The organism is Microbacterium gallinarum (assembly GCF_014837165.1).
Lineage (GTDB): Bacteria > Actinomycetota > Actinomycetes > Actinomycetales > Microbacteriaceae > Microbacterium > Microbacterium gallinarum.
Genome location: NZ_JACSPM010000001.1, coordinates 1383705 through 1440530, shown reverse-complemented (window position 1 = coordinate 1440530; position 56826 = coordinate 1383705). Strand labels below are relative to the sequence as shown.

Below are 56826 nucleotides of genomic sequence, written 5' to 3'. Positions count from 1 at the left end.
TCGTGCAGTACACCTCGGCACCCGTGGAGTCGCCCGAGATCGGGCCACCCGTCGGCTGCTGCTTGGTCTTGTCGTCGCGCGTGAGGTCGGGGCTGATGGTGCTCCACGTGATGCCGCCGTCGGGAGAGCGGAACAGCCGCTCGCCTCCCACGTACAGCACACCCGGCTCGTGCGGTGAGAACTCGATCGGATAGGTCCAGCCGAACCGGTGGGTCATCTCGCTCGCGCCGACGCCCATGAAGTACTCGGGCCACACGGCCACGTCGCGAGCCTGCTCGGTGACCTGGTCGAAGCGCAGCAGCGGACCCGGATGCCCGAACCCGGCACCCCCGAGCATCACGAACCGCGGGTCCGAGCGGTCGAGCGCGACATCCCCCGCCTCGGCCTCGCCGAGCTCGACGCAATCGGGCCAGCGCAGCGCGCCCTTCCACGAGCGGGAAGGTGCGCGGATGCCGGAGTTGTCCTGCTGCGTCGCGTACAGGTCGAACGGGAACCGGTGGTCGATGTCGAACCGGTAGAACTGGGCGGTGGCCTGGTTGTACACCGACGACCACGTCATTCCGCCGTTGACGCTGACGCAGGCGCCGCCGTCGTTGCCGTTGATCATCCGCCGAGGGTCGTCGGGATCGATCCACAGGTCGTGGTTGTCCCCGTGCGGGGTCTGCACCTGCTGGAAGGTGCGGCCGCCGTCCCGCGAACGCCACGCCCAGGTGTTCATGCTCCACACCGTGTCCGCCTCGGTGGGGTGGGCGATGATGTGGCTGTAATACCAGGGCCGGCCCTGCACGCTGCGCTCACGCGAGACGTGCTCCCAGGTCTGGCCGGAGTCCTCGGAGCGGTAGACGCCACCCTCCTCGCCGATCGCCTCGACGAGAGCCCACAGGCGGCCGGGCTTCGCCGGGCTGGCCGCCACGCCGATCCGGCCGAGCAGACCGGACGCGAACCCGGGGTTGTCGGAGATCTTCTCCCACGTGTCGCCGGCATCGGCCGAGCGCCACAGGCCCGAGTCCTCACCGCCCGAGATGATGTTCCACGGATGCCGCACCATCTGCCAGATCGATGCGTAGACGATGCGCGGGTTCGAGGGGTCGATGACGAGGTCGGCGCCGCCGGCCTTGTCGGACACGTGGAGGACGTGATCCCAGGTCTCGCCGCCGTCGCGCGTGCGGAAGACGCCGCGCTCCGGATTCGGCCCGAAGACGTCGCCCGTCGCCGCCACGTACGCGACGTCGGGATCCTTCGGATGCACCCGCAGCTTCGCGATGTGCTTGGTGGCGGCGAGGCCCCGATGCTGCCAGGTGCGCCCGCCGTCGACCGTGCGGTACACCCCGTCGCCGGGTACGACGTTGTTGCGAGCGAAAGACTCGCCCGTTCCCACCCACACCACGTTCGAGTCGGACTCCGACACGGCGATGGCGCCGATGGACGCGGTCTCGAGGAACCCGTCCGACATCGGCCGCCAGTACTGGCCTGCATCGTCGGTCATCCAGACGCCGCCGGAGCACGCGCCCATCCAGAACCGCGAGCTGTCGTGCCGGTCTCCCGACACCGCGACCACCCGTCCGCCCCGAGACGGGCCGACACTGCGCCACCGGATGACGTCGGCGCCGAGCTCCTCGGCGAGTTCCTGACTCGTTGCCGTCATTTCGCCCTCTCTCCCGCGCGCGAAGTCGGCCGGATCCGGCAGATCACCCGCTCGCTCTCGATCTGCTCCTGAATGTACGGCCGGCCGAAGTACCTCTGCGAGAGCTCGTCGATGTGCGCCCGGGCCGCATCGCCATGCACGAACTCGACCACCTCGCCTCGGATCTCGGCGTAGGAGTAAGGGTTCTCACGGTCGATGATCACCACCACCACGCGTGGATCGCGCACCATGTGGCGGTACTTGACGCGGTGCACCTCGGTGTTGATGAGGATGTGCTCGTCGTCGCAGTCGACCCACATCACCTGTGCGGTGGGCGATCCGTCCTTTCGGAGGGTGGTCAGCGTGGCGAAGTTGACGCCCTTCGCGAGGGCGCGCGTGTGCTCATCAAGCATCGTTCGTTGTTCCTGCGGGTCGTCGTCGGGGACGGTGCTCACTTGACCCGGACCCGCGAGTCGAGCAGAGCGTAGGCGATGTCGACGATGATCGACGAGATCACGACGAAGAGCGATGCGAGGAGCATCGTGCCGATGATGACCGGCTGGTCGCCGCGGTTGACGGACTCGATCGCGAGGCTGCCGATCCCGTTGATGCCGAAGATGCGCTCGGTGACGACGAGCCCGCCCATGAGGACGGCGATGTCGAGGCTCACCTGGGTGACGACCGGCGTCAGCGCGCTGCGCATGCCGTGCTTGTAGACGACCGAGCCGTCGGAGAGACCCTTGGCGCGGGCGGTGCGGATGTAGTCCTCGCCGAGCACGCCGGCCAGCTGGCTGCGGGTGAGGCGGGCGTAGGTCGCCGCCGAGACGAACCCGACGGTGACCCACGGAAGGATCAAATGCCGGAACCACTCCCACGGGTCATCGGTGAACTTCACGTACCCGGCAGCCGGGAAGATCGGGAACCCCGCGACGGTGAGCTGGAAGAAGAAGATGTAGAGCAGGAGCAGGCCCACCACGAAAGTGGGGACGCTCAGGCCGCTGAGGACGAACACGGTGCTCACGCGGTCACGGAACGATCCGGGCCGGCGCGCCGCCCCGATACCCACGAGTACGCCGATGATGAGGGCCATTGCGAGGCCGCCGATCGCGAGCGACGCGGTTGCGGGGAGACGCTGCAGGATCGAGTCGAGCACCGGCTGCTGGTTGTAGAACGAGTACCCCAGGTCGCCCCGCAGCAGGCCGCCCATGTAGAGGAAGTAACGCTCGATCACGGGGAGGTCGAGGCCCAGCCGCTCGCGCACGAGCTCGACCTGCGCGTTCGTCGCCTGAACGCCGGCGATCGTGCGGGCCGGGTCGTTGGGCGCCACGTAGAAGAGGAGGAACATGATCGCGCTGATCGCGAGCAGCGTGAGGATGGCCGAGACGGCTCGGCGGCTGAGGAAGCGGATCACGCCTTCGCCTCCTTCTTGGCAGCGCGGCGGGCGGCTCGACGGCGGGCGAGTCGGCGTCGGCCGGCGAACAGCGTCTGGCGCGGGTCGAGCGCATCCCGGATCGAGTCTCCGAGCAGGTTGAACGCGAGGGTGACGGCCAGCAGTGCCGCCGACGGGAAGATCACGAGCCACGGCGCGATCGTGTAGAGCGAGCCCTGCGAGGCGACCGACAGCATGTTGCCCCAGGTGGCGGTGGGCGGAAGCACACCGAGGCCCAGGAACGACAGGGTGGCCTCGAACACGATGGCCTGCGGGATCAGCAGCGTGCCGTAGACCAGGATCGGCACGAGGAGGTTCGGGATGACGTCGACGCGCATGATCCGCCAGTTCGAGGCGCCGAGAGACCGGGCCGCCTCGACGAACTCGCGTTCGCGGAGGGAGAGCACCTGGCCGCGCACCACGCGAGCGATCGGCGCCCACGAGAAAAGGACGATGACGATGATGGTGGTCGCCAGCGACGGGCCGACCAGCGCGACCAGCGAGATCGCGAAGAGCAGCTGCGGCAGGCTCAGCGTCGTGTCCATCAGCCAGGTGAGCACGGTGTCGACCGGGCCGCGCATGAATCCCGCGACGAGGCCGACGAGCGTGCCGATACCCAACGCGCCGAGAGTGGCGAAGAACGCCACGGTCAGACTGATCTGCGCCCCGTAGACGAGGCGCACGAGCACGTCGCGACCGAGGTTGTCGGTGCCGAGGAGGAACTGCGAGTTGGGTGCGACCGGCGTGCCGAACTCGGTCAGGCCGTCCTCACGGAACTGCTCGTTCGGTCCGTGCCCGGTCCAGGCCGCGACGAGCGGAGCCATCAGGGCGGCGAGGATCACCAGCACGATGATGACGACAGAGATGATCGCCACTTTGTCGCGGCGCAGGCGGCTCCAGACGAGCTGCAAGGGGCTTCGTGCGGCGACGGCGGTCTGGCGCGTGAGGCCCGAGACGGCGTCGGCCTCGATTTCCTCGGCCTCTTCGTCGAGTTCGGCCTCGACGCGCGGGTCGAGGGAGTTCGGACTGGTCATCCGCGTGCCTCCCTGAGGATGTCGTCGGACTGATCGAGTTCGAGCCCCGTGTCCTGTTGCAGCACCGTGTCGACGTGGGGCGCGGCCGCGAGGAGCGAGCGCGTGTACTCCTCCCGCGGGTCGCGGTAGATCTGCTCTACCGGGCCCTGTTCGACGACGACGCCGCGGTGCATGACCGCGACCGTGTCGGCGATGTGCTCGACCACGGCCAGGTCATGGGCGATGAAGACGTAGGTGAGGCCGAGCTCCTCCTGGAGCGAGCTCAGCAGGTTGAGGATCTGCGCTTGGATCGACACGTCGAGCGCCGAGACGGGCTCGTCGCAGACGACGAGCTTGGGGTTGAGCGCGAGGGCGCGGGCGATGCCGATGCGCTGACGCTGGCCGCCCGAGAACTCGGCGGGGAAACGGTTGTAGTGCTCGGGGTTGAGGCCTACGAGCTCCATGAGCTCCTGCACGTGCGTGCGCAGCTCCTTGCCGGTCTTCAAACCGTGGATGACGAGCGGGTCGGCGATGATCGAGCCGACCCGGCGCTGCTGGTTGAGCGAGCCGTACGGGTCCTGGAAGACCATCTGCACGTCGCGGCGGAGCGCGCGGCGGTCGGCGCGGCCGAGCGTCGAGATGTCGCGGCCCTCGAACTCCACGCGACCGCTCGTGAGCGGGATGAGGCCCGTGAGTGCGCGGGCGAGCGTGGACTTTCCGCTGCCGGACTCGCCGACGATGCCGAGGGTGCCGCCCCGGGGGATGTCGAGGCTGACACCGTCGACGGCCACCACGGTGTCGCTCTTGAGCCCGAGCACGCCCTTGCGGGCGCCGGGGAAGGTGATGCGCACGTCTTCGACGCGCGCCAGAAGGTCGCGCTCGACGGCGGCGACCGGAGCCGCGTCGGGAAGGACGGGGAGCACGACCGGACCCGCGTGCGAGACGGGAAGCACGCACGCGGAACGGTGCCCGACGGCGATGTGCCTCTCTTCGGGGAAGCCCTGGAGGCACTCGTCGTGCACGAGCGCGCAGCGCGAGGCGAAGGGGCATCCGGGCTGTTCGATCAGGAGGCTAGGCGGGTTGCCGGGGATCGACTGAAGCACCGTGCGCTCCGAGCCGACACGGGGAACCGAGGCGAGCAGCCCGCGGGTGTACGGGTGGTGCGGCCGCGCGAGGACCTCGTTGCGCGCACCGCGTTCGACGATCCGGCCGCCGTACATCGTGATGACCCGGTCGGCGACCTGCGCGACCACGCCGAGGTCGTGCGTGATCATGAGTATCGCCGTGCCGTGCTCCTGCTGGAGACGGCTCATCAGGTCGAGGAGCTGCGCCTGCACGGTCACGTCGAGGGCCGTCGTCGGCTCGTCGGCGATGAGCAGAGCGGGGCGGAGCGCGAGCGCCAGACCGATCATCACGCGCTGGCGCATGCCGCCCGAGAACTGGTGAGGGTAGTCGTCGATCCGCTTCTCGGGGTGCGGGATGCCGACCTCTGCGAGCACGTCGATGACCCGTGACCGCAGCAGCTTCGGCGACGTCTTCTCGTGGACGCGGATCGCCTCGGCGATCTGCGCCCCGACCCGGAACTGCGGGTGCAGCGACGACAGCGGGTCCTGGAAGACCATGCCGATCCCCCGACCGCGCACCGAGCGCAGGTCGTCGTCGCTCATCGTCAGCAGGTCGCGGCCCTGGAAGAGCGCCCGGCCGGTGACCATCGCACCGCTCGAGAGCCCGACCATGGCCTGCGTGCTGACCGACTTGCCCGAACCGGACTCCCCCACCACTCCGAGGGTTTCACCCTCGTCGAGATCGAAGGAGATGCCACGCACAGCGTGCAGCCTTCCATCCCCCGTGTCGAACGACACATCGAGATCTTCAACGCTGAGCAGCACGTGGCACCTCCCTCTCCCTCATTCAGACTGACCGCGAGCGGGTCAGTCCTCGATCCAGACGTTCGTCACGTCGCCGTTCTTCGTCCACGAGAGGTACTCGAAGCCCCCGACGCGGTCGGAGTGGAAGACAGGCGTGCGCGCGAAGGTGATCGGCACCCAGGCAGCGTCCTCGGTCGCCACGGCGTCCGCGGCGATCCAGAGCTCGTTCGCCTCTTCGGGGGTCTCGGCGGCGAGCGCCTCGTCGACCAGCGAGTTGAACTCGTCGCTGTTCCATCCACCGAAGTTCGGCGAACCGGCGGCGTAGCCGCGGCCGTCGAGCATGGGCACGAGGTACGGGCGACCGCCGAAGTAGTCGGCGCTCCACGCCGCGATCGCGATGTCCCACTCGCCCGCTTCGGTGATGTCCTGGTTGAGCAGGAACTCGCTGTAGAAAGCGTTCTGCGTGGTGACCTTCATCTCGACCTGGAAGCCCGCGGCCTCGAGGTCCTGCTGCATGGCCGCGGCGATCGACGCGTAGGGCTCGGTCTCGCGGTAGAGCAGGCGGACGGGGATGCTGTCGCCGAAGCCGGCCTCGGAGAGGAGCTCCTGCGCACGCTCGGCGTCGCCGTTCTCGGGCACGTCGAGGACGTTGGCCTGCTCGGTGCCCAGCACCTCGGGGGGCAGGATCTGCGTCGCGACCTCGGCCAGGCCGGGTCCGCCGAGGATCTGCTGCACCGCGGCGCGGTCGATCGCGAAGTTGAGCGCCTGACGCACCGTGGTGTCGCCGAAGGCTCCACCGGCGTTCGGGCTCAGCGTGTTGATCACGACGTAGGGACGGATGGCTCCGTCACCACCGATCACGAGACGCTCGTCGTTGGCCGCCATGAGCGCGGGAACCGAGGCGGTCGGGGTGACCGTGTCGGCCCACTGCATGTCGACCGTTCCGGCCTCGAGCTGCTGCTGCACGGCGGCGGCATCCTGACCCATCGCGATCTCGATCGCGTCGACGTTGGCCTCGCGTACCGGGTCGAGGTCGGCCTTCCACACGGGGTTGCGCTCGAGCGTGAAGCTCTCGTCGGGCACGTACTCCGCGATGCGGTAGGGGCCGCTCGAGATGATGTTCTGGCGGAGCTCGGGCGAGTCCGGCAGGTACTCGAGGTACTCGACCGGCTGCGGTGCGAGGAACACGCCCAGAGCCATGATGTCGATGAAGTCTGCGGCCGGCTGCGTGATGGTGAACTGCACGGTGTGGTCACCGGTGGCCTGGACACCCTCGATGTCGTTGCCCTCGACGTAGGAGCGGATGGCCTCGACGGTGGGCTCGACGGTCGAGAAGCCCTCGCAGTACTCGGCGAGACCGACGATGGTGTCGGTGAAGTACGACAGCGCGTTCGACGGCGACACCGGGTTGCAGATGCGCTTGGCGGCGAGCACGACGTCTTCAGCGACGATCTCGCGAGCGCCGTCGGGAGCGTCGAACTCGACACCTTCCTGGATGTCGACGGTGTAGACGGTGCCGTCCTCGGAGATGCCGCCGTTCTCAGCGGTGGGGATCTCGAGTGCGAGGTCGGGGACGATCTGCGAGCCGTCCGTGCCACCCTCACCGGGAACCTGAGCGAACAGTGTGCGGGTCAGCGCGCGGTGGATCTGGTAGTCCGGAGCCGAGTACGAGGCAGCCGGGTCGAGGTAGAGGACGTCCGAGTTGCCGGCGAGCTTGAGGGTGCCGCCGGTTGCGGCGTCACCTCCGTCGTCGTCGCCGCCTCCCTGCGTGCCGGAGCACGCCGTCAAGACGAGTGCCGAGAGCGCGACGGCGGCGCCGAGCATCCCCAGCCGTGATCGATGGTGCATGGTGCTTCCTCTCGTGAAGCCGATCGGTTCACCCTCCGGGCGGGCCGCCGGCGGGCATGCTGCAACTGTTCCGTGTGCGGATTTCAGTGAAAAGTCGCTCACGTTACAGGTTCGCCAAAACGCCTGCTCAACACTGCGCAAGGTTTCGCTTTGCCAAGTCTAACCACATTCTCACCTGTCAATTGGTTTTCACAGGTAGCCGTGACGAGAGCAAGCGAACGGCGCGCGAGCGGGGGCTTCGAGGGAGGTCAGGCCGTGGGCAGCGACCCCGCATACGCGTCGATCGAATCCAGGTCGGAGCGGTCGCCGAGGATCTCCCAGCGATGCAGCGAGAACGGCACATTGCCGTTCTGCCACACGCGATCGTGGAGAGCCCGGAGCGAGAAGGCGGTGCCCTGCGACACCGCGGCGTCGGTCACCAGGCGCAGCAGCTGCTGCTTGCCCACGTGGTAGGACATCGCGAGCCCCGGGGTGGCGAGATACATCGCGCACTCCTCGCGAGCGGTCTCGACATCCATGGGCACCAGCCGCACGAAGAAGTCGATCGCCTCTTCGAGGGTGAACGCGCCTGTCGCGAGGCTCACGTCGACGACCACCCGCAGGCTGCGCAGGCGGTTGAAGTTGTGCACGACCTCCTGTGAGTGCGGAGCATCGTCGAAGAGCCCGGCGAGCAGCATGAGCTCTTCGTTGTAGAACGCGATGCCCTCGTTGGCGACCGAGTCGATGTAACGGCGGCGGATCGGGTCGGGGTTCGCCCACGACAGCGCGAGCTGCTTGTAGTGCGCGCCCTCGTGGATGATGCCCAGACGCGGGTCCCGGGCGTTGGCGGCGTAGAAGTACGGCAACTCGGGCTCGGGGTGAGGCATGTACGACACCCCGTCGACGTCGAGGCGATCCTCGTCGGTGAGATCATCGCTCACACCGAGGAAGCGCAGCGGCTCGAGGTACGCCGGCATGGGTGCCACGTGATAGCGACCGAGGGTATCGGGCTGGCTGAGCAGTCCCTCCGCCTCGGAGAAGGCGCGGACTTCGGCCTCCTGCTCGATCTGGCGCTCAACCTGCGCCTCGATGCTCTCGGCGATCGGTGCCGGCTCGATGTCGCGGTAGCGGTTGCGCGTCACCATCTCGGCCAGGACCGCGCGCCGGTAGTCCTGCAGAGCCGCGCGCACGAGGTCTTCGGGCTCCTCGGCGATGAGGGCCACGTGACGCAGGAACCACACGAACCGTTCACGCCCGACCGGGGTCGACGGCGCGAAGGCCGCGGCCGACTCCGACAGCCACGTCGCGAACCCGGCGAGCGCGTCGCCCGCCGGCGTCGCCAGTTCGCGCAGCTGCGCGAGCGTGTCGTCTGTGACCACACCCGCCAGCCCTTCGATCGAGGCCGCGAACCGTTCGCCGATCCCCTCGAGCTCGACCGCGGCGGCACGGGCCAGGTCGCCCACTCCGGCGCGCTCCAGGTTGCGGGTCGCGAGGGCCACACGCTCGGGGATCGAGGCCGCGACGGTCACGAGGCCCCGCTCGACGTCGGCCGAGAAGGGAGGCCGCGGGAGCAGCAGGTCGAACCAGGGCCCGATGATCTGGCCGACGAGGAACACGGCGTCGCGCTCCCAGTTGCGCAGCACATCGAGATCCCACTCCACCCGGTCGAGCACCGACCCGAGCAGGCGGGCGTCGACGGCGGCGGCGACATCGCCTTCGGGGACGGATGCCTCGGCAAGGCGCGAGCGGAAAGCCGCGAGCTGCTCCCGCCGCTCCGCGACCGACTCGGGGGTGAACGAGGGCAGCCATCCTGGTGTGCGGCGCAGCCGCGGTATGTCGTCGGACGAGCGGAACGCGGCATCCTGAGCCCAGCGCTCGATGTCTTCCGACAGGGCGATCAGGTTCTCGGTGGTCATGCTGTTCTCCTCAGTTGGGGAAGCACTCGCCGGCCGAGCAGCTCGATCGCGGCGACGGGATCTGGCCCGAGAGGCGGGCCGAACGACAGGTGGGTGGCGCCGCGGGCCTGAAGCTCACGGCAGCGCTGGATGACGGCATCCGGATCGCCCGAGATTCCGAGCGAGAGCATCTGCGGGGTGATGGCGCTCACCGCGGCGTCCTCGTCGCCCTCGCGCAGCGCGTCGAGCGCGGGGGTGAAGTCCTCTTGCACGAGGCCCGCCCGCGAGAGCAGGTACGGCGAGAAAGCCGCTCCGTAGTACGCGAGCTTGAGCGCGAGGGCCCGGTCGGCCTTCTCGCGGTCCTCATCGAGCGCGAGCCACACGCACGCGGGCATGTCGAGGTCGGCGAGGCTGCGGCCGGCCTTGTCTGCTCCGGCGGCGACGAGCTCGGACGCGGTCGTGTAGTGCTCGGGCGGGAACAGGAGGGCGAGCACGCCATCGGCCTCTGCTCCGGCGAATGCGAGCATCCGCGGACTCATCGCGCCGATGTAGATCGGCACCTTCGTCGCGGGGAGTCGCAGGTAGGCGTCGCGGTTCCACCCGTCGCCGGCTCCCTCGACATCGGCGGGTCGCGCTCCCTCGATCAGCGCGCGGATGGCGCGGAGCGCGGCGCGCGTGTCGGTCAGCGGCTTCAGCTGGGGGATGCCCGCCCACGAGAGGAACTCGGCGGACCCGGCCCCGAGGCCGAGCAGGAATCGGCCGCCCGACATCTCCTGGAGCGTCGAGGCGATCATGGCGAGCTCGGCGGGGTGCACCGAGTACGGGTTCATGATGCCGATTCCCAGATGCAGGCGGGTCGTCTTCTGGAAGAGCGCGCCCAGCAGCGCGGGAGCGGACCGCATCATGAGGTCGTTCGACACCCACAGCTGATCGATGCCGGCATCCTCGGCGGCGACGGCCAGGCCGGTCAGCGCGGCGAGGTCGAGGTCGTTGTTGACCCGCAGGCTGAACCGGGCGGTCATCTCACCGCTCCCAGGTCTGCGGCGGCAAAGGCTGCCGCGTCGAGCCCTCCCGCGTCGCGCCAGGCGAGGTAGCGCGAGAGCCCCTCGCGGATCCCCTCCTCGGAGGTGGCGAGCGACACCCGGAGATGGTGCGGCGTGGTGCGCCCGAACGCCGATCCGGGAGCGAACGAGACCCCGGCCGACACCAGGTCGAGAGCCGCGAGTCGGGAGTCCGTGCCGGCGGGGAGCGGGAGCATGAGATAGAACGCGCCCTCCGGGCGGACGATGTCGACGCCGGCGCCCGTGAGGATGCTCGCTGCGACATCGCGGCGCGAGCGGTAGGCATCGCGCATGTGCGCCACGGCGTCCTGCGGTCCGGTGATCGCCGCGAGCGCCGCGGCCTGCGTCACGCTCGAGACGCACGAAGACTCGAGTTCGAGGATGCGCGTCACCGTGTCGGCGAGCCACTCCGGCACGAGGGTGTAGCCCACACGCCACCCGGTCATCGCGTACGTCTTGGAGAAGCTGAAGACCGACGCGACGTGATCGGGCGCGAGCACCGCCGCGTTGACGTGCGAACCGTCGAACACGATCTCGTCGTACACCTCGTCGCTCACGACGAGCAGGTCGTTCTCGACGGCGAGCGCGACGATGCCTTCGACCAGTTCGGGGGCCATGACGGTGCCTGTGGGGTTGTTCGGCGAGTTGAGGACGATGACGCGGGTGCGCGGCGTGATGAGCCGGCGGATCTCGGCGAGGTCGGGCTGGAAGGCGTCTTCGGGCCGCAGCGAGTAATGCACCGCCTTCGCCCCGATGAGCGTCGTCTGCATCTCGTAGTTGGGCCATGCAGGGTCGGGCACCAGAACCTCGTCGCCCGCTCCCACCACGGCCGAGAGGATGGCATCGATCGCCTGCACCGCGCCGTGGGTGATGAGCACCCGCTCGAGCGGTGCGGCGACACCGTACGCGCGCTGCACGCGCGAGCCGACGGCTTCGCGCAGCGCCGGCACTCCGGCGGTCTGCACGTACGAGACGCGTACACGGGCCGCGTCGAAGGCCGCCTCGGTCACGTGCGCGGGGGTGGCGAAGTCGGGCTCGCCGATCTCGAGCCGGATGATGGGCGACGTCGCGCCGAGCGCGAGATCGACGATCTCCCGGATGCCGGAATGGGGCAGCCGCGTCGCGGTCGTCGTGGCGTGGGGCAAGGGAGTCCTTTCGGCGGCGGAGGCGTCCGACGGTCGATGCCCGTACCATCGCCGAGCTGACTGTAAGCAGGAGTCTACCCAGGAAGCGCCCGTTGAAAGGAGTTCTCTAGCCAGAACTATTCGTTTGCCACGTTAGAGCGGGTCCTGAGGGATCATTCGCCCTCGTCGTCTGGCGCAGCGTCGAGCGTGACGGACCCCTCCATGAGCTCTCGGACGCCGCGCTCGCGCACGATCTCGCCCAGGCCCAGGAAGGTCTCGATCCGCTGCAGGCCGCGAATCGGCCAGATGCGATCGAGGAGGAGGGCCTGAAGGTGGGCGTGATCACGGATGCGGAAGCGGGCGATCATGTCGTAGCTGCCGGTGACGACGACCAGTTCGGTCAGCTCGGCGATGCCGCGCAGCTCGGTGAGGATGTCGGACAGGACAGCGTCGGTGGCGAGGGTCATCGGGATGTAGACCAAACCCGGATACCCCAGTGCCGACCAGTCGACGATGGTCGTGTATCCGCGGATCACGCGCTGCCGCTCCAGCCGGGCGATCCGCTCTCCCACCGCGGGCGGCGACATCCCCACTTCCCGGGCGAGCTGGCGTTGCGAGACACGCGGATCGTCGGCGAGAAGGAACAGCAGCTTGCGGTCGATGTCGTCGAGCTCGACGACCGGGCGGGGCTTCTCGACCTCTCGCGTCATGTTGGACATGGGCGAGCGCTGCGAGCGCGCCTCGTGCGAGTGCCCCTCGTTTTCGGATGCTGCCATGCCGTTTCCTGTCTGGTGAGAAGATATCCGCTGCATCGGTCAGCGCTGGAAGAACTATACGGTTGCGGGCAGTCGCGCCTCACCCGAGAGTGTCACGCCGAACCAGTCCAGCAGCAGGTCCGCTCGCTGGCGTCGGTGCACCGGCGTGCCTTCGCGGGTGAGCGAGTGCCCCTCGCCCGGGAACCTGATGAACTCCACCTGCCGGCCGAGCCGCCGCAGCGCGAAGAAGAGCTCCTCGGCCTGCTGGATCGCGCACCGGCGATCATTCTCGGAGTGGACGATGGCCAGGGGCGCCGTGATGCCGGCCACGTACTTCAGGGGCGAGGCATCCCAGTAGGGGGTCGCATCGTCGAGGTGCGAGACGCCGAGGTAGCTCTCGAAGAACCAGGGGGCCTCATCCTTCGTGGCGGCATCGCTGTACAGGTTGTAGACCCCGCGCTCGGCCCAGCCTGCGGCGAAGAGGTCTGTCTTGGCGAGCAGGAACGCCGTCATCATCCCGCCGTACGAGCCCCCCATGACGCCGACCCGCGCGGGATCGATGTCGTGGATCGACTTCAGGTGCTCCACGACCGCGACGATGTCCTGCACGTCGCGGTTGCCCCATCCCTCCCCCGGCTCCGCGGCACCGGGCGCGGCGTTGACCTTCATCCAGGCCGTGCCGTAGCCCGCCGAACCCCTCGGGTTCAGCCACGCGACGGCGTAACCCGCGCTGAGGAGCAGCTGCACCTCATGTGACCACTGGTATCCGTACTGCGTGCCGCCGCCCTGGAGCCACACCACGAGCGGGTGGGGGCCGTCGGCATCGGGCGTCGCGATCCAGGAGTCGATCGTGGTGCCGTCGACGTCGACGGGGATGTGCTCGGCGTCACCGAGGCGGTGGGTGGCCCGGTAGTGAGCGTTCGGGTCGTGGAGCACGGTCGAATCGGACCCCATGCCGACGATCACCCTCGGCGGGCTCGACGGCGACGACTCGACGGCGACCCAGCGGTCGGCATGACCGGCGAAGACGGTGACCTGCCGTGGTCCGGTGAGGATCGGCCGCGCCGACACGGGCTCGCCGGCGGCACACGAGATCTCCACGACCTCGATCCGCCCTTCCGACCCCACGACCGCGACGAACGCGTCATTCGAGACCCACGCTATCGAGCCGGGCGACACGTCGCGGTCGATCACGGAGCGCAGATCGACGACCTCGCCGGACGAGTGGTCGATGAGCGCGGGGAACGCGCTGCTGGGATACCGCGCGATATCGACCGCGATCGCCGCTGCCCGGGTGCCGTCCGGCGAGGGGACGGGCCGGACGATCTCGCGGGTCGCGTCGGTGAGCGTGCGGACCGTGCCCGAGGCGAGGTCGAGCCGGTGCAGGGCGTTCGCCTCGGTGAGATCCCAGTCGGGCTGGCGCTGCGAGGTGAACAGCAGCCCCTCGCCGTCGGCCGTCCAGGCGATGTCGTGGTCGTCGGCCGTCCCGTCGCTCACGAGCCGCGCGTCGCCGCTCGCGACGTCGACGACGAACATCTGACGGCGGTTGTTGACCGTCCACCCGATCCCGTCCGCCGAGAACCGCAGTGTCGTCAGCCGCAGCGGCGGCCGGCGATCCTCGGACGTCTCGAACCACGAGCGGTCGACCGGCACCCTGGCGACGACGGCCAGGTGCACACCGTCCGGCGACCAGGCGAGTTCCTCTATCGCGTCGGGCAGTTCGGCGACGTCGCGCACCGCCGACGGTTCGCCGGTGGCCGCGACGGATGCTTCGCGGATGACGCTGCGGCCATCCCGCGTCGTCACCCACGCCAGTGCAGCGCCGTCCGGCGCGAAAGCGGGAAGGCGTATGCCGGGCCCGCGGTCGACGAGGACGGGAGGCGCGGCATCCGGTCTGACGGGATCGTGGAGCGTCACGCGTCCGATGTACGCGTTCGCCTCGGAGTCGGGGCGGGTCTCCATCACGAGGACGCGCCCCGAGCCCGGTTGCAGCCGCACGGCCGACGGCGTCCAGATCTCCTCGAGGTCCTGGGCGACCACCGGCACGATCTCGCTCTCGGCCGCGGGGCCGTCCGCCGGACGCGTCATCGTCATACTGCTGTCTCCTCTCAGGGTCGCGCGTGCCGCATGAGGGCACGCTCGAGAACGTCTATCGGCCGGGCGCCGGGCGCCGAGCCGGACTCAGCCGCGGAAGCACCTCGCGTCCGAGCAGGCGGATCCCCTCCGCTTCGTCGGTGCCGTGCGGCGTGCCGAACTCGATGCGGTCCACGCCCGCATCGATGAGCCCCTGCGCCTGCGCGGCGATGTCGTCGGGGTCGCCCGCGAACGCGAACAGGTCGAGGACGTCGTCGGGGATGATCTCGCCGGCGTCGTCGCGACCGTCGCGGATCCGTTCGCGGATCGTCGGGATGAGGTCGGGGGGCAGCTGCACGGTCGGATCGAGCTCGGCGATGACATCGAGATACATGGCGACCTCTCGGCGGGCCAGGCTCCGGGCGGCATCGCGGTCACCATCGATCACGGTCACCGCGCCGAGCACGACGCCGATGTCCTCGGCCCGCCTCCCGGCGGAGTCGGCACCGACTCGCAGCCGCTCACGGGTGACTCCGATCATGGCCGGGTTAGCGCATCCGCCGATCTTGATCTCGTCGGCGCGCTCACCGGCCAGCGCCGCACCGAGCGGCCCCCACGAGCCCACCAGGATCGGAAGCCGGCGCGAGTGCGTGACGAGTCGCACGCCCTCGTCCAGCCGGAAGGTCGGCCCCTCATAGCCGCGGCCCTCACCCTCGAGCAGAGCGTCGATGAATCCCACAGCATCACGCAGATGTGCGACCGGGCGCTTCGGCTGCACGCCGATTCCGTCGAGCCATGACCCACGCGCGAGACCGACGTACGCGCGGCCGCCGCTGTGCTCGTCGAGCAGCGCCGCCTGATTCGCGATCTCGTACGGGTGGAGGGTGAAGGGATTCCAGCACGCGCAGCCGAGGCGGATCCGCTCCGTCGCCCAGGCCATCTCGATGAGGGGCACGATCGACGACTGGTAGAGCAGGTCGGAGAAGACGCTCACCCCGTCGAAGTCCAGCTCCTCGGCCAGCACAGCCAGCTCGGCATACGCGCCGCGCGCCTTGTCGGTCTGCAGGCCGAGCGAGATCGGCACACCGGAGCCGTTCACGTGAGCTCGCTCGAGTCCATCGAGCGCAGCGCGCCCCGCTCGATGCGCATCACGAGCCGCTCCTCGGGGTCGGGGCACGCGACCTCGCTGTCTCGTTCGAGCCAGTCGCAGGCCGGCAGCGGCCGCTGCTTCGCCGGAATGAGCGGGAGCGCGGCGCTCAGTGCGTACAGGCAGAAGTGCGTGTCGCCGGGGATGCGCAGCTCGTTGCTGCCGGTCACCGTGAAGCGGTCGCCCACGGCCATGCCGCAGACCGAGCGCCCCTCGATGCGATCGACCACGACCTCGAGGTCGTAGAGCTCCATGTCGCCATCGCCGGTCGTCATCACCGCTCCTCCGTGCCGGGCGTCGCCCTGCCGTCGTCTCGGACGACGACGCCGCCCTGCATGACGAAGTCGAGGTCGCGAAGCGCCGACGGAGAGGCCAGCGGGTCTTCGGGGAGCGCGATCAGATCGGCCCACTTGCCCTCGGCGATACTGCCGGTCTGGTCATCGATGCCGAGCCACCGCGCGGGCGCGAGGGTTCCCGCGCGCAGCGTGCGCGCGGCATCCAGTCCGAAGTCGTGCATGTGCTCGAGCTCGCGGACGACCGCCGACGTGCCCTCGAACGGCCAGAACGGGGGCATGTCACTGCCGAGGAGCACGTCGACACCCGCTTCCAGGGCCATCCGGTACGACGCGATGTGGCGCTCACCGGCACCGAGGGAGCGCTGCTGCATCCACTGCGGAACCCCGAGCTCGTCGAAGAACGCGCCCGAGCGGGTGACGATGAGCGTCGGCACCAGTGCCGTTCCGTTCTCGGCCATCGCTCGGCACACCTCTGCAGTCAGCTCGTAGCCGTGCTCGACGCAGTCGAGACCGAGGCGCACGGCCTCGGCGATGACCGCGGCCGGGCCCGCGTGAGCGGTGACCTTGCGGCCCCACGCGTGGGCGGTCGAGATCGCCGCCGCCATCTCGTCGGTGGTGAGCTGCGGGGTCGAGATCGTCTCGTGCTCGCCGGCGATACCGCCCGAGATCATGATCTTGATGAGGTCGGCACCGGCGCGGATCTGCGTGCGCACGCCCCGGGCGAACTCGTCGGCGCCGTCGCACTCCATGGTGTCGTCCGACGAGTGGCCGTGGCCGCCCGTGCACACGAGCGCCCGCCCGGCGGTGTAGATGCGGGGGCCTTGCACCCAACCGCTGCCGATCGCCTCCCGCAGCGCGAAGTCCGCGTGACCTTTCTCGGCGACGCACCGCACGGTCGTCACGCCGTTGTGCAGGGTGCGGCGAGCGCCGTCGGCCATGTAGAGGGCGATCCCCGCGGGATCCATCGACTCGAGTCGCTCTCCGACGGGACCGGGGAGCGACAGCGAGAAGTGCGTGTGCATGTTGATGAGTCCCGGAGCCACGAAGGCGCCGCCCATGTCGAGCACAGGGAGGCCGGACGTGCCGGACCCCTCGCTCGACCCGTCGTCGGGGATGATCGCTTCGATCACGCCGTCGCGGATCCTGATCGCAAGACCCGCACGCACGACCCCTTCCTCGACGTCGACGAGCCGCAGATTGCGAAGCTCGGCATGACCCTTCGTCTCGAACGAGGTGACTACACCCACCTGCATCGCTCCTCTCTGTGTTGCCGGCGATCTTGCGCCCTCAGGACGCGACCAACGCCTCGGCTGCGACGAAATGCCCGGGTGCGCATTCGACCAGCCGGGCTTCCTCGTCGGTTCGGATGACGGCTCCTCGCCGTTCGGGCGCGGACGGCATGGGCGCGTCACGACCCAGGCGCGGGATCGCGCTGATGAGCTCACGGGTGTACGGATGCCGCGGCTCGGCCCAGATCACGTCGGTCGGGGCGACCTCGACGATGCGCCCGAAGTGCATGACCGCGATGCGGTCGGCGATGACCCGCAGACCCGACAGGTCGTGCGAGATCATGAGCAGCGCGACTCCTTGAGCGGTCGCGGTGTCGGAGAGCAGCCCGGCAACCTGCAGCCGGGTAGAGGCGTCGAGTGCCGATACCGGCTCGTCGGCGACGATGACCCGCGGATCCGAGGCGAGCGCCCGCGCGATCGCGATCCGCTGACGCTGCCCCCCCGAGAACTGGTGCGGAAACCGGTTGGCGGCAGACGCCGGGAGACCCACCGCTTCGAGCAGCTCGCGCACGCGGGCGGCTCCGCCGCGGCCGGGCACGGCATCCTGGATCTGGCGGCCCACGCGTCGGCGGGGGTTCAGCGAGGAGTACGGGTCCTGGAAGACCATCTGCACGGTGCGGTCTGCGACGGGACGGGCACGACGCCCGAGCGGCGCGATCGACCGGCCGTCGATGAGGACCTTGCCCGAATCGAGGGGGTTGAGTCCGACGATCGCGCGCCCGAGGGAGGACTTTCCGCAGCCCGACTCGCCGACGAGTCCGAGGACCTCGCCCGCCTCGACATGGATCGAGACACCATCGACCGCCCGAACGGTGGGGCGACCGGTGACCTTGTACTCGACGACGACGTCTTCGACCTTCAGCGCGGTCATCGCGCCACCTCCGTGTCGGGGAGCGCGTCGACGAGCGCCCGCGTGTACTCGTGCTGCGGTTCGGCGAGCACGTCCCGCGTGACACCCGTCTCGACGACCTTGCCCGACCGCATCACGTACAGCCGGTCGGAGACCACGTTCATGACCGCGAGGTCGTGCGTGATGAACAGCATCGCCATCCCCAGCTCCTCGCGAAGACTCTGGAGCAGGTTGAGGATGCCGGCCTGCACCGTGACGTCGAGGGCGGTCGTCACCTCGTCGGCGATCAGCAGCTCGGGCTCGCACGCGAGAGCCGAGGCGATCGAGATCCGCTGGCGCATGCCGCCCGAGAAGCGGTGCGGATACGAGCGGATCGCGAGATGCGGGGCGGGGATGCGCACACGATCGAGCAATTCGATCGCGTGCTCACGGGCCTGCCTTCGCGTGAGACCCCGGTGCACCCGCTGGTGCTCGGTGAGCTGGGTCTCGATCGTGAGCATCGGATGCAGCGACGTCATCGGGTCCTGGAAGACCATCGCCACCCGGTCGCCGCGCAGCCGGCGCAGAGCGGCGGTGTCGAGCGAGAGCACGTCCTGCCCGTCCAGGAGCACCTGGCCCGAGGTGGTGGCGTTGTCGGGCAGGAAGCCGAGCGCGGTGAGGGCCGTCAGCGTCTTGCCGCTGCCGCTCTCACCCGCGAGGCCCACGACCTCGCCGGGCTCGACCGTGATGTCGACGCCGTCGACGAGCGCCCGTCCGCCCACGGCGATGTGAAGGTCGCGGATGTCGAGAAGAGTGGCCATCACAGCTCCATCGACTGCACGGCGCGGGACGTGCGGGGGTCGAGGGCGTCGCGCAGCGAGTCGCCGATGAAGTTGAAGGCGAGCACGATGCTCAAGATCGCGAGGCCCGGGAACAGGGCGACCCAGTAGTTGTAGAACACCCGTGAGCCCTCCGAGACCATCGCACCCCACTCGGGAGTGGGCGGGACCGCGCCGAGCCCGAGGTAGCTCAGGCCAGCGAGCAGCAGGATCGCGTTTCCGAGCTCGAGCGTCGAGATCACGACGATCGGGCCCAGGATGTTCGGCGCGATGTCGCGACCGAGCGTGCGGGCCGGTGACGCGCCGATCAGCCGCGAGGCGGCGATGAAGTTGCTGTCGCGCAGACCTATGACCAGGGATCTGGTCACGCGCGCGTACGCCGGCCACGAGACGACCACGATGGCCAGCACGGCATTCACGAGCGAGGGGCCGAGCGCTGCCGACACCGCCATCGCCAGGATGATCGCGGGGAACGCGAAGAAGAGGTCGACCACGCGCATCGCGACAGCGTCGACGCCACCGCCGAAGTAGCCGCTGAGCGCCCCGATCGTGGCGCCGATCACGAGCGAGAGCAGCACAAGCATGACCGCGATCGGGATGCTGATCCGTGCGCCGTAGATCACGCGCGAGAGCACGTCGCGGCCGACTCCGTCGGTGCCGAACCAGTGCTCGGGCGAGGGCGGAAGGAACCGGGCGGAATCCTGCGCGAGCGGGTCGTAAGGCGCGAGGAGAGGCGCGAAGATCATCACGAACACCCAGAACGCGACGATCAGCACACCGACGATCGCCAGCGGGCGACGCCAGGCTGCGGGCAGACGCCAGCGGGGAATCCAGCGCCGCTTGTCGACGGAGCCGACGGGGTCCACCGTGTCGAGGGCTTGCTCGGTGACAGTCATGCGCGACGGATCCTCGGGTCGATGACCCCGTACAGGATGTCTGTCACGAGGTTGACGAAGATGTAGATGAGGGCGACGAAGATCGTCACGCCCACGATGGCGGCGAGGTCGAGTGTCGAGGCCGCCCGGTAGGCGTACGACCCGATGCCCGGCCAGGCGAAGATCTGCTCGACGAGCACCGTTCCCGCCAGAAGCGAGGCGAAGGCGGTGCCGACGACCGTGATCACGGGGACGAGCGCGCCGCGCAGGACGTGTCCGAAGACCACCCGCCGGCCGCTGAGGCCTTTCGCCTCGGCCGCCCGGATGTACTCCTGACCCAGGACGTCGAGCACCGATGCCCGGGTGAAGCGCATCAGGAGTCCGACCATCGCGGCCGACAGCACGATCGCGGGGAGGATCAGGTGGGTCACCGCCTGCCAGAAGAGGGGCAGATCACCGGCCAGGAGCGAGTCGATCGTGTAGAAGCCGGTGACCCGCGGTGGAGGGATCACACCCGCGTCGAGCCGGCCCGACGAGGGGAACCAGCCCAGCTGGGTGGAGAAGATCGCGGTCGCGATGAGCGCGAACCAGAAGATCGGGATCGAGACACCGCCGAGGCTGAGAGCCCGCAGCGCGTTGTCGAGGTGACCGTTCGCACGGAGCGCGGCGACGATGCCGAGGCCGCCGCCGACGATCACGGCGATGAGGGTGGCCGCGAGTGCCAGCTCGGCCGACGCGGGTCCGAACAGCTGCAGGTCCGTCATGACCGGACGCGCAGTCTGCACCGACTCGCCCAGATCGCCCCGGGTCACGCCCGAGACGTAGAGGAAGAACTGCTCGTACAGCGGCCGGTCGAGCCCCAGGCGCTCGCGCATCGCGGCGACGAGTTCGGGGTCGGCCGCGGCGCGTTCGCCCAGCCGCGCCGTCGCGGCGTCACCGGGGAGAACCGCGGTGAGGAGGAACGCGACGAGGATCGTGCCGATGACCAGGAGTACGGCGGCGCCCAACCGCTTGGCGATGAACAGCGCCACGGGTCACCTCGGATTTCTGATGAGGGGGGATGGGTGAGGCGGCACACGCCCCGAGGGGGAGACGAACTCCCCCCTCGGAGCGTGTGCGTCGGATCAGCGGCCGATGGCTGCGATGTCCAGCGAGAATACCGGGTCGAACTTGACCTCCCCGATCGCCGACGCCGAGACGACCGACGCCGCGGGCTGGAACAGCGGGATGATCACACCGGCTTCGTTGTGCAGCTGCTGGAACTCCTGGTAGAGCGTCTCGCGGGTCGCCGCATCCGTCTCGGTCGCGACCTCGGCCATGACAGCCTCGAGCTCGGGGTCGGCGCCGGCCGCCCAGCCTGCACGGAGACCGACGACCTCACCGGGACCGAAGGCCAGGTAGTCGGCCGAGTCCGGGTAGTCCGGGTTCCACAGCCACAGGCCCATCTGCTCCGTGCCCGCACGGTAGCTCTCGAGCGTCGTGGCGATGGGACCGGGCTTCAGGTTCACCGTGATGCCGACCTCGGCCAGCTGCGAGGCGATGCGCTCGGCGAAGGGCTGCATCGACAGACCGTTGCTCGAGAAGTCGCTCGCGTACTCGAGGTCGACGGACAGGTCGCCGCCGACGCGGCCGGCTGCCTCCGTCGCACGGTCGACATCGCGCTCGACCGCACCGTCGGGACCCAGGGCGCCGAGGTAGGACGAGGGGACGATGCCGTAAGCGCGCTCCGCGCCTTCACCGGCGAGCTCGAGGATGCCGTCGAAGTCGAGACCGTACTTGACCGCCTCGCGGAAGTCCGGGTTCGACGTGATCTCCGAAACGCCCGAGTCGGCGTTGAGGAACACGAAGAAGATCGTCGGCGACTGCGAGGTGCTCACGATGACGTCTGACCCGAGGCCCGCGATCTGGTCGGATCCCAGGTCGAGCGCGACGTGGGCGGTGCCGCTCTGGACATCCATCAACTGGGCCTCGGCGGTGGCGTTGCGCAGCACGACGCGGTCGTAGACCGGCGCGTCGCCCCAGTACTCGGGGTTTGCCACGAGCACCGTCTCGGTCGTGGTGTCGAACGACTCGATCGTGTACGGGCCGCTGCCGGCCGACGTCTCGTTGAGGAACTCCTCCGCGGTGTCGGAGTCTGCGGCGCCCTCGGCGTCGGTTCCGCCGTTCTCCTTCACGAGAGCGCTGTTGACGATGCCCAGCGTCGGGCTGGTCACGATCGCCGGGACGGCCGTGTTCGGCTCCTCGGAGGTGATCACGACGGTGGTGTCGTCAGGCGCTTCGACCGACAGACCCGACATCAGGAAGGAACCGTTGCCCTGGACGTTCTTCACGCGGTTCAGCGAGAAGACGACGTCGGCAGCGGTCAGCGGCGTGCCGTCGGAGAAGGTGATGCCGTCGCGGATGGTGAACGTGTACTCGGTCGCGTCGTCGTTGACCGACCACTCGGAGGCCACGCTCGGCAGCGGTTCCTCGGCGTTGCCGTCGGCGAAGGTGAGCAGGCTGTCGTAGACGGCGTGCAGCACGATGCCGCCCGTCGTCTCGAACATGCGGGCGGGGTCAGCGGTCACGAGGTCGAACGACTTGTCGATGACCAGCGACTCGACAGCGGGTTCCTCCGACTCGCTCTGAGCGGGGGCGGAACAGGCACTGACGATGAGGGCGGATGCGGCGATGAGGGCTGCCGCGCCCACCAGTTTCACAGAGCGCTTCACTGTGGTTCCTCTTTCTCGGTGATGGGACTTCGGGTTATTCGGGAAGAACGTCTTCGTGGTTGTGGACGACGAGCCAGCGGCCGTCCCGGCGCTGCCAGACCGCCGTGTTGCGCACCCGCTCGGGGGCGACCGCCGGGTCTACGAACCGCACGGCGAACGTGTGACGGACGAGCGCGACGTCACCCCACACGTCGACGACCGGGTCGGTCACATCGATCCCGGCGACCGATGCGACGCTGCCCGCAGGGCGGGAGTCGCGCAGCTGGTTGAGGCCCGAGAGCCCATGTACGAGCGGCTCGTGCTCGGTGTCCCAGATCGTGACGTCGTCGGCGATGTAGCTGTCGGCCCGCGCCCGGTCAGATGTCAGGTAGGCGTCATACATCTCGTAGACGGCACGCGTCAGCCATTCGGCATCCTGCGTCACGGCGTCGGTGGTGGCGGTGGCGTCCTCGGGCATGGGGGGCAGCCTCTTCTCGGGTGGTGCGGGCTATTGTCACATGAAAAGTGCGGAGCGTGTCCAGATCGATATCCGGAAGCTTAACTCGTTACCGAATTTACATTCGCCTCTGTTTCAGCTATGTGTCCTGGCGATTGCGTTCGGTGACGGTCCTCGGCTCAGAGGCCGAGATCGCGCGTGACGCCGTCGAGCTCGTCGATCACGGCACCGATGCGCGCGAGACGTTCCTCACCCTCGGCGCCCAGCTGCTCGAAGCTCGTGAGGGGCGGGCGGACCGTACCCATCGGGTACCCCGCACGCGCGGCCAGCCGCTTCGAGTAGCACTGGTGCCCGTACGTGGGGTGACCTGCGGCGATGATGGCGTCGAAGCGCTTGATGAGGCCGTCGATCCGGCGCGCGTCGTCGATGCGTCCCGCCTCCAGCAGATCCCAGATTCCGGCCGACGCGCGCGGGATGTAGTTGCCATACGGGTTCACATACCCCTTGGCGCCGAGCAGGAACGAGTCGACGACCCGCTCCCCCGCGTAGACCGTGATGTCGTCGCCGGCCAGATCGATGACGTCCCGGACGCGGGCGATGTCCTGCGACGACTCCTTGATGTACGAGATGGTCTCGAAGTCCTTCGCCAACCGCGCGACGAGCTCGGCGCTCAGATCGACGTTCGAGGTCACCGGGTTGTTGTAAAGCATGATCGGCAGATCCTGCGCGCCGGCGATCGCCTCGAAGTAGCGATAGATCTCGTCATCGGTGGGCGTGTAGTAGTAGGGCGAGATGATCATGAGCCCGTCGGCACCCAGGTCCTTGGCCTCGACGCTCTGCGCCACCGCCTTCGTGGTGGATGCGTCGGCCGTGCCGATCAGCACCGGGATGCGTCCGTCGATGTGCCTCACAGTCTCATCGATGATGAGCCGACGCTCCTCGGGCGTGACCGACAGGAATTCGCCCGTCGTACCCAGCATGATGATTCCGGGGACCTTCTCTTCGAGCTGCCAGTCCAAGAACGCCTTCAGGCGGTCGACGTCGACGGCACGGAGATCGTCGGTGAACGGGGTGACGGCGACGGTGTAGGAACCGGAGAACTGCGGAGCCATTTATGACCTCTCTGCGCACACGTGTACGTATTGTGAACAGCAGGATACGGTGTAACCATGAGTGATCGAAAGGGCGACGGCGAAGTTTTCGACGTCGCGATCGTCGGCGGCGGCGCCAGCGGCACCTCCGCCGCGTACCATCTCAGCGGCGAAGGACTCTCGGTCGCGCTGCTCGAGCGGCACGACATGAACACCGAGGCATCCGGTCGCAACGCGGGCAGTCTGCACGGGCAGATCCAGCACGAGCCGTTCCTCGAAGAGGGCGACGAGTGGGCCTCCGCCTGGCTTCCCGCCCTTCGCTTCCTCGCCGACTCCCTCGAGCTGTGGGACACCCTGAGCGACGATCTGGGCACCGACCTGCAGGTCGGCAAGAAGGGCGGGCTGCTCATCGCCGACGACGTCAGCCAACTCCCCGCCATCGAGCGCAAGGTCGCGTTCGAGAACAGCATCGGGATCGAGAGCCGGGTGCTGTCGGCCGACGACGTGCGGCAGCTCGCGCCCTGGATCACCGACGACGTCGTCGGGGGCGAGCTGTGCCCGATCGAGGGCAAGGCCAATCCGCTGCTCGTCGCTCCCGCGTTCGCACGCCGGGCCGTGGAGCGGGGCGCCGTCATCATGCCGCGCACCCCGGTCGACGGACTGCGCGAGGAACGCGGCATCCACATCCTGCGCACTCCCCGCGGCGAGGTGCGCGCACGTCAAGTCGTGCTCGCCGGCGGCGACGGGATGCCGGCGCTCGGCCGCCTGCTCGATATCGACCTCCCCATCTCCAGCGGCGCCGTGCAGGTGAGCGTCACCGAGCGGATCGACCCGATGGTGTCGCAACTGGTCTACTACGCCGGGGGCAAGCTCACCTTCAAGCAGGCGCAGTCGGGCACTCTCCTCATCGGGGGCGGCTGGCCCGCGCGCCGCAACGCCGCCGGCGAATGGGTGGTGAACCCCGAGTCGCTCCGCGCGAACCTCGCGATGGCCATCCGCATCGCGCCGTCGATCGCCGAGCTGTCGCTGCTGCGCACCTGGGTCGGCATCGGCAACGGCACCCCCGACCACAGTCCGATCATCGGCGCCGTGCCGAAGCATCCGGGTGTCTGGCTGGGCTTCTACCCCTACATGGGCTTCACCGCATCGCCACTCATGGGGCGCGTGCTGAGCGACCTCGTGCTGGGGCGCGACCCCGGTCGCGACCTGGCGCCCTTCGCGCCGGACCGCTTCTGACCGCTCGGGTCAGGCCTGCGCGACGTCGCCCAGCGGCACCGGCTTCACCGGGGCCTGCGGTGCGAACCCGGAGCGCTCCGCTACGGCCTCACCTCGCCGGCGCGCCTCCATGTCGGTGAGCACCGGTCCGCAGTAGCGCCCCTGGCACTTGCCCATTCCCGCGCGGGTCACGCGCTTGACGGCGCCGGGCGACGACACTCCGTCGGTCATCGCCTCGACGAGGTCGCCGTGGGTCACGCCCTCGCAGCGGCAGACGATCGTGCTCGGCTTCGCGAGCTGGTCGGTGAGCACGGGAGCCGCGAACAGGGCGTTGACCCCCCGCTGGAACGACAGGTGCCGGCGAGCCGTGCGCGCGAGCCGCGCGTCGGGGGCGACGGGGATGCCCCGCAGGTCGGCGATGATCGCCGCGGCGGCGACCGCACCCTCGGCCTGCGCGTACTTCGCCCCGCGGACACCGGCCGAATCGCCGATGGCCCACACCGTCTCGACGGAGGTGCGCCCGGTCTCGTCGGTCACCGCGCGCAGCGCCCCGCGCGCCGGGTCGTACTCATGCTCGGCGCCCAGGCTGCGGGCGAGGTCGTTGCTGGGGAGGAAGCCGTAGCCGAGGCAGACGGCGTCGACGTCGAACGTGCGGCGGCGACCGGTGGCTCGTCCCTCGCGGTCGAGGCGCGCGACCGTGGCCCGCTGGACGCCCCGCTGCGGGTCGCCCTCGAGAGACTCGACGACCGAACCCGGCATGACCGGCACCCGGCGCGCGGCGAGCGCAGCCAGGTAGGCCACGCCGTCACGGGTGAGGCCCGGGGCATTGAGGCCCATGCGCACCGCGGCGGCACCGCGAGCGGGCGACAGGAACGGGGCGGCCTCGACGAGCCCGACGACGTCGACCCCGGCCTTTGAGAGCTCGGCTGCGAGCTGGATGTTGAGCGGGCCGTTGCCGGCGATGAGCACGCGCCGGCCCGGCGACACCTGGTACGACCGAAGCAGCGTCTGCCCCGCGCCGGTCGTCATCACCCCGGGCAGCGTCCATCCGGGGATCGGCACTCCTCGCTCATAGGCGCCGGTGGCGAGCACGACGCGCTTGGGCGTGATGATCCATCGCTCGTCGTCGGCGCGGGCGAGCAGGCGGTCGGCGTCGAAGGCCGCCCACACGGTGGCGCCGAGGAGCAGCCGGGCGCCCGACTGCCGGGCCGATTCGATCAGACGCCGCCCGGCGGTGTACTGCCCGTCGAGGTGCTGCTCGTCGATCGGGAAGGCCGGGTCGGGCTGCTTGTAGAACTGTCCGCCGAGCTTCGTGCGCTCATCGGTGACGACCACGTCGAGGCCTGCGTCGGCCAGATCACGGGCTGCGGCCAGACCGGCGGGCCCGGCGCCGACCACCAGCACGTCCGGAGCGAGCTCGGATTCGGGACGCGGGGCCGCGGCGGCGGTGGGAACGTGCCGCTTCGCCGACTGCGTCTCGATGATCTGACCCGCGCGCGCGGGCGTCACGCACGCCAGGATGCCCTCGTGGTGGTCGACGGTGACCGCGCACTCGTGGCACACCCCCATACCGCACCAGAGTCCGCGCAGGTCGCCGCGGTCGTCGCGGCGGTTGCCGAGCTCGCCGGCGGCGACCATGGCCGAGGCGATGGTGTCGGATTCCGCGACCGGCACTTCCCGGCCCTCGTAGTCGAGCGATCCGGACTCGTCGGGCGACCCGACACCGGGGGACGACACCCTCATGCAAACTCCTCGATGCGTTCGCGGTACGAACTTTTTGTCGCATGACGAACATTACCCGTATGCTGGTCAGGTCGCACGTCGCGGCGCACACGGAGGTCTCTCATGGATTCTGCACCCGCTCCGCTCGGAGGAGCGGCTGCCGCAGCGGGCGAGCTCTCGGGCCGAACGGTGCTCGTGACCGGCGCGTCCGCCGGCATCGGCCAGGCGATCGTCGAACGCCTCGCGCACAGCGGAGCACGCGTCGTCGCCCACTACAACTCGCACCCCGACGGCGCGCGAGGAGCTATCGCGGGCTACCCGGACGGGTCGGCGCACCTGGTCGGGGCAGACCTCTCGACACCCGAGGGTGCATCGACCCTGTGGGCGGAGGCGATCGCCTGGGCCGGACGCATCGACGTCGCCGTGCTCAATGCCGCCGTCATGCCCAAAGTGGATTTCCACGCCTCGGACGAGGAATGGGATGCCGCGCTCGACCTCGCTCTGCAAGTGAACACCCGCAGCCAGCTCACGCTGATCCGCCGTGCCGTCGCACACTTCGTCGAGGGCGGCGGGTCGCTCATCGGACTGAGCAGCTGGGCAGCCCAGCGCGGCGCCGGAAGCGCCAACCTCGTCGGGTACTCGGCGTCCAAGGCGGCCACAGCGGCCGCGATCAAGACCGTCGCCCGCTCGTACGCGAGCCAGGGAGTGCTGGCCTATCTGATCGCACCGGGGGTGGTCGACACCCAGATGTCGGCGTCGGCGAGCGAGGACCGCGGCGGCCGTCAGGCGTTCCTCGACAGCCTCGCCATGCGGGAGATGGTTCCGCCCAGCGAGATCGCCGAACTCGTCGCACTCCTCGCGAGCGGCCGCACCCGCCACCTCAGCGGCGCGACGATCGACGTGAACGGCGCGTCCTACATCCGCTGACCTGTGTCGATGTGGGTTCCTTCGCGCGGCGATCAGTAAGGTGAGACCCGCAACGCCGCATGATCGCTGAGGGAGCACGACATGAACGCCGAAGAGCCCCGGCAACCTTCCGGGGAGTTCGTCCAGTCCCTCTCCCGGGGCCTCGCCGTCATCCGCGCCTTCTCGGACGAGCGCACGATGCTCACGCTCGCCGACGTCGCCCGCATCGCAGGCCTCAGCCGCGCCTCGGCGCGGCGATCGCTGCTCACACTCGAAGCACTCGGCTACGTCGGCATGCAGCAGAACCGGTTCTACCTGAGACCGCGCGTGCTCGACCTGGGCTACGCGTTCCTCTCCTCTTCATCGAGTGTCGACACGACCCAGGATCACCTGCGCAGACTCTCGACCCGCCTGGGCGAGTCGTGCTCGGCGTGCGAGTACGACGACGGCGACATCGTGTATGTCGCTCGCGCCGCGGCGGAGTCTGTCATGCCCCTCCGGGTGAGCATCGGCCGCCGCATCCCCGCGTTCTGCACGTCCACGGGCCGCGTGCTGCTCTCAGCGATGAGCCCCGACGAACTCGACGCGTTCTTCGCCAAGTATCCGCGTGAGAAGTTCACGCCGCAGACCGTCACCGACGAGCAGGAGCTTCGTGAGCGCATCGCCCAGGTGCGCGAGCAGGGCTGGGCCCTGAACAACCAGGAACTCGACCTCGGCGCCCGGTCGATCGCCGCCCCGGTCGTCGACACCCGCACCGGCGCCTACATCAGCGCCGTGAACGTCACGGTCTCGACGTCGCGGGTCAGCGTCGAGGAGCTCATCGAGAACTGCCTGCCGCCGCTGCTCGAGACGACCGCGCAGATCAGCTCCGACATCGCCCTCCTCAGCACCCAGCGCTGAGGCATCCGTCTTCGTCCGCCCTCCGCGTCCTCGCGCGACGGATGGGGGACGACTCACCGGCGGGAGTCATCACGCCCGTTTCGGCCTTCCTCCCGTCGCCGGCCCTCCGCGCGTCACGGATCGGCCGAGGCAGGATGGAAGGAGGGCCGCCGCTCTGATCAGAGCACAGGACTGATCAGAGCGGCGTCCCGGTCACTCGTCGACGTCGGCGCGCGTGTTCAGGATGCGCGACAGGAAGCGCTGCGTCCTCTCTTCGCGCGGGTCGTCGAGAACCTGCACGGCCGAACCCATCTCGATGATGCGACCGTCGTCCATGAAGACCACGCGGTCGGCGACCTCGCGGGCGAACTCGATCTCGTGCGTCACCACGATCATCGTCAGCCCCTCCGAGGCGAGGCGCCGCATGACCGACAGCACCTCTCCGACGGTCTCGGGGTCGAGGGCGGACGTGGGCTCGTCGAAGAGCATGACCCGCGGTCGCATCGCCAGCGCACGAGCGATCGCCGCGCGCTGCTGCTGACCGCCCGACAGCTGCCGGGGGTAGGTCGACTCCTTGCCCTCCAGGCGCACCCACTCCAGCAGTTGACGGGCGTGGGTCTCGGCCTCGGCACGAGGGGTACCCATCACCTGGATCGGCGCCTCGATGATGTTCTCGAGCACGGTCATGTGGCCGAACAGGTTGAAGCTCTGGAAGACCATCCCGATCTCGGTGCGCTGGCGGGCGAGCTCGGCCGGTGGGATCTCCACCAGCTGTCCGCGGCTCTCGCGCACGCCGATGCTCTCGTCGCCCAGCCAGACGACCCCGGCGGTGGGGGCCTCGAGGTGGTTGATGCACCGCAGCAGGGTGGACTTGCCCGAACCCGACGGCCCGATCACGCACACGACCTCGCCGCGGAACACCTCGAGGTCGACGCCGTGCAGCACCTCGAGCGGGCCGAAATTCTTGCTGACCGACTGGATGCGGATGATCGGTTCGGTGAGCGTGGTCATACGCGATCCTGCGCTTTCGCCTCGAAGGTGATCGGCGTGGTGCGCCCGAGCAGCTTGCGCAGCTTCGTCATATACGTGTCGGGCGCGTTCCGGGTCGCGCCGCGCGCGTAGTGGCGCTCGATGTAGTGCTGCCCGATCGAGAGCACCGTGGTGAGGATCAGATACCAGATGCACGCGACGACGAGGAGCGGAATGGTCTCGAACGTGCGGGCGTAGATCACCTGCACGGTGTAGAGCAGTTCGCTGATCGCCACAATGCTCACGAGGCTCGTGCCCTTGAGCATCGAGATGACCTGGTTGCCCGTCGGCGGCACGATCACGCGCATGGCTTGCGGAAGCACGATCCGGCGCATCGCACGCCGTCGCGACATCCCGAGCGCCGCCGCGGCTTCGCTCTGCCCCTGGTCGACGGACTGGATGCCGGCACGGATGATCTCGGACATGTAGGCGCCCTCGTTGAGTCCCAGCCCGAGCAGAGCCGCCACCAACGAGGTGATGACCGTGTTGGTGTCGAACTCGAGCCACTGGGGACCGAAGGGGATGCCGAGGGTGAGCTTGGGCAGGAAGCTCGCCAGGTTGTACCAGAACAGCAGCTGCACCAGCAGCGGAGTGCCGCGGAACAGCCAGATGTAGCCGTCGGCCGCCACGTTGAACAGCAGGCTGTTCGAGATCTTCATCAGCGCGAGGACCAGGCCGATGAGGCATCCGAGGATCATCGCGACCACCGTGAGGATGAGGGTCAGCCCCACCCCCTGCAGCACCTTGGGACTGAAGATGTACTCGCCCACGACGTCCCACCGCATCGCATCGGCGGTGAGGAACTTCGAGATGATCTCGAGCACGACCAGCACGACCAGGATCCGCAGCACCCAGCCGCCGATCTTCGCGGCGAGGCGACGACCGGAGTTGGTCTGCACGCGCGGCCCTACCGGGTCGCGGCCGATCTGCAGGGTCGTGGTCAGCGGACCGCGGGCGGGCCGATCGTCAGGCGCGCCGTCGCTCATAGGCTTCCTCATTCAACGTGTCGGTGTCGTGGGCGGGCAGCGGCAGTGCCGCCAGCCGCGTCGCCGCTCGGCCTCCCGCATCGGCGGCGAGCCGCGCGCCCAGGGGTTGCAGCGACGAGGTCGTGGCGCGTCGCTCGTCCAGACTCTCCAACGCCGACCACCCGCTCTCAACGGCGAGTACTGCGCCGGTGACGTGGGTCGACGCGTCCGAGGCCAGGAAGGCGACCGCCGCGGTCGGTTCGATCCCGTGTGGCTCGACCGCGTTCACACGGACTCCGAAGGGCCGCAGTTCGCTCGCGAGTCCCCGCACGACCTGGTGCAGGTCGCGGCCCGCCGGTGAGGCCGTGAGGCCGCGCCCTCCGGCAGGCCGCGTCGTGGTCGAGCACGTCAGAGTGATGATCGACCCGGTCCGGCGCTTCGTCATCGCCGGCACGAACGGGCGGATCGCTTCGAGCCCCGATTCCGCCTGCCCCGTCTCGGATGCGCCGTGCGCGTCGAGGGGGCGGTGGATCAGCACGTCGATCGCGGGAAGCGCCGCGGCGAGGGCCTCGAGCCCCTCGGCGGACGAGGTGGTCGCCGAGGGGACATCGAAGCGCTCGTCGCCGCCGTACTCGCCCTCGAGGGCCGTGCGGTCGTCATCCGCGACGACCACACGGGCACCGAGAGCGGCCAGTGCCGTGGCCGCGGCGCGGCCCAGTTCCCCGACCGCTCCGAGCACGAGCGCCGTGCGCCCTTCGAGGCGGTTGCTGCGTGGCCGTGTGGGCCGTGCGGTATGCATGTCGCCGTTGAGGTTCAGACGGTCACTGGGCGACGTCGGGGTTGACGACGGCCTCGTCGAGCAGGCCGAAGTCGATGTCCCAGGAGCCCATGATCTCTTCGTACGAGCCGTCTTCGATGAGCTGGTTCATCGCGGCGGCGATGGCCTCGGTCAGGCCCGAGTCCTTGCCGACGGCGACGCCCTCGAGGTTGGGCTGGTAGTCGAGGGGCTGGATCTCGAGCCCTTCGGCGCTGCTGTCCTCGCGGACCAGCCACGAGAGCTGACCCTTGGCCGTCATGAAGGCGTCGATGCGGTCGGAGCTCACCGCGAGCAGCGCGGCGCCCTGTTGCGGGAACGAATCCACGGTGGGGGCGTCCTCGCCGGCTTCCTCGCACGTGGCGATGATCTCCTCCAGCTGGATGAGGAAGGCCGAGCCGGCGAGGGCGCCCACCCGAAGGCCGCAGAGGTCTTCGGGCGTGCTGATGTCGAGGTCCGCGTCCTCCGTCGTGATGACGCCCGTCGTGCTCTCGTGCACGGCGACGATGTCGACGACGTCGAGGCGCTCCTGGGTCACGATGATCGACGCCCACGACGTGTCGAAGCGGCCGTTCTCGATGCCGGGGATGAAGGTGTCGAACGCTCCTGAGACCTCGGCGGTGTACTCGAGGCCGAGGAGTCCGGCGACGGCCCGCCCGAGGTCGGGTCCCCAGCCGGTGATCTGGTCGTCCTCGCCGACGAACGTGTCGGCGGGAGCGTTGTCGAACTGGATGGCGGTGAGCGTGCCGCGCTCGACGACGTCGTCAGGCACCATGGCGGCCAGTTCGTCGTTCTTCTCGATGGTCACGCCTGCGACCGCGACGCTGCCGCCGTTGCCGCCGGCGTCGTCGCCGCCGGAGTCGCCCGCGCAGCCCGCGAGCGCGAGGCCCAGCGCAGTGCAAGCCGCGAGGCCGACGAGAATCCGGCTCGATGCGGTGGTGTTCATCGGGACTGCTCCTTCGGGTCGTGTGGCGTGTCAGAGCTCGCGAGAGCGGCATCCGCCCAGCGCCTCATCAAGCCTGCTGTGTTCGTTCTACGCACGAGTGTTCACTATGCGTCCGAACGTTGTCAACCATTTCCGGTGCAGGACGAGCAGTCGAGTCCAAAACGAGACCTGGCCCCTCACGTGAGCGTGGGGGCCAGGTCGGAAGAACCGGATGCTGCGGTCAGTCGTTGACCCGCATGTCGTTGTCGAGCTCGTTGATCTTCACCGTCTCGCCGCTGTCGGTGAGCAGGAAGACATCCTCCACCCGCACCCCGACTCGGCCGGGCCAGAAGACGCTGGGCTCGATCGTGAACATCATGCCCGGCTCGAGCGGCGTCTCATCCTCTTCCGAGATGTAGGGCAGCTCGTGCACGTCCTTGCCGATGTTGTGACCCGTGCGGTGGCGGAACCAATCGCCGTAGCCGGCCTCCTCGATCACCGCCCGCGTCGCGCGGTGCACATCACCGCCGGTGGCGCCGGGCACCGCCGCCTTGCGGCCCGCCTCCTGCGCCGCCATGACGATGTCGTACACGCGCTCGTACTCTTCGTCGGGCTGGCCGATGTGCACCGTGCGCCCGAAGTCGGAGCAGTATCCCTCGACGATCGCACCGAAGTCGAAGTTCACCCCGGCGCGGTCGGGCAGCGCCTTGCGCGACAGCCGCTCGCTCGCGTCGCGCTCGATCCCCTTGCCCATCGCCCACACCGCGGTGTCGAACGACGACGACGGAGAACCCAGCTGACGGATGCGCAGGTCGATCTCGGAGGCCAGCTCGAGCTCGGTGATCCCGGCGACCACCTTGTCGCTCACCGCTGCCATGACCTGGTCGACCATGCGCGAAGCCTCGGTCATGAGCTCGATCTCGTGCGCGTCCTTGATGCGGCGGATGCCGTTGAGGATGCCGTCGGCCACGGTGAAGTCGGCATCCGGCCGGTGCTCGCGAAGCTGCAGAGTCGTCTCGGCCCACGTGCGGCCGCTGACGGCGATGCGCTCCTTCGCGCCCGACTCGTGCACACAGGACTCGTCGCTCGGCGCCCCGCCCACGGCGACTCGGCGCGGCCGCGCCTTGAACGCGTCGAAGGCCCGGCGGAACACCTCGGCGCCGTCGTCGGACTCGGTGGCGGTGATGATGTCTCCGGCGACGCCACCCGGGAGGTGGAACTCCTGGTGGTGGCGGGTGAGCACGAAGAGAGGCTCCTTGCCGGGCGAGAAGAACGCGCCCGAGATCCAGTGGTTCGTGTAGCCGATGTTGCCGAATGACGGCACCCCGCGCTCAAGACCGGTGAAGTACTCGAGGTCGGTCTGGGAGGCCGGGAGGAACAGCACGTCGATGCCCGCAGCATCCAGCCGCTCATCGAGGCGAGCGCGGCGCGAGACATAGTCGATGGCCATGGGGGTCCTTTCGAGATGGGGTCGCTCACTCAGGAGAGCGGGTCGACCGAGAAGAGATCTTCGTGGGAGTGGATGATGTACCAGATGCCGTCGATGCGGCGCCATCCCTGGCTGACACGCATGAGCTGACGGACCGCTCCGTCGGGCCCGTGCTGCTCGACGCGCAGCAGGTGGCGCGCCACGGCGAGATCGCCCGAGACGTCGATGACGGGCTGGTCGACCTCGATCCGGGTCGTCACGGGCTGTGCCTCGCCCACCGGCCGGGCGGCGCGGATGGCGTCGAGCTCGCCCAGTCCGTGCGCGATGCGCTCGGTGACGGCATCCCAGATCGTGGCGTCGGGGTGGATGTGGCGATCGATGCGGCCGCGGTCGCCCGCGAGGAAGGCCGTGTAAATGGCATTCTGCTCGTCCCAGATGGCGCGGCGGTCGATGTCGAAGAACGACGTGTCCGCGATGTCGATCACCTCTGTGGCGGGGACGGTCATGCATGGCTCCTCAGGCAGATGCCCGGCGCGCGGACAGAAGGGTCCCTGGCCAGCGAGGGGGTCTCTGCGGCGGAGTCGCTGTCGGCGGCGGCGGGAACGGCTTTCCGACCATGTCACGGCGAGCGCAAGTCGTTCGTTCTACGAACGAGTGTTCACTATGCGAAGCGCGTTTGTCAACGCACGGAGAAGTGAGATCCGGTCCCGACGCGCCGCACGCGCGCATCCAGTGAGGGTTGCATATGTTCTCGTCCGCGCGAGCGTTCTCATGCGCCGGAGCGGGAACCTGGTCAGATCGACGAGCTTTCCCAGTGCCTCGACCCGGATGGCTCTGGGAAGACGAGGTGCGGCCGGCGACGGTCCGCTACCGAGCGCGGCCCGATGACCGGCGCCCGATCCGGAGAAGCAGAAAAGCGTTCCCACTCCCGTTATCGGGGAGCGAGAACGCTATCTGATCAGGCATTCATGGCGGTGACGGTGGGATTTGAACCCACGGTAGGGGGTTACCCTACACAACTTTTCGAGAGTTGCACCTTCGGCCGCTCGGACACGTCACCGCCGAAGAGTTTACGTCACGCGACGCGAAGCCGCCAATCGGCGCACATCGCCGCAACCGCCCGCACCGTCCGCCCCCGGGGATAGGTTGGCGGCATGCCCCAGACCATGACCGGCCGCGAACGCACGATCCTCGCCATCGCGGTGCTGGCGTCGTTCGTGGCGTTCCTCGACGGCACGGTGGTCAACGTCGCACTCCCGGCGATCAGCGACGAACTCGGCGGCGGCCTCACGACGCAGCAGTGGGTGGTCGACGCCTACCTCATCACGCTCGGCGCCCTCATCCTGGTGGCGGGCTCGGTCGCAGACGCCTACGGCCGCGCGTTCGTCATGCGCATCGGCCTGATCGGCTTCGGCATCACGAGTGTCGCGATCGCCCTCGCGCCGACGGCCGAGTTCCTCATCATTTCGCGGGCGCTGCAGGGCGCCGCCGGCGCCTTCCTCGTGCCGAGCTCGCTCGCGCTCATCACGTCGACCTTCCGCGGAGCCGCACAGGGCCGGGCGATCGGCATCTGGACGGCAATGACCACCACCGCGATGATCGCCGGCCCGATCCTCGGCGGCCTCTTCGTCGACTTCCTGTCGTGGCGTCTCGTCTTCCTCATCAACGTCGTCCCCATCGCGATCACGCTGTGGCTGCTGTCCCGCGCAGGGGTGAAAGACAGCAGGCGAGCGGATGCCGCGATCGACTGGCTCAGCGCCGCCCTGTGCACCCTCGGCCTCGGTCTCATGGTGTTCGCGCTCATCGAGCAGCCGCGACTGGGCTGGACGTCACCGGCGATCTGGGTGCCGCTCGTCGTCGGCGCCGGGCTGTTCGCGACGTTCCTCGTCCGGCAGCGCTTCGCGCGGCATCCGATCCTCCCTCTCGATCTGTTCCGGGTGCGCAACTTCTGGACCGGCAATGTCGCCACCACGTTCATCTACGGCGCGCTCGCGCTGAACGGCTTCGTCGTCGTGGTCTACCTCCAGCAGGGGGCCGGGCTGCCCGCGACGCTCGCGGGCCTGGCGAGCCTGCCGGTGACGATCCTGCTCATCCTGCTCAGCTCGCGCGCCGGCGCCCTCGCCGGAAAATGGGGTCCGCGGCTGTTCATGACGGTCGGCCCGATCACGATGGGCGCGGGTGCGCTGCTGCTGCTCACGGTGTCGCAGGCCTTCGACTACTGGTGGCAGGTGCTGCCGAGCATGATCCTGATGGGGCTCGGCCTCGCGCTCACCGTCGCACCGCTGACCTCGGCGATCCTGGGCGCGATCGAGACGGAGCGCTCAGGCATCGCCTCAGCGGTGAACAACGCCGTCGCGCGCGTCGCCGGACTCGTCACGATCGCCATGCTCGCCACGATCGTGGGCGGGCAGCTCGATCTCGAGGGCTTCCACCGCGCGGCCGTCGTGACCGCGGCGATGATGGTCGCCGGCGGCCTGGTGTCGTGGGCGGGCATCCGCAATCCCAAGGCTCCCGCAGACGAGGGTCAGGAGTCCAGGAACGCCGCGTGACGGAACCCGTCCGGGTCGAGCACAGCGACGGTCGACTCGGGCACCTCGAGGAACACACCCGGAAGGTCGTTGAGCGGCTCCGACACCACGACCTGCGCGTGATCGCCGAAGGCGTCCAGGCGCGAGGCGTCGGGATACATCGCCCGCAGGGTGGGCACGTCCGCGGAGTGGAACAGCGTGCGCGACCGCCCTTGCGACGAGTACCGGAACGCCCAGAGCGTCTCGCCGTCCGACACCGCGAACGTGCCCTGCATCGGGAACTGCACGCCGGCCGCGTGCCCCACCTCCTCGACGCGACGGATCGCGGCGCCGACGGCGGCGATCGGATCGTCGGCGAGCCCGTAGGTCAGGCCGAGGTGGAACAGCACCTCCGAGTCGGTGGTGCCCTGGATGTGCGGGTACAGCGACGGGTCGACCGCCAGCATCAGGTCGCGCCGGATCAGTCCGAACTGCGCGATCCCGCCGTTGTGCATGAACAGCCACCGGTCGAAGCGGAACGGGTGGCAGTTCGTCTGCTGGATGGGCGGCCCGGCGGCCGCCCGCACGTGCGCGAAGAACAGCGGGCTGCGCACGGCCCGGCTGATCTCGCGCAGGTTCTGGTCATGCCACGCCGGCTCGATGCTGCGGAAGACGGCGGGATGCTGCGGCAGCGCGGCATCCGCGGGATACCAGCCCAAGCCGAACCCGTCGCCGTTCACGGTCTCCGCGCCGAGCGGCGAGTTCAGCGACATCGCCACCACAGAGTGCTGCGCGTCGAGGACGAGCGTGGAGGGCTGCAAGGGCTCCCCGGTGTAGGCCAGCCAGCGGCACATCCTGCCTCCCCGAACAGCGGTCGCGAGTCGAAGTCATCGTAGGCCGCACGCTGCCGGACGACCAGGTCCCGGCGCATGGCGACGACGACGCCACTGTTGCGCTGACCGCGCCGGTGCCATGATGTGCGCATGAACCGCCCGATTGCACGGCGGCTCGCCCTCGCGATGCTTCTGGGGACGTCGCTCATGGTTGCCGGCTGCGCCGGCGCTTCGGCAGAACCCGACCCACCGCAGACAGAGCCGAGTTCCTCGACGCCATCCACGTCGGCCGCGGACTGTCCCGCGCCCCCGGCCGACTCTCCGACCGGTGCCGTCGACGATCCCTTCGCGCTCGGTGATCCCGTCGTGATCGAGTGCTTCACCGTCGTGGTCGACGCGGTCGACAAGGACGCGACCGAAGCCGTCATCGCGGCGAATCCGGGAGCCGAACCGGCCGCCGGCAACGTCTACATGACGACGACCGTGACGATCACGCGGTCGGCGGGCGGACCCGGCGACGTCTCCGACATCGCGATCGTGCTCGCGGGATCGCAGACGACCAACGGCGAACCGGCCACGGACCTGGGAGTGGAGCCAGCGCCCCCGGCCGGCGCGCTCGACGAGGGGGAGACCATCACCGGCACGTACGTGTATGAGATGTCCGGCGGGGCGTCGACGTCGGTCGAGATCTCGGTCGGCCAGATGACACCGCTCTCCGTCCTGCCGTATTGAAACGGCGCGCGCCTGGCCCGCGGCATCCGCTCACTGCAAGACTGGCGGCATGGCCGTCATCGAGAATTCGAAAGTCACCATCGTCGGCGCCGGAAGCGTCGGATCGAGCACGGCGTACGCCGCGCTGATCCGCGGATCGGCGCGGCACGTGGCGCTCTACGACATCGCGACCGAGAAGGTCGAGGCCGAGGTGCTCGATCTGGCCCACGGCACGCAGTTCACGGGTTCGAGCGACATCATCGGCGGCAGCGACCTCTCGGTGGTCGAGGGCTCCCACGTCGTCGTGATCACGGCGGGGGCGAAGCAGAACCCCGGCCAGACCCGGATCGAGCTCGCGGGCGTCAACGCCGGGATCATGAAGAAGATGATGCCGCAGCTGCTCGAGGCGGCGCCCGAAGCGATCTTCGTCATCGTCACGAACCCGTGCGACGTACTCACGGTGCTCGCGCAGGAGGCGACCGGATTGCCGCCGGAGCGCATCTTCGCGTCGGGGACGGTGCTCGACACGTCGCGCCTGCGCTGGAAGCTCGCCGAGCGCGCGGGCGTCTCGACCGGCAGCGTGCACGCCTACATCGTGGGCGAGCACGGCGACACCGAGTTCCCGCTGTGGTCGCGCGCGACCATCGGAACCGTGCCGATCCTCGACTGGGTCACTCCGGCAGGCGACCGCATGAGCGCGGCTGAGCTCGATCAGATCGCGGTCGACGTGCGCGACGCGGCCTACAAGGTCATCCAGGGCAAGGGCGCGACGAACTACGCGATCGGCCTGTCGAGCGCGCGCATCATCGAGGCCATCCTCCACGACGAGCACGCCGTGATGCCCGTGTCGGCCGTACTGCGCGACTTCCACGGCGTCGACCGCGTCGCCCTCTCGGTGCCGTCGGTCGTGAGCGCAACGGGTGCACACCCGGTGCGCGAGACCCAGTTCGCCTCGCACGAGCTCGACCTCTTCCACCGGTCCGCCGAAGCGCTGCGCGAGGTGGCCGACTCGCTGCGGAGCTGACCCCGTGACGACCGGCCACATCACCGTTCCCGCGCTCGCCGAGACGGGCTACGTCGTGCTCGACCGCTACGACCAGGCCCGCGACCCCGAGGAGTGGCACGACCTCGAGTACACCGGCTGGCGCTCGTCGGGTGTGACCCGCTTCGCCCCGCTCACCAGCTACGCCGGCGAGATCGAGTGCAACGGCTTCTGGAACCACACGCCGCCGCGCGCCGACAAGGACGGGGTGTGGATCCCGTCGCAGGTCGCGCACGCCCCGGCACTGGTGCGCCGCGCGCAGGAGCCGCGAGCGGGTGTCGGGCGCTGCCGTGTGATCGAGCTGCAGCCGAACACGTACGCCGACGCGGTCTACAACCTGCACCAGGACGACAACAACCGACTCAATCCCGAGGGCACCGGCTGGGTCGTGCGCGCGTTCTTCAATCTGACCGACGACCCCGACTCCTTACTGCTCCTGCGCCGCGACCGGTTCGACCCGTCGACGGAGCTGCGCATCCCGCTGCCCGCCGGCGCCCGCGTGATCGTCGACACCCAGCACTTCTGGCACGCGGTGTGGCACCGCGGCGACAGCCCGCGCTACGGCCTGATCGTCTCGTGGGAGTCGGGTCCCGAGCTCGAGGCGTACATCCACGAGCACCACGGCGTCGCCCGCGTCGACAGTGCGCCGCTCGACGCGACGACCGTCGAGCACGCGCAGCGCGAACTGCATCGCCGGCTCGAGGAGCGGCGGCAGGCGATGGCCGCACTCGGCGCCGCGTTCGTCGCGCCGGAGGGGTGACCCGCGCGGCTTCGCGAGGATCAGCGGATGCCGCGGCCGTCCTCCACGAACCGCGCCAGGTTGCTCAGAGACGACTCGAGGCCGACGACGTGGTCGCCGGGGTCGATCCCGCGCGGCACCCCGGTCGCCTCGACGACGACGTACGTCCCGCCGTCTCCCTCGGTGAACGTCCACGTCATGGTCATGATGCCGCAGAACGCCGGATCGTCGGACGGGAAGTCGACCTCCTCGACGATGCGCTCGCCGGCCTCGACGTCGACACGGCGCACGTCCGCGACATCCGACTCCGCCGTCGCCTTTCCGCCCTGCGCCGGCGGTTCGTCGTAGGTCAGCACCATGCGGTAGCCGGCCTCGGCGTCGAAGCGCTCGAACCGGGCCGTCATGCCGTCGGGCGGCAGCCACGCGAGCATCGCGGCCGGGTCGACGAACGCGCGGAAGACGTCGTCGGGCTCCGCCGCGATGAACCGGGATGCCGCATCCACCCGCATGCGGTCACCCTACGCCGCGCCTGGGGACGATGTCGCGACCCCGACGTACGCTGAGGCCATGGCCGCCACCCGACGACCCACGCAGACCGCGCCGTATCGCTGCACCGAATGCGGCTGGACGACGATCAAGTGGGTCGGCCGCTGCGGCGAGTGCCAGCAGTGGGGCACCGTGGTCGAGGCATCAGAGCCCACCGGCCTGCTGCGATCGATCACGCCGGTGACTCCCGGCGCCGGTCGAGCGGCGCAGCCCATCACGCGGATCGACACGACCGACGCCCCCCGGCGCACGAGCGGCGTCGGCGAGTTCGACCGCGTGCTCGGCGGTGGAGTCGTTCCGGGTGCCGCGATCCTTCTCTCGGGCGAGCCGGGCGTCGGCAAGTCCACGCTGCTGCTCGAGGTGGCGGCGCAGTCGGCGAAGGCGGGGCGGCGGGTGCTGTACGCGTCGGCCGAGGAGTCCACGGCACAGGTGCGCCTGCGCGCCGAGCGCACCGGCGCCCTGCACGACGAGCTCTATCTCGCGAGCGAGACCGACCTCGCGACGATCCTGGGGCACGTCGACGAGGTGCGGCCCGAGCTGCTGATCGTCGACTCGGTGCAGACCGTCGCGTCGTCGCTGTCCGAGGGCATGGCCGGGCACCCGTCGCAGGTGCGCGAAGTGGCCTCCACTCTCATCCGCGTGGCGAAGGAGCGCGGGCTTCCCGTGATCATCGTCGGGCACGTGACCAAGGACGGCACGATCGCAGGCCCGCGCATCCTCGAGCACCTGGTCGACGTCGTCTGCCATTTCGAGGGCGATCGGCAGACCTCGCTGCGGTTCGTGCGGGCGCTCAAGAACCGCTTCGGGCCGACAGACGAGGTCGGATGCTTCGACATGACCGGCGCCGGCATCGCCGAGGTGCCCGACCCGAGCGCGCTGTTCCTCGGCCACGGCTCTCCCGAGCCCGGCACGTGCGTCGCGATCGCGCTCGAAGGCAAGCGCGCCATGCCCGTCGAGGTGCAGGCCCTGACGATCACGGCGACGAGCCCGAACCCCCGCCGCATCGTGAACGGGGTCGATGCTGCGCGCGTCGCCATGGTGCTGGCGGTGCTCGAGAAACGGGGTGGCATCAAGACCAGCGACAAGGACGTCTACGTCTCGACCGTCGGCGGCGTGCGGTTCACCGAGCCGGCGGCCGACCTCGCGATCGCGATCGCCGTCGCGGGCGCCGTGAACAACGAGTCGTCGCCCAAGACGCTCGCCGCAGTAGGCGAGCTCAGTCTCGCGGGCGAGGTGCGGCCGGTGACCCAGGCGGTGCAGCGGCGGTCCGAGGCCGCGCGGCTCGGCTACACCGACGTGATCGACAACCGGTCGGGCACGCTCCGCGGCGCGCTCAACGACGTCCGGGCGCGCGTGCGGCCGACGCGTGGGGCCGACGTCCCGGAGTTCTGAGCGCGGGTCAGTACGGAGACACCACGAAGACCTCGAGTCCGACGCAGGCCTCCGGCATGTAGCCGTTCGACGACGGAGCGGACGCCGTGCCCATGAACCCGCCGCCGAGGGCGATCGGGTCGCCGTCGGTGTACTCGTCGCCGCGCCAGGTCAGCGTGTCGCCCGACCACGAGCCGTCGCCCGCCGGGAACGTCGGCACGGCGGTGCCGCCCTCGTGCTCCACGCGCACGCAGCCGCCGTCGGTGCGCAGGACGCCCTCGAGCAGGGCGTCCATGCCGGCTTCCGGTCGCGGATGGACAGCGATCGGGCCCGTAGTGGGGATCGCGGCGCCGATCGCCGTGCAACCGACGAGCGCTGCCGCACCGCCGACCGCGAGCACGAGGCATCCCACCGCTCGGAACATGGCCCGAGCGTAGCGCCGGTGCGTGGCGCCGATCGTCACGATCAGGCGTCGAGCGCGGCGATGAGGTCAGCCGGAGTCGCCTGCAGCGGGTGCGGGCCCGCGATGTCGAAGAAGACCGTCGTGATCTCCTCCTCGTGCGTGCCGAGGAAGGAGCGAAGCCAGGCCGGGGACTGCAGCGCCACACCGGGCGGCAGGGTCTCGGGCTTGTGCGCCGCGTCGCTGAAGAGCAGCAGGGCGATATCGCCGGTGCGGGGGTCGCGGTAGGTCCAGACCTCGCCGACGTCGAGCGGGTTGTCCCGCTGCCGCGGATGCATGAGCGGCACGACAGTGGGCCCGTGCCTCAGCGCGAAGGCGACGGCCGCCATGTCCTGGGTCTGCAGCGCGTCGCTCAGCTGCGTGTTGCGGAACTCGAGAGGTTCCTTCTTCTTCGCGCGCTTCTTGCCGGCCATCCGTCCAGCGTAGACGCCCCGCCGCCCCGTCCCCGCGCTTGCTCACCTGTCACGAAGTGCCGCCGCACCCGGCCCGTTGCGACAGGCGAGCGCCCAGACCGAGAACGCCCGCCACCGGATCCGGTCAGGCGAGGAAGCCTCGAAGCAGGGCCTCGGTGCCGGCCAGGTGGTCGAGTACCGCGGCCTCCGCGGCATCCGCTCGCCCGGCCAGAATCGCGGTGACGATGTGCTCGTGCTGGGCGTTGGCGTGCTCGATGTTGCGCGGCAGCAGCGGGAACGTGTCGAGCCACGCGTTCACCTGCGCCCGGTTCTCGGCAGCGAGCGCGACGAGTGAGGGGATGCCCGCGACCTCGGCGATCACCAGGTGCAGCAGGGTGTCGAGGCGGCGGTAGTCGGTGGCGGACGCCGCCGAGACGGCCTCGTAGCGCGCCCACAGTTCGTCCCGCTGCTCGGGACGGAGAGAACGCGATGCCGCCGCCCGCGCTGCTCCGGCCTCCAGCACCCGCCGCAGGCCGAGCACGTCGTCGAGCTGGGCGGGATCGACCTGTCCGGGATGCGGCGGCTGGGGCAGCGGGTCGGCGACGAACGTGCCGCCGTAGCGGCCTCGCCGGCGCACGAGGTAGCCGGTGTCGGCGAGCTCGCGGATGGCTTCGCGCACGGTGTCGCGACTCACCGCGTACAGCGTCGCCAGTTCGCGCTCGGCCGGGAGCGACTCTCCCGGCGCGACCACGCCGAGCCGGATCGTCTGCACCAGGCGCGCCACGGTGTCTTCAAGGGCGTTGCCCTCACGAACGGGCCGGTACACGGCCCGGCGCACCTCGCGCAGCGGCGTCTCGGTCATCGCGCATCCTCGCAGCAAGCACAACGTCGGCGATCCCGGCGCGAACCGCCCGAGGAGTCCCCGTCAGTTCGAGATGCCGGCCGACGTGCCGACATTGTGCACACGTTCATCGTCACAGCGGGGTGACGTAGGCGTTGGTGATGCCGCCATCGACGACGAAGGCCGTGGCCGTGATGAACGACGCGTCGTCCGAAGCGAGGAACGCGACCGAGGCCGCGAGCTCCTCCGGCTCGGCGAAGCGGCCCATCGGCACGTGCACGAGCCGGCGCTGTGCGCGCTCCGGGTCCTTGGCGAACAGCTCCTGCAGGAGCGGTGTGTTCACCGGCCCGGGGCACAGCGCGTTCACGCGCACCCCCTGGCGGGCGAACTGCACGCCGAGCTCACGGGTCATCGCGAGCACACCGCCCTTCGAGGCCGTGTAGGAGATCTGCGAGGTCGCCGACCCGAGCAGCGCGACGAACGACGCCGTGTTGATGATCGAGCCCTTGCCCGCCGGGACCATGTGCCGCAGCGCCGCGCGCGAGCACAGGTACACGCTCTTGAGGTTGACGTCCTGTACGCGGTCCCACGCCGGAAGCTCGGTCGTCTCGATCGAGTCGTCGTCGGCGGGCGAGATCCCGGCGTTGTTGAACGCGATGTCGAGCCGGCCGAATTCGGCTGCGACCCCGTCGAAGAGCTCGTTGACGGATGCCTCGTCCGCCACGTTCACATGCCGGTACACGCCTCCGACCTCGGTCGCCGCAGCCTGGCCCGACGTCGGGTCGAGATCGGCGATGACGACCTCCGCACCCTCGGCGGCGAAGCGGCGCGCGGTCGCGAGCCCGATCCCGGACGCGCCGCCGGTGATGATCGCGACCCGGTCCTCGAGGCGCTGGGTGAGGTCGATGGTCATGGGTTCTCCGTTCGTGCGGGGCGTTTCGTCTCGCTTGGGTCGCTCCGCGACCGGATGCCGGTCACGAGGCATCCGTCGCGAAGAAGACGTTCTTGGTCTCGGTGAAGTGCTCGGCGGCGTCGGGGCCGAGCTCGCGGCCGAGTCCCGAGGCCTTCATGCCGCCGAACGGGGTCGAGTAGCGCACCGAGGAGTGGGAGTTGACCGACAGAACACCGCTCTTCACGGCGCGCGAGACGCGGACGGCCCGGCCGAGGTTCTCGGTCCAGATCGAGCCGGCCAGCCCGTAGATCGTGTCGTTGGCGAGACGGATGCCGTCGGCCTCGTCGTCGAACGGCAGCACGGCGACGACCGGCCCGAACACCTCCTCCTGTGCGAGGCGGTCCTGCGGCGAGGCGAGCACGACGTGCGGCGCGAACCAGAACCCGTCGCCCTCCGGAGCCGAGCCGTGGAACGCGATGTCCGCGCCGTCGAGGAACGACGCGACGGTCGATCGGTGCGAGGCCGAGATCAGCGGCCCCATCTGCGTCGACTCGAGCGCCGGATCACCGACCTGCCAGTCGCGCACCGCCGGCTCGAGCAGTTCGAGGAACCGGTCGTACACCGAGCGCTGCACCAGGATGCGGCTGCGCGCGCAGCAGTCCTGTCCGGCGTTGTCGAACACCGCACCGGGAGCCGACGCCGCCGCCAGTTCGAGATCGGCGTCGTCGAACACGATGTTGGCGCTCTTGCCTCCGAGCTCGAGGGTGACGGGCTTGAGGTTGCGGGCGCAGCCGGCCGCGACATCCGTCCCCACCTCCGTCGACCCGGTGAACACCACCTTGCGCACGTCCGGGTGCGACACGAACCGCTGCCCGACGACCGAGCCCGAGCCGGTCACGACCGTGAACAGCCCTTCGGGCAGTCCTGCCTCGAGCGCCAGCTCACCCAGCCGGAGCGCCGTGAGGGGTGTGAGCTCCGCGGGCTTCAGCACCACGGCGTTCCCTGCGGCGAGCGCGGGCGCGAAGCCCCACGACGCGATCGTCATCGGAAAGTTCCACGGCACGATGATGCCGACCACGCCGTACGGCTCATGGAAGGTCACGTCGAGCCCCCCGGCGACCGGGATCTGCAGGCCGCTCAACCGCTCGGGGGCGCCCGCGTAGAAGTTGAGCACCTGGGCGACGTGCGATGCCTCCCAGCGAGCGGATCCGATCGGATGCCCCGAGTTGAGCACCTCGAGCTGCGCGAGCTCCTCGACATGGTCCTCGACCGCACGGGCGAACGCGCGCAGCGCGTCGGCCCGGGCGACGGGTGCACGACCCGCCCACGCCCGCTGCGCGCGGACGGCCTGGGCGATGGCCTCATCGACCTCGTCGACGCTCGCGCGCCCGATCTCGCGGATCGCCTGCGCGGTCGCCGGATTGATGACGGTGAACGTGCTGCTCATGCGGACACCCCCTGAGAAGCGGCGCGGTAGGCGGATGCCTCGGCGACGAGGCCGGCGAAGAGCCGGCGGTCCTCGAGATTCTCCTCGGGATGCCACTGCACCCCCACGAGGTACTGGTCGTCGTCCGACTCGAAGGCCTGCACCAGGCCGTCGTCGGTGCGCGCCGTCACCATCAGCCCCGCACCCACCTGGTCGACGCCCTGATGATGGTAGCTGTGCACGTCGAGCGTGCCGGCGCCGACCAGCCCGGCCAGCCGGGATCCGTCGTCCACCGTCACCTCGTTCGTCGCGAAGACGCCGCCGCCGATGCGGTAGCGCTCGGTGCCGAGCGCGTCGGGCAGGTGCTGGTGCAGCGTGCCGCCACGAGCCACGTTCACAAGCTGCAGCCCGCGGCAGATCGCGAGCACCGGCATGCGCCGCGCCTCGGCGCCGCGGAACAGCGCGAGCTCCCACTCGTCGCGGTCGGGTCGCCCGGGATCGGTGAGCGGATGCCGCTCCGCACCGTACAGCTCGGGCTGCACATCCATCCCACCGGTCAGGATGAGGCCGTCGAGCCCCTCGAGCACCGCGGGGGCGGCGGCATCCGGACCCGGCTGCGGGGGAAGCAGAACGGCGATGCCGCCCGACGCGGTGACTGCGTCGAAGTACTGCTGCGGCAGGAACGCGGCGCGCACGTCCCACACCCCCTGCTTCGCACGTTCGAGGTAGGTGGTGAGGCCGATGACCGGCCGTCGTGCTCCGTGGCCGGAGGCCCCCGCGGGCGGTGTACCGAGATCAGAGGCGCTCAAATCCACGCACCCTCTCCCAATCGGTGACAGCGGCGTCATAGGCTTCGACCTCGATGCGCGCCTGGTTCAGGTAGTGGTCGACCATGTCGTCGCCGAAGGCGGCGCGGGCGATCGCGGACTCGTCGAAGAGCCGCGCCGCCTCGCGGAGCGTCGTGGGCAGGTGGTCCACACCCGAGGCGTAGGCGTTGCCCGTGAGCGGGTCGGGCAGTGGCAGCTCGTGCTCCACGCCGTGCAGCCCGCCGGCGATGATCGCCGAGATCGCCAGGTACGGGTTCACGTCTCCGCCCGGCACGCGGTTCTCGACCCGCAGCGACGAGCCGTGGCCGACGACCCGCAGGGCGCACGTCCGGTTGTCGATCCCCCAGGCGATCCCCGTGGGTGCGAACGAGCCCGGGGCGAACCGCTTGTACGAGTTGATCGTCGGTGCGTACAGCAGCGTGAACTCATGGAGGGTGGCGAGGATGCCGGCGATCCAGTGCTCCATGAGCGGGCTGAAGCCGTGCGCGCGGTCGCCCGCCATCACCGGTTCGCCGTCCTCGGACCGCAGCGACAGGTGGATGTGGCAGCTGCTGCCCTCGCGCTCGTTGAACTTGGCCATGAACGTGATCGACTTGCCGTGCGCGTCGGCGATCGACTTGGCACCGCTCTTGTAGATCGTGTGCTGGTCGGCGGTTTCGAGCACCTCGGCGTAGCGAAACGCGATCTCCTGCTGGCCGAGGTTGCACTCGCCCTTCACGCCCTCGGTGTACAGCCCGGCGCCGTCCATCTGCAGGCGGATGTCGCGCAGCAGCGGCTCCAGGCGGCCTGACGCGAGCAGGTCGTAATCGACGTTGTAATCGGTAGAGGTCCGGAGGTCGCGGTAGCCCTTGGCCCAGGCATCCCGATACGAGTCGTCGAAGACGATGAACTCGAGTTCGGTGCCCGAGTACGCGACGAGACCCCGGTCGGCGAGGCGCGCGCGCTGCTGCTTGAGGATGGCACGCGGTGACTGGACCACCGGATCGCCGTTCTCCCAGCCGAGGTCGGCGATGACGAGCGCGCTCCCCGGCATCCACGGCATGCGCCGGAGCGTGCCGGTGTCGCTGAGCAGCATCATGTCGCCGTAGCCGGTCTCCCAGCTCGACATCGCGTACCCGTCGACGGTGTTCATGTCGACGTCGACCGACAGCAGGTAGTTGCAGGCCTCGGCGCCGTGCGGGAGCACCTCCTCCTGGAAGAGCCGGGCCGAGACGCGCTTGCCGACCATGCGCCCCTGGGCGTCGGCGAAGGCGACGACGACGGTGTCGATCTCCCCCGCCGAGATCGCGGCGTTCAGTTCATCGACGCTGAGGTTTCCCGGCATGCGCCCAACCTTCCTGTTCGGACCGATGAGCCCCGCGAGCGGTACGGAGTCGGTCAACTGTAACGACGAATCTGACTCCAAAGGTAGACACAACCTGCCAATAGGGATCACAATCATGCGCAGACGCACCCCCCGCGTCCCACCCGAGAGCACGGAGGATCGATGTCTCAGTCGAGCGATGGTCCCGCGAAGGTCGCCGGCGCGACCTATACGCGGGCTGGTCAGGACTACTTCCAGAAGCGGACTCTGAAACGATCCGCGGGTGTGTGGGGCCTGTGGGGCCTCGCCGTCGCCGCCGTCATCTCCGGCGACTTCTCCGGCTGGAACTTCGGCATCGACTTCGCCGGGTTCGGCGGCATGCTGATCGCCTTCGTGATCCTGGTCGCCATGTACTACGGCATGATCTTCTCGATCGGCGAGATGGCGTCGGCCATGCCCCACACCGGGGGCGCGTACTCGTTCGCCCGATCGGCCATGGGTCCGTGGGGCGGTCTGGTCACCGGTGCCGCGGAGACGATCGAGTACGTCGCGACGACTGCGGTCATCGTCTACTTCTCGGCGTCCTATGCCGATGCCATCACGTCCGAGCTCCTCGGCGTCTCCCTGCCCGCATGGGTGTGGTGGGTGCTGCTCTACGTCCTCTTCATCGCTCTCAACTCCGCGGGCGCCAACATCTCGTTCAAGTTCGCGATCGTCGTCTCGATCATCTCGATCGGCATCATCCTCGTCTTCTCCGCGATGGCGATCTTCTCGGGGGCGTTCCAGTGGGCGAACCTGTGGGACATCGCGCCCGACCCCGGGCAGACCGAGTTCTTGCCGCACGGCGTGCTGCCGATCCTCTTCGCGCTTCCGTTCGCGATGTGGTTCTTCCTCGGCATCGAGGAGCTGCCGCTTGCCGCCGAGGAGTCCCACAACCCGGTGCGCGACATCCCCCGCGCGGGGTTCTGGGCCCGCGGAACGCTCATCGTGACCGGCCTGCTGGTGCTCTTCCTCAACACCGGCGTGATCGGCGCCGAGGCCACAGGAGTCGCGGCCGAGCCGCTGCTCGACGGCTTCCGCGCGATCGTGGGCGACGGCCTGGCTGCCGTGCTCGCGCTCTTCGCACTGGTCGGCCTCCTCGCCTCGCTCCAGGGCATCATGTTCGCCTACGGGCGCAACATGTACTCGCTGTCACGTGCCGGCTACTACCCGCGCTTCCTCTCGCTGACGGGCAAGCGCCAGACGCCATGGGTCGCCCTCGCGGTCGGCGCGGTCATCGGCTTCATCGCGCTGGTGGTGCTCGACACCGTCGCGGCCCTGAACGAGGGCGCCGGCGCTGTCGCCGGAGCCATCGTGCTGAACATCGCGGTGTGGGGCGCGGTGCTGGCCTATCTGCTGCAGATGATCTCGTTCATCATCCTGCGCAGGAAGTTCCCGAATGCGAACCGTCCGTACCGCAGCCCGTGGGGCATCACCGGCGCCGTGATCGCGGCGGTCATCGCGGCGCTCATCTTCGTGGGCTTCCTGCTCAATCCGACGTTCGTGCCGGCGATCGTCGCCATCTTCATCGTGTACGTGATCATCCTCGTCGGCTTCGCCCTGTTCTTCCGGCACCGCCTGGTGCTCTCCCCCGAAGAGGAGTACGCACTCTCGGGCGGAACCCACGGCGACCCGCAGGCCGAGGGCTACGACGCCATGGAGGCCGAGGTGTTCGGCAGCGACAAGCCCTAGCAAGGGGGATGCGCGGGGTCGGAGTGGTCCGGGGGGACGCTCCGGCCCCGTTGCTTTGTCCGCGAACGGAGCGGTGCGGGGCTATGTCCGCGAACGGAGCGGTGCGGGATCCGGGTGCGAGTGCCGCGTCCGGGGACTGAGCGGCCCCCTCGCGCCGTTCTCCCACGGCGGCTCGAGAGGGCCTACTGCTCACCGGCGGTTCGACTGCTCGCTGGGGTGACGAGGCTGCTGTTGGGGGACAGCATCGAGCGGCTGCGGGAGCTGAGGCCCACGTTACTCCCGGAAATTCGCCTGTGTCCCCCTTTCGGGGGACACAACTTCATGAAAATCTCATGAGAATCGTGTTCTTGTCCACCGAAGTGGGGACATACAAGGTACTACCAATCCGCGTAACCTTATACGCGAGGTGTCCCCAGCACCTCCGAGAACAGTGTCCCCAGCACTGTCTCTTCACTGTCGAGCATCGCGCGCCTTGGGGTGTGCCCGAACTGCCGACAGTGGCAGGCCCCCGGGAGTCCCCAACCCCGGGGGCCTTTTCCTGCCCTCCCGCAGGCGCGCGTGGGCACAGGCGCGCGCGTGAGCACAGGTGCGCGTGAGCGCAGGTGCGCGTGGAGCGCACGCGCGCCGACGCAGGCGCGCGCCGATGACTCCCCGCCTCAGCGGGTCATCGCGCCCGGCGTCAGTACAGCAGGAACTGGGTCGTCTCGGTCGAGGCGACCCCGCCGATCTCGACGGCGAGGTGATACGACGCGCCGCCGCCGGGAGCCCGCGGTCGTGTCTCGTCGTCGCATGTGCCGACCGCGGAGCGCGTGCGGTCCCACGTGAGCGGCGAAGCGCTCGACACGGTCTGCCCTGCCGTCAGCAGCACGGTCATGTCGCTGGGCTCGCTCTGGCAGTCCGTCGACCGCCACCACGTGTCGCTGCCGCTGGTCACGGTGAAGACCTGGCCGCTCGTGCCGACGTTGAGCGTGCAGTCGGCGTCGCCCTCGTTGGTGAGCCGGATCGAGAACGACGGCACCTGGTCGTTCGAGTACGACTCCTGGCTCGTGACCGCCTCGACGGCGATGTCGCTTCCGACGCAGGGCTGGGCGGCAGGGGTGCCCGACGGCGTCGGCTTCGGGGTCGCGTCGCCCGCGGCCTCTCCGGTCGGGGTGGGGCCGGGCGTCGCCGCCGCGGTCGGGACGGGCAGCGATCCTGCCGCATCCTGGGTCTTCTCGGTCTGCGGCTCGGCGCCTTCCGACGCGGTGCTCCGCCACGGCTGGGCGACGAGCAGCCAGATGAGGACGGCGACCAGCAGCAGCCCGATGAGCAGGACGATCCGACGGCGGCGGTACACCGCCGGGGAGTGCCGTCTGCGGGGAGTCTCGCCGGTCATGAGACCAGGGTAGGCGGAGGCGTCCGGCCCGCCGCGTCGGCACGCCCGCCGCCTCGCGTTCGCTGCGGCGTCAGCGCACGCGCAGCCGCGGGTCGCGGCATCCGCTCAGAGGTTCTTGATCATCCTCGTGTTGCCGAGCGTGTTGGGCTTGACGTGCGCGAGGTCGAGGAACTCGGCGACGCCCTCATCAGGAGAGCGGATGAGCTGCGAGTAGACGTCGGGGTCGACGACCTGCTCGCCGATCGGCGAGAAGCCGCGCCGCGTGAAGAAGTCGACCTCGAACGTGAGGCAGAACAGCCGCGTGAGCCCGAGCGTGCGGGCCTGCTCCTCGAGCCCTTCGACGAGCGCTCGGCCGACGCCGTGGTGGAGCCACTCGTCGACGACGATGAGCGTGCGGATCTCGCCGAGGTCCTCCCACATCACGTGCAGCGCGCCGCAGCCGATCAGGTTGCCCTCGCCGTCCTCGGCGACCAGGAACTGCTGCGTCGCCTCGTAGAGAACGACCAGGTCCTTGCCGAGGAGGATGCGGCGCTGCACGAACGGCTCCAGCATCGCCTGGATGCCGCGCACGTCGCGCGTGCGCGCGGGCCGCACCGTGATCTCGCTCATCCCTCCAGCGTAGAGCGCACGGAGCCCCGAGACGACGAAGAGCGGATGCCGCGAGGCATCTGCTCTTCGTTCATTCCGGCCTTTACGAGTTGGCGGCCAGGTCGGGCGTGGCCGTGATCTCGCCGTTGTGGACGACGCCCACCGCGACCTTCTCGCCGCGGGGGCCGTGCTCGAAGACGAACTCGCCGTCGACCGCGTCGACCTTCACGTGGTCGCCCGCGTCGAGCTCGCCGTGGAGGATCTTCTCGGACAGGCGGTCCTCGACCTCGCGCTGCATCGCACGGCGCAGCGGACGGGCGCCGAGCGCGGGGTCGAACCCGATCTCGATGAGCTTGTCCTTCGCGGCATCCGTCAGCTCGAGCGTCATGTCGCGGTCGAGCAGACGCTCGCCCAGGCGCTTGGTGAACAGGCCCACGATCTGGCGCAGCTCGTCCTTGTCGAGCTGCGGGAAGACGATGATGTCGTCGACACGGTTGAGGAACTCGGGCTTGAAGTTGCGCTTGAGCTCCTCGTTGACCTTGCCCTTCATGCGCTCGTAGGTCGTGCCGCTGTTGCCCTCGACCTGGAAGCCCACGGGGCCGCCGGCGATCGCCGACGATCCGAGGTTGGTCGTCATGATGATGACCGTGTTCTTGAAGTCGATGACGCGGCCCTGACCGTCGGTCAGGCGACCCTCTTCGAGGATCTGCAGCAGCGAGTTGAAGATGTCGGGGTGCGCCTTCTCGATCTCGTCGAAGAGCACGACCGAGAACGGCTTGCGGCGCACCTTCTCGGTGAGCTGGCCGCCCTCTTCGAAGCCGACGAATCCGGGAGGGGCACCGAACAGCCGCGAAACGGTGTGCTTCTCACCGAACTCCGACATGTCGAGCGAGATCAGCGCGGCCTCGTCGTCGAACAGGAACTCGGCGAGAGCCTTGGCGAGCTCGGTCTTTCCGACTCCCGTGGGGCCGGCGAAGATGAACGAGCCAGACGGGCGCTTCGGGTCCTTGAGGCCGGCGCGCTGACGACGGATCGTCTTGGCGAGGGCGGCGATCGCCTCTTCCTGGCCGATGACGCGCTGGTGCAGCGCCTTCTCCATGAAGACGAGGCGGCTCGACTCCTCCTCGGTGAGCTTGAACACCGGGATGCCGGTCGCCTGAGCGAGCACCTCGGCGATCAGGCCCTCGTCGACGACCGCGTGCGACGCGACGTCGCCCGACCGCCACTGCTTCTCGAGGCGCAGTCGCTCGGCGAGGAGCGACTTCTCCTCATCACGCAGCGACGCGGCCTTCTCGAAGTCCTGCTCCTCGGAGGCGACTTCCTTCTGCTCGCGCACCTTGGCGATCTTCTCGTCGAACTCGCGCAGCTCGGGCGGGCTCGACAGGATCGACAGGCGCAGGCGGGCCCCGGCCTCGTCGATCAGGTCGATCGCCTTGTCGGGCAGGAAGCGGTCGGAGATGTAGCGGTCTGCGAGGTTCGCCGCGGCGACGATGGCGCCGTCGGTGATCTGCACCTTGTGGTGCGCCTCGTAGCGGTCGCGCAGCCCCTTCAGGATGTTGATCGCGTGGGGCAGGCTCGGCTCGGCGACCTGGATCGGCTGGAAGCGGCGCTCGAGCGCGGCATCCTTCTCGAAGTGCTTGCGGTACTCGTCGAGCGTCGTCGCGCCGATCGTCTGCAGCTCGCCGCGGGCGAGGAGCGGCTTGAGGATCGAGGCGGCGTCGATCGCACCCTCGGCGGCACCGGCACCCACGAGGGTGTGGATCTCGTCGATGAAGACGATGATGTCGCCGCGCGTGCGGATCTCCTTCGTGACCTTCTTGAGCCGCTCTTCGAAGTCGCCGCGGTAGCGCGAGCCGGCGATGAGCGAGCCGAGGTCGAGCGAGTAGAGCTGTTTGTCCTTCAGTGTCTCGGGGACGTCGTTCTTGACGATCGCCTGCGCGAGGCCCTCGACGACGGCGGTCTTTCCGACGCCGGGCTCGCCGATGAGGACGGGGTTGTTCTTGGAGCGGCGCGACAGGATCTGCATGACGCGCTCGATCTCCTTCTCGCGCCCGATCACGGGGTCGAGCTTGTTGTCGCGCGCGGCCTGCGTGAGGTTGCGGCCGAACTGGTCGAGCACCTGCGAGCCGCCCTGGGCGGACTGCGGGTTGTCGTGAGCGGCGCCCGAGACCGCCGCCGGCTCCTTGCCCTGGTAGCCCGAGAGCAGCTGGATGACCTGCTGGCGCACCTTGTTGAGGTCGGCGCCGAGCTTGACCAGCACCTGGGCGGCGACGCCCTCACCCTCGCGGATCAGGCCGAGGAGGATGTGCTCGGTGCCGATGTAGTTGTGGCCCAGCTGGAGCGCTTCGCGCAACGAGAGCTCGAGCACCTTCTTGGCGCGCGGAGTGAAGGGGATGTGCCCGGTGGGCTGCTGCTGGCCCTGGCCGATGATGTCCTGGACCTGCTCGCGCACGGCATCGAGCGAGATACCGAGGGACTCCAGCGCCTTGGCTGCGACCCCCTCGCCCTCGTGGATCAGCCCGAGCAGGATGTGCTCGGTGCCGATGTAGTTGTGGTTGAGCATCTTCGCCTCTTCCTGGGCGAGGACGACCACACGACGGGCACGGTCGGTGAATCTCTCGAACATCGTTCACTCCTTCGGGGCAGGGAGGGTCTGTCGGGCCCTCGGCGCCTTACATCGAGGGTAACGAGAGGGGGGATCGGGTGAGCCCGTGTTCGCCAGGGGCATAGTGCAACGGATGCTTGCGCCGCGGCATCCGCTCGGCTTATCGTTTGTCGATAACAACGACTATCGATATGGAGGTGTCGGCATGGGATCGGGATTCCTTGCTCTGTGGATCGGGCTGCCGATCGTCGTCGGCACGATCTTCGTGATCCTGCTGGTGCGCACCCGGCGGGCCGCCGAGCCTGGCGGACTCTCGAAGCTCGAGGAGTGGGTGGTCGCCGTCGTCGGGACCGGCGCGATGCTCGTCGCGGCCGGGAGCACGGTGATGCTCGTGCTCGCCGGCATCCAGGTCTTCACCGTCGACCCCCTGCGCATCGACGGCTTCCCCCTCGCCAACGCCGCCGTGCCGGCGTTCGCAGAGAAGTCGGACGCGATCGTCGGCGCGGGGTACGAGTCGGCCTGGCTGGAGGTTGCCGGACTCCCCGGCGGGATGCGCTGGCTGCTCTACCTCGAAAGCGCGCTGCCGCTGCTCGCCGCCCTCGCGATCGGGGTCGCCGTCGCGTGGCTCGCCATCGGACTGCTGCGGGGACGCCCTTTCGTGCGCTCGCTGCCGCACGTGGTCGGCGTCACCGCCATCGCGGTGCTCGTCGGCGGGCTCGGATCGCAGGTGTTCGGCAGTTTTGCACGAGCGTCGGTGGTCGCGTTCCTGGGTGAGCGGACCATCACCGGCGGCGACATGGGCGACGGTCCGTACGAAGGGCTGACGGGGTGGGTGCTGACGCTCGACCTGGCACCGATCGGGTGGGCGCTCGGCCTCGCGCTCGTCGCGGCGGCGTTCCAGATCGGCACCCGCATGCAGAAGGACACGGAGGCGCTGGTCTGATGAAGATGATCGTGGAGGAGACGTCGTGAGCGTCGGATGGCATGACCTGCCGGGCGCACTGCTCTGGATCACCGGCGGCCTGTTGCTCGTCGCCGGATTCATCGGCTTCATCGCGTGGGATGCCCGGCGGCGGCGAAGCTCCTCCGTGGTGATCGAGGTCGCCGGCGCGCTGGCCCGCGTGTGGGTCGCCTTCACCGGCGTCGCAGTGGTCGTCTCGGTCTGGCGATGGTTCGGCGGGGATGTGTGGGTCGCGAACATGCCGGCTTCGGTGACGGTGCCCGGCCTGTCGTGCGGCGGTCTCGGCGAGCCGATCGTGGCGACCGCCCCGACCCTGGTGTGCGGCAGCATCTCCGGCGTCGACGTGAGCCTGGCCGGCGTCGACACCGGCATGCGGATGCTGCTTGCGGCGGGCGACGTGCTCACGCTGATCGCGATCGCCGCTCCCGCCGTGGTGCTGGCCGTCGCATGCGGCCAGGCGCTGAAAGGCGTGCCGTTCTCGCGCGTGGTGAGCCGCTGGCTGCTCATCGGCGCCCTCACGATGCTCGTCGCCGGGCTCGGAGGAGAGCTTCTCAGCAGCCTCGGGCGCACCATCCTCGCGAACGAGGTCTTTCCATCGAGCGGCGCCGATGTGGTGTCCACCGGGATCTACCGGGTCTCGGTGTCGTGGTGGCCGATCTGCGCAGCAGCCGCACTCGGCGCGCTGGCCGCGATCTTCTGCCATGGCGCCCGCCTGCAGCATGACACCGAGGCGCTGGTGTGATGGCGGGCGGCACCCGGCGGATCCAGCGCGAGCATCGGCGGTTCGCATGAGCCCGGCCGAGGACGACGGCCCGAGCGGGGTGCACTGCCGGCTCGACGAGCTGCTCGAGGAGCGCGGCATGACCCTCACGCGCCTGTCCGAGCTCGTCGGGGTCTCGGTGGTGAACCTGTCGATCCTGAAGAACGACCGGGCACGCGCCATCCGCTACTCGACCCTGTCGGCCATCTGCCAGGCGTTGGACTGCGAGGTGGGCGACCTGCTCGTCCGTGCCGACTCGTAGCCGCGGCATCCGCTCACCTGTCGCAAGATGCTGCAAGTCGCGGCACTTCATGACAGGCGAGCGAACCCACCTTCGGGTGGACCCGCTCACCTGTCGCAAGATGCTGCAAGTCGCGGCACTTCGTGACAGGCGAGCAAACCCACCTTCGGGTGGACCCGCTCACCTGTCGCAAGATGCTGCAAGTCGCGGCGCTTCGTGACAGGCGAACGTACAGAGACTGCGACGCGACTCAGCCGCGACGACGGATCGCCTCGCGCACCCGCTGAACGGCGAGCGCGGGCGTGCCGAAGAGCTCGGACTTGGTGATCTGGACGACGATCCATCCCCCGGCGCGAAGCGCCTCGTACCGAGCGATGTCGCGGCTCCATTGCTCGGGATCGAGGAGGTGGTGCTCCCCCTCATACTCGATCGCGATCTTGAGGGCGGGATACGCGAGATCCACGCACCCGAGGTAGACGCCGTTCTCACAGACCTCGTGGTTTCGGTCAGGCTCAGGCAGGCCATGATCGACGAGCGTGAGGCGCAGCCAGGTCTCGGGGCGAGACGCGGAATCGGTTCGCACGCGAGGAAGCGCCAGCCGGGCGGCCA

The 56826-nt window shown here is 69.4% G+C and carries 53 protein-coding genes and 1 tRNA gene (2 of these 54 running past the window's edge); 12 read left to right on the top strand and 42 right to left on the bottom strand.

The window, feature by feature from the left end; translation table 11 throughout:
* From H9622_RS06670 to H9622_RS06570, 21 genes are all read right to left on the bottom strand, one after another.
* Positions 1-1645 carry the 5' portion of a VPS10 domain-containing protein gene (locus H9622_RS06670; RefSeq protein ID WP_191765406.1) on the bottom strand. The gene continues 1529 nt to the left of window position 1, outside the view, so 1645 of the gene's 3174 nt are visible here — the first part of the coding sequence; its start codon is at positions 1643-1645; its stop codon lies beyond the left edge, outside the window.
* Complete coding sequence (locus tag H9622_RS06665; protein WP_191765404.1) at positions 1642-2037, bottom strand: PPOX class F420-dependent oxidoreductase; 396 nt, start codon at positions 2035-2037, stop codon at positions 1642-1644. The genes H9622_RS06670 and H9622_RS06665 overlap by 4 nt, the downstream gene beginning before the upstream one ends.
* A 38-nt stretch (positions 2038-2075) precedes the next feature.
* Positions 2076-3035, bottom strand: a complete 960-nt coding sequence (locus H9622_RS06660) for an ABC transporter permease (RefSeq protein ID WP_191765402.1) — start codon at positions 3033-3035, stop codon at positions 2076-2078.
* Positions 3032-4087 carry an ABC transporter permease gene (locus tag H9622_RS06655; protein WP_191765400.1) on the bottom strand — a complete coding sequence of 352 codons (1056 nt, stop codon included), beginning with the start codon at positions 4085-4087 and terminating at the stop codon, positions 3032-3034. Before H9622_RS06655 ends, H9622_RS06660 begins: the two co-directional genes overlap by 4 nt.
* The gene (locus H9622_RS06650; RefSeq protein WP_318247052.1) at positions 4084-5928 is read right to left on the bottom strand and encodes an ABC transporter ATP-binding protein; all 1845 of its coding nucleotides are present in this window, start codon (positions 5926-5928) and stop codon (positions 4084-4086) included. The genes H9622_RS06655 and H9622_RS06650 overlap by 4 nt, the downstream gene beginning before the upstream one ends.
* Positions 5929-5997: 69 nt before the next feature.
* Positions 5998-7782 (bottom strand): ABC transporter substrate-binding protein, encoded by a 1785-nt coding sequence (locus H9622_RS06645; protein ID WP_191765396.1) that lies wholly within the window; start codon positions 7780-7782, stop codon positions 5998-6000.
* Between the two features lie 248 nt (positions 7783-8030).
* A complete protein-coding gene (locus H9622_RS06640) occupies positions 8031-9677 on the bottom strand; it encodes a DUF885 family protein (protein ID WP_191765394.1) in 1647 nt (548 codons plus the stop codon).
* Positions 9674-10678 (bottom strand): LLM class flavin-dependent oxidoreductase, encoded by a 1005-nt coding sequence (locus H9622_RS06635; RefSeq protein ID WP_191765391.1) that lies wholly within the window; start codon positions 10676-10678, stop codon positions 9674-9676. The genes H9622_RS06640 and H9622_RS06635 overlap by 4 nt, the downstream gene beginning before the upstream one ends.
* Complete coding sequence (locus tag H9622_RS06630) at positions 10675-11862, bottom strand: pyridoxal phosphate-dependent aminotransferase (RefSeq protein WP_191765389.1); 1188 nt, start codon at positions 11860-11862, stop codon at positions 10675-10677. Before H9622_RS06630 ends, H9622_RS06635 begins: the two co-directional genes overlap by 4 nt.
* Before the next feature lie 152 nt (positions 11863-12014).
* Positions 12015-12617, bottom strand: coding sequence for an Lrp/AsnC family transcriptional regulator (locus H9622_RS06625; protein WP_191765387.1), 603 nt, complete (start codon positions 12615-12617; stop codon positions 12015-12017).
* Between the two features lie 54 nt (positions 12618-12671).
* Entirely contained in the window at positions 12672-14690 is a 2019-nt protein-coding gene (locus tag H9622_RS06620) for an alpha/beta hydrolase family protein (RefSeq protein ID WP_191765385.1), read from the bottom strand.
* Positions 14691-14745: 55 nt separating this feature from the next.
* On the bottom strand, positions 14746-15768 hold the full coding sequence (locus tag H9622_RS06615) for an LLM class flavin-dependent oxidoreductase (RefSeq protein WP_318247049.1): 1023 nt from the start codon (positions 15766-15768) through the stop codon (positions 14746-14748).
* Entirely contained in the window at positions 15765-16091 is a 327-nt protein-coding gene (locus tag H9622_RS06610) for a TIGR04076 family protein (protein WP_191765383.1), read from the bottom strand. The genes H9622_RS06615 and H9622_RS06610 overlap by 4 nt, the downstream gene beginning before the upstream one ends.
* The gene (locus H9622_RS06605) at positions 16091-17365 is read right to left on the bottom strand and encodes a metal-dependent hydrolase family protein (protein ID WP_191765381.1); all 1275 of its coding nucleotides are present in this window, start codon (positions 17363-17365) and stop codon (positions 16091-16093) included. Before H9622_RS06605 ends, H9622_RS06610 begins: the two co-directional genes overlap by 1 nt.
* Before the next feature lie 34 nt (positions 17366-17399).
* Positions 17400-18272, bottom strand: a complete 873-nt coding sequence (locus H9622_RS06600; RefSeq protein WP_191765379.1) for an ATP-binding cassette domain-containing protein — start codon at positions 18270-18272, stop codon at positions 17400-17402.
* On the bottom strand, positions 18269-19051 hold the full coding sequence (locus H9622_RS06595; RefSeq protein WP_191765377.1) for an ABC transporter ATP-binding protein: 783 nt from the start codon (positions 19049-19051) through the stop codon (positions 18269-18271). The genes H9622_RS06600 and H9622_RS06595 overlap by 4 nt, the downstream gene beginning before the upstream one ends.
* The gene (locus H9622_RS06590; protein WP_191765375.1) at positions 19051-19965 is read right to left on the bottom strand and encodes an ABC transporter permease; all 915 of its coding nucleotides are present in this window, start codon (positions 19963-19965) and stop codon (positions 19051-19053) included. Before H9622_RS06590 ends, H9622_RS06595 begins: the two co-directional genes overlap by 1 nt.
* Entirely contained in the window at positions 19962-20975 is a 1014-nt protein-coding gene (locus tag H9622_RS06585; RefSeq protein WP_191765373.1) for an ABC transporter permease, read from the bottom strand. The genes H9622_RS06590 and H9622_RS06585 overlap by 4 nt, the downstream gene beginning before the upstream one ends.
* A 93-nt stretch (positions 20976-21068) precedes the next feature.
* Complete coding sequence (locus H9622_RS06580) at positions 21069-22655, bottom strand: ABC transporter substrate-binding protein (RefSeq protein WP_191765371.1); 1587 nt, start codon at positions 22653-22655, stop codon at positions 21069-21071.
* Between the two features lie 34 nt (positions 22656-22689).
* Positions 22690-23112 (bottom strand): DUF4440 domain-containing protein, encoded by a 423-nt coding sequence (locus H9622_RS06575; protein ID WP_191765369.1) that lies wholly within the window; start codon positions 23110-23112, stop codon positions 22690-22692.
* A 158-nt stretch (positions 23113-23270) separates the two neighbouring features.
* On the bottom strand, positions 23271-24203 hold the full coding sequence (locus H9622_RS06570) for a dihydrodipicolinate synthase family protein (protein ID WP_191765367.1): 933 nt from the start codon (positions 24201-24203) through the stop codon (positions 23271-23273).
* Positions 24204-24260: 57 nt separating this feature from the next.
* On the opposite strand from H9622_RS06570, the gene H9622_RS06565 reads away from it, so the two are divergent.
* Positions 24261-25418 carry an NAD(P)/FAD-dependent oxidoreductase gene (locus tag H9622_RS06565; RefSeq protein WP_191765365.1) on the top strand — a complete coding sequence of 386 codons (1158 nt, stop codon included), beginning with the start codon at positions 24261-24263 and terminating at the stop codon, positions 25416-25418.
* 9 nt (positions 25419-25427) lie between these two features.
* On the opposite strand, the gene H9622_RS06560 is transcribed toward H9622_RS06565, so the two are convergent.
* On the bottom strand, positions 25428-27140 hold the full coding sequence (locus tag H9622_RS06560; RefSeq protein WP_191765363.1) for an FAD-dependent oxidoreductase: 1713 nt from the start codon (positions 27138-27140) through the stop codon (positions 25428-25430).
* A gap of 102 nt (positions 27141-27242) precedes the next feature.
* Here H9622_RS06560 and H9622_RS06555 point away from each other — a divergent pair, with 102 nt between their 5' ends.
* Both H9622_RS06555 and H9622_RS06550 read left to right on the top strand, forming a co-directional pair.
* Positions 27243-28046, top strand: a complete 804-nt coding sequence (locus H9622_RS06555) for an SDR family NAD(P)-dependent oxidoreductase (RefSeq protein ID WP_191765361.1) — start codon at positions 27243-27245, stop codon at positions 28044-28046.
* Between the two features lie 81 nt (positions 28047-28127).
* Complete coding sequence (locus tag H9622_RS06550) at positions 28128-28925, top strand: IclR family transcriptional regulator domain-containing protein (RefSeq protein ID WP_191765359.1); 798 nt, start codon at positions 28128-28130, stop codon at positions 28923-28925.
* A gap of 192 nt (positions 28926-29117) precedes the next feature.
* Here H9622_RS06550 and H9622_RS06545 read toward each other — a convergent pair whose 3' ends face one another.
* The 7 genes from H9622_RS06545 to H9622_RS06515 all read right to left on the bottom strand — a co-directional run bounded on the left by H9622_RS06545 (position 29118) and on the right by H9622_RS06515 (position 35126).
* The gene (locus H9622_RS06545; RefSeq protein WP_225221565.1) at positions 29118-29915 is read right to left on the bottom strand and encodes an amino acid ABC transporter ATP-binding protein; all 798 of its coding nucleotides are present in this window, start codon (positions 29913-29915) and stop codon (positions 29118-29120) included.
* Positions 29912-30919, bottom strand: coding sequence for an amino acid ABC transporter permease (locus H9622_RS06540; protein WP_225221564.1), 1008 nt, complete (start codon positions 30917-30919; stop codon positions 29912-29914). Before H9622_RS06540 ends, H9622_RS06545 begins: the two co-directional genes overlap by 4 nt.
* Entirely contained in the window at positions 30900-31697 is a 798-nt protein-coding gene (locus tag H9622_RS06535; protein ID WP_191765357.1) for an SDR family oxidoreductase, read from the bottom strand. Before H9622_RS06535 ends, H9622_RS06540 begins: the two co-directional genes overlap by 20 nt.
* A 22-nt stretch (positions 31698-31719) precedes the next feature.
* The gene (locus H9622_RS06530) at positions 31720-32658 is read right to left on the bottom strand and encodes a transporter substrate-binding domain-containing protein (protein WP_191765355.1); all 939 of its coding nucleotides are present in this window, start codon (positions 32656-32658) and stop codon (positions 31720-31722) included.
* A 220-nt stretch (positions 32659-32878) separates the two neighbouring features.
* Positions 32879-34087: a M24 family metallopeptidase gene (locus tag H9622_RS06525; RefSeq protein ID WP_191765353.1), complete on the bottom strand. Its 1209-nt coding sequence runs from the start codon at positions 34085-34087 to the stop codon at positions 32879-32881.
* A 29-nt stretch (positions 34088-34116) separates the two neighbouring features.
* Positions 34117-34572 carry a YybH family protein gene (locus tag H9622_RS06520; RefSeq protein ID WP_191765351.1) on the bottom strand — a complete coding sequence of 152 codons (456 nt, stop codon included), beginning with the start codon at positions 34570-34572 and terminating at the stop codon, positions 34117-34119.
* 463 nt (positions 34573-35035) lie between these two features.
* Positions 35036-35126: transfer RNA gene (locus tag H9622_RS06515), tRNA-Ser, on the bottom strand.
* Positions 35127-35220: 94 nt separating this feature from the next.
* On the opposite strand from H9622_RS06515, the gene H9622_RS06510 reads away from it, so the two are divergent.
* Positions 35221-36615: an MFS transporter gene (locus H9622_RS06510; protein WP_191765348.1), complete on the top strand. Its 1395-nt coding sequence runs from the start codon at positions 35221-35223 to the stop codon at positions 36613-36615.
* Here H9622_RS06510 and H9622_RS06505 read toward each other — a convergent pair.
* Positions 36591-37427 carry a class II glutamine amidotransferase gene (locus H9622_RS06505; protein ID WP_191765346.1) on the bottom strand — a complete coding sequence of 279 codons (837 nt, stop codon included), beginning with the start codon at positions 37425-37427 and terminating at the stop codon, positions 36591-36593. The genes H9622_RS06510 and H9622_RS06505 overlap by 25 nt on opposite strands.
* Positions 37428-37772: 345 nt before the next feature.
* On the opposite strand from H9622_RS06505, the gene H9622_RS06500 reads away from it, so the two are divergent.
* From H9622_RS06500 to H9622_RS06490, 3 genes are read left to right on the top strand one after another with little or no spacing between them, the layout of a single operon-like run.
* Entirely contained in the window at positions 37773-38138 is a 366-nt protein-coding gene (locus tag H9622_RS06500) for a hypothetical protein (RefSeq protein WP_191765344.1), read from the top strand.
* A 49-nt stretch (positions 38139-38187) separates the two neighbouring features.
* Positions 38188-39141 (top strand): L-lactate dehydrogenase, encoded by a 954-nt coding sequence (locus H9622_RS06495; protein ID WP_191765342.1) that lies wholly within the window; start codon positions 38188-38190, stop codon positions 39139-39141.
* 4 nt (positions 39142-39145) lie between these two features.
* A complete protein-coding gene (locus tag H9622_RS06490; RefSeq protein WP_191765340.1) occupies positions 39146-39919 on the top strand; it encodes a hypothetical protein in 774 nt (257 codons plus the stop codon).
* A 20-nt stretch (positions 39920-39939) separates the two neighbouring features.
* Here the strand turns inward: H9622_RS06490 and H9622_RS06485 are convergent, their stop codons facing one another.
* Positions 39940-40407, bottom strand: a complete 468-nt coding sequence (locus tag H9622_RS06485) for an SRPBCC domain-containing protein (protein WP_191765337.1) — start codon at positions 40405-40407, stop codon at positions 39940-39942.
* Positions 40408-40465: 58 nt separating this feature from the next.
* Here H9622_RS06485 and radA point away from each other — a divergent pair, with 58 nt between their 5' ends.
* A complete protein-coding gene (radA, locus tag H9622_RS06480; protein WP_191765335.1) occupies positions 40466-41836 on the top strand; it encodes a DNA repair protein RadA in 1371 nt (456 codons plus the stop codon).
* A gap of 7 nt (positions 41837-41843) precedes the next feature.
* On the opposite strand, the gene H9622_RS06475 is transcribed toward radA, so the two are convergent.
* The 7 genes from H9622_RS06475 to H9622_RS06445 all read right to left on the bottom strand — a co-directional run bounded on the left by H9622_RS06475 (position 41844) and on the right by H9622_RS06445 (position 47977).
* Positions 41844-42239, bottom strand: a complete 396-nt coding sequence (locus H9622_RS06475; protein ID WP_191765333.1) for a hypothetical protein — start codon at positions 42237-42239, stop codon at positions 41844-41846.
* Between the two features lie 41 nt (positions 42240-42280).
* Positions 42281-42688, bottom strand: a complete 408-nt coding sequence (locus H9622_RS06470; protein ID WP_191765331.1) for a dehydrogenase — start codon at positions 42686-42688, stop codon at positions 42281-42283.
* A 124-nt stretch (positions 42689-42812) separates the two neighbouring features.
* Entirely contained in the window at positions 42813-43529 is a 717-nt protein-coding gene (locus H9622_RS06465) for a FadR/GntR family transcriptional regulator (protein WP_191765329.1), read from the bottom strand.
* Positions 43530-43641: 112 nt separating this feature from the next.
* A complete protein-coding gene (locus tag H9622_RS06460; protein WP_191765327.1) occupies positions 43642-44421 on the bottom strand; it encodes a 3-oxoacyl-ACP reductase in 780 nt (259 codons plus the stop codon).
* Positions 44422-44482: 61 nt separating this feature from the next.
* On the bottom strand, positions 44483-45847 hold the full coding sequence (locus H9622_RS06455) for an aldehyde dehydrogenase family protein (RefSeq protein ID WP_191765325.1): 1365 nt from the start codon (positions 45845-45847) through the stop codon (positions 44483-44485).
* On the bottom strand, positions 45844-46635 hold the full coding sequence (locus tag H9622_RS06450) for a gamma-glutamyl-gamma-aminobutyrate hydrolase family protein (protein WP_225221563.1): 792 nt from the start codon (positions 46633-46635) through the stop codon (positions 45844-45846). Before H9622_RS06450 ends, H9622_RS06455 begins: the two co-directional genes overlap by 4 nt.
* Positions 46622-47977, bottom strand: coding sequence for a glutamine synthetase family protein (locus H9622_RS06445; RefSeq protein ID WP_191765321.1), 1356 nt, complete (start codon positions 47975-47977; stop codon positions 46622-46624). Before H9622_RS06445 ends, H9622_RS06450 begins: the two co-directional genes overlap by 14 nt.
* A 162-nt stretch (positions 47978-48139) precedes the next feature.
* Between H9622_RS06445 and H9622_RS06440 the strand changes: the two genes are divergently transcribed.
* On the top strand, positions 48140-49687 hold the full coding sequence (locus H9622_RS06440; protein WP_191765319.1) for an amino acid permease: 1548 nt from the start codon (positions 48140-48142) through the stop codon (positions 49685-49687).
* Between the two features lie 679 nt (positions 49688-50366).
* Here H9622_RS06440 and H9622_RS06435 read toward each other — a convergent pair.
* The 3 genes from H9622_RS06435 to H9622_RS06425 form a co-directional block, all read right to left on the bottom strand.
* Entirely contained in the window at positions 50367-51062 is a 696-nt protein-coding gene (locus H9622_RS06435; RefSeq protein WP_191765317.1) for a hypothetical protein, read from the bottom strand.
* Between the two features lie 105 nt (positions 51063-51167).
* Positions 51168-51671, bottom strand: coding sequence for an amino-acid N-acetyltransferase (locus tag H9622_RS06430; protein WP_191765315.1), 504 nt, complete (start codon positions 51669-51671; stop codon positions 51168-51170).
* A gap of 82 nt (positions 51672-51753) precedes the next feature.
* Positions 51754-54276, bottom strand: a complete 2523-nt coding sequence (locus H9622_RS06425) for an ATP-dependent Clp protease ATP-binding subunit (protein ID WP_191765313.1) — start codon at positions 54274-54276, stop codon at positions 51754-51756.
* A gap of 184 nt (positions 54277-54460) precedes the next feature.
* On the opposite strand from H9622_RS06425, the gene H9622_RS06420 reads away from it, so the two are divergent.
* From H9622_RS06420 to H9622_RS06410, 3 genes are read left to right on the top strand one after another with little or no spacing between them, the layout of a single operon-like run.
* Positions 54461-55198, top strand: coding sequence for a hypothetical protein (locus H9622_RS06420; protein ID WP_191765312.1), 738 nt, complete (start codon positions 54461-54463; stop codon positions 55196-55198).
* 25 nt (positions 55199-55223) lie between these two features.
* Positions 55224-55958: a hypothetical protein gene (locus H9622_RS06415; RefSeq protein ID WP_191765310.1), complete on the top strand. Its 735-nt coding sequence runs from the start codon at positions 55224-55226 to the stop codon at positions 55956-55958.
* Between the two features lie 46 nt (positions 55959-56004).
* Complete coding sequence (locus H9622_RS06410) at positions 56005-56238, top strand: helix-turn-helix domain-containing protein (protein ID WP_191765308.1); 234 nt, start codon at positions 56005-56007, stop codon at positions 56236-56238.
* 229 nt (positions 56239-56467) lie between these two features.
* Here H9622_RS06410 and H9622_RS06405 read toward each other — a convergent pair whose 3' ends face one another.
* Positions 56468-56826, bottom strand: partial view of an endonuclease domain-containing protein gene (locus H9622_RS06405; protein WP_191765306.1) — the 3' portion only. It continues 601 nt past the right edge of the window; 359 of the gene's 960 nt are visible here — the last part of the coding sequence; its start codon lies off the right edge, out of view; it ends in the stop codon at positions 56468-56470.

Bases quoted from the DNA above. Each gene is read 5' to 3' on its own strand.
- H9622_RS06665 (WP_191765404.1), bottom strand. From the start codon at position 2,037: ATGCTTGATGAGCACACGCGCGCCCTCGCGAAGGGCGTCAACTTCGCC.
- H9622_RS06655 (WP_191765400.1), bottom strand. From the start codon at position 4,087: ATGACCAGTCCGAACTCCCTCGACCCGCGCGTCGAGGCCGAACTCGAC.
- H9622_RS06645 (WP_191765396.1), bottom strand. From the start codon at position 7,782: ATGCACCATCGATCACGGCTGGGGATGCTCGGCGCCGCCGTCGCGCTC.
- H9622_RS06640 (WP_191765394.1), bottom strand. From the start codon at position 9,677: ATGACCACCGAGAACCTGATCGCCCTGTCGGAAGACATCGAGCGCTGG.
- H9622_RS06635 (WP_191765391.1), bottom strand. From the start codon at position 10,678: ATGACCGCCCGGTTCAGCCTGCGGGTCAACAACGACCTCGACCTCGCC.
- H9622_RS06625 (WP_191765387.1), bottom strand. From the start codon at position 12,617: ATGGCAGCATCCGAAAACGAGGGGCACTCGCACGAGGCGCGCTCGCAG.
- H9622_RS06620 (WP_191765385.1), bottom strand. From the start codon at position 14,690: ATGACGATGACGCGTCCGGCGGACGGCCCCGCGGCCGAGAGCGAGATC.
- H9622_RS06610 (WP_191765383.1), bottom strand. From the start codon at position 16,091: ATGACGACCGGCGATGGCGACATGGAGCTCTACGACCTCGAGGTCGTG.
- H9622_RS06605 (WP_191765381.1), bottom strand. From the start codon at position 17,365: ATGCAGGTGGGTGTAGTCACCTCGTTCGAGACGAAGGGTCATGCCGAG.
- H9622_RS06600 (WP_191765379.1), bottom strand. From the start codon at position 18,272: ATGACCGCGCTGAAGGTCGAAGACGTCGTCGTCGAGTACAAGGTCACC.
- H9622_RS06595 (WP_191765377.1), bottom strand. From the start codon at position 19,051: ATGGCCACTCTTCTCGACATCCGCGACCTTCACATCGCCGTGGGCGGA.
- H9622_RS06590 (WP_191765375.1), bottom strand. From the start codon at position 19,965: ATGACTGTCACCGAGCAAGCCCTCGACACGGTGGACCCCGTCGGCTCC.
- H9622_RS06575 (WP_191765369.1), bottom strand. From the start codon at position 23,112: ATGCCCGAGGACGCCACCGCCACCACCGACGCCGTGACGCAGGATGCC.
- H9622_RS06570 (WP_191765367.1), bottom strand. From the start codon at position 24,203: ATGGCTCCGCAGTTCTCCGGTTCCTACACCGTCGCCGTCACCCCGTTC.
- H9622_RS06565 (WP_191765365.1), top strand. From the start codon at position 24,261: ATGAGTGATCGAAAGGGCGACGGCGAAGTTTTCGACGTCGCGATCGTC.
- H9622_RS06560 (WP_191765363.1), bottom strand. From the start codon at position 27,140: ATGAGGGTGTCGTCCCCCGGTGTCGGGTCGCCCGACGAGTCCGGATCG.
- H9622_RS06555 (WP_191765361.1), top strand. From the start codon at position 27,243: ATGGATTCTGCACCCGCTCCGCTCGGAGGAGCGGCTGCCGCAGCGGGC.
- H9622_RS06550 (WP_191765359.1), top strand. From the start codon at position 28,128: ATGAACGCCGAAGAGCCCCGGCAACCTTCCGGGGAGTTCGTCCAGTCC.
- H9622_RS06545 (WP_225221565.1), bottom strand. From the start codon at position 29,915: ATGACCACGCTCACCGAACCGATCATCCGCATCCAGTCGGTCAGCAAG.
- H9622_RS06540 (WP_225221564.1), bottom strand. From the start codon at position 30,919: ATGAGCGACGGCGCGCCTGACGATCGGCCCGCCCGCGGTCCGCTGACC.
- H9622_RS06535 (WP_191765357.1), bottom strand. From the start codon at position 31,697: ATGCATACCGCACGGCCCACACGGCCACGCAGCAACCGCCTCGAAGGG.
- H9622_RS06530 (WP_191765355.1), bottom strand. From the start codon at position 32,658: ATGAACACCACCGCATCGAGCCGGATTCTCGTCGGCCTCGCGGCTTGC.
- H9622_RS06525 (WP_191765353.1), bottom strand. From the start codon at position 34,087: ATGGCCATCGACTATGTCTCGCGCCGCGCTCGCCTCGATGAGCGGCTG.
- H9622_RS06520 (WP_191765351.1), bottom strand. From the start codon at position 34,572: ATGACCGTCCCCGCCACAGAGGTGATCGACATCGCGGACACGTCGTTC.
- H9622_RS06510 (WP_191765348.1), top strand. From the start codon at position 35,221: ATGCCCCAGACCATGACCGGCCGCGAACGCACGATCCTCGCCATCGCG.
- H9622_RS06505 (WP_191765346.1), bottom strand. From the start codon at position 37,427: ATGTGCCGCTGGCTGGCCTACACCGGGGAGCCCTTGCAGCCCTCCACG.
- H9622_RS06495 (WP_191765342.1), top strand. From the start codon at position 38,188: ATGGCCGTCATCGAGAATTCGAAAGTCACCATCGTCGGCGCCGGAAGC.
- H9622_RS06485 (WP_191765337.1), bottom strand. From the start codon at position 40,407: ATGCGGGTGGATGCGGCATCCCGGTTCATCGCGGCGGAGCCCGACGAC.
- radA (WP_191765335.1), top strand. From the start codon at position 40,466: ATGGCCGCCACCCGACGACCCACGCAGACCGCGCCGTATCGCTGCACC.
- H9622_RS06475 (WP_191765333.1), bottom strand. From the start codon at position 42,239: ATGTTCCGAGCGGTGGGATGCCTCGTGCTCGCGGTCGGCGGTGCGGCA.
- H9622_RS06470 (WP_191765331.1), bottom strand. From the start codon at position 42,688: ATGGCCGGCAAGAAGCGCGCGAAGAAGAAGGAACCTCTCGAGTTCCGC.
- H9622_RS06465 (WP_191765329.1), bottom strand. From the start codon at position 43,529: ATGACCGAGACGCCGCTGCGCGAGGTGCGCCGGGCCGTGTACCGGCCC.
- H9622_RS06460 (WP_191765327.1), bottom strand. From the start codon at position 44,421: ATGACCATCGACCTCACCCAGCGCCTCGAGGACCGGGTCGCGATCATC.
- H9622_RS06455 (WP_191765325.1), bottom strand. From the start codon at position 45,847: ATGAGCAGCACGTTCACCGTCATCAATCCGGCGACCGCGCAGGCGATC.
- H9622_RS06445 (WP_191765321.1), bottom strand. From the start codon at position 47,977: ATGCCGGGAAACCTCAGCGTCGATGAACTGAACGCCGCGATCTCGGCG.
- H9622_RS06440 (WP_191765319.1), top strand. From the start codon at position 48,140: ATGTCTCAGTCGAGCGATGGTCCCGCGAAGGTCGCCGGCGCGACCTAT.
- H9622_RS06435 (WP_191765317.1), bottom strand. From the start codon at position 51,062: ATGACCGGCGAGACTCCCCGCAGACGGCACTCCCCGGCGGTGTACCGC.
- H9622_RS06430 (WP_191765315.1), bottom strand. From the start codon at position 51,671: ATGAGCGAGATCACGGTGCGGCCCGCGCGCACGCGCGACGTGCGCGGC.
- H9622_RS06425 (WP_191765313.1), bottom strand. From the start codon at position 54,276: ATGTTCGAGAGATTCACCGACCGTGCCCGTCGTGTGGTCGTCCTCGCC.
- H9622_RS06420 (WP_191765312.1), top strand. From the start codon at position 54,461: ATGGGATCGGGATTCCTTGCTCTGTGGATCGGGCTGCCGATCGTCGTC.
- H9622_RS06410 (WP_191765308.1), top strand. From the start codon at position 56,005: ATGAGCCCGGCCGAGGACGACGGCCCGAGCGGGGTGCACTGCCGGCTC.